Source organism: Dyella sp. (assembly GCF_035277725.1).
Classification (GTDB): Bacteria; Pseudomonadota; Gammaproteobacteria; order Xanthomonadales; family Rhodanobacteraceae; genus Dyella_B.
This window is the reverse complement of record NZ_DATEJY010000235.1, coordinates 1-49,410: the sequence shown is the minus strand read 5'-3', so window position 1 is coordinate 49,410 and position 49,410 is coordinate 1. Positions and strand designations below refer to the sequence as shown.

The window sequence follows — 49,410 nt, the reverse complement described above, 5'->3', positions numbered from 1 at the left end:
TTCTATGAAGACGCGCGCAAGGCCGCGCGTTTGATGGACATCACGCTCACGCAGCGCGGGCAATCGGCAGGACAGCCGATTCCGATGGCGGGCGTGCCGTATCACGCGGTGGAAAATTATCTGGCCAAGCTGGTGCGGCTGGGTGAATCGGTGGCGATTTGCGAACAGATCGGCGACCCGGCGCTCGCGAAAGGACCAGTGGAGCGCAAGGTGGTGCGCATTGTCACGCCGGGCACGGTGACGGACGCGGCGCTATTGGAAGAACGGCGCGACAATCTGCTGCTGGCGATTGCGGCTGGCCCACACGGCAGTTATGGCCTGGCATGGGTGGATCTTGCCAGCGGGCGTTTTCTGCTCAGCGAAGTACCCAATGCGGAAGCCCTCGCTGCGGAACTGGCGCGGCTGCAACCAGCGGAAACACTGGTCGGTGAAGACGTAGCGTGGCCGAAACTGGTCAGCACCCTGCCAGGCTTGCGCAAGCGGCCGCCGTGGCATTTCGATGGCGATGCATCGCGGCGCGAACTCAATCGCTTCTTCGGCACGCGAGACCTCAGTGGTTTTGGCGTCGACAACTTGCCGTTGGCGATCGCCGCCGCGGGCTGCTTGCTCGGCTACGTCGAAGAAACACAAAAGAGCGCACTGCCGCATCTTTCCGGCATGGCCGTTGAAAGTGCGAGCGAAACGATTGCACTGGACGCCGCCACGCGCCGCAATCTGGAATTGGACACACATCCAAGCGGCCGTATCGAACATAGCCTGCTGGGCGTGCTCGATGAAACGGTCACGCCCATGGGTGCGCGCTTGATGCGCCGTTGGCTCAATCGCCCGTTGCGCTCGCGCGATGTGCTTCGTCGCCGGCATCAGGCCATCGGTGCCTTGATCGAAACGCGCCGTCATGAAAACCTGCGCGATCAATTGCGCGGCATCGGCGATCTGGAACGCATTCTGGCACGCGTTGCTTTGCGTTCGGCACGCCCGCGCGATCTTTCGACGCTGCGCGATGGCTTGGCCGCCGCCCCCGCATTGCGCGCCTCGATCGCCAGCGTGGACAGTCCGCTGTTACATGCGTTGGTCGAAGGCATCGGCGATCATGCTGCCACGGCAGAACTCCTCAAGCGCGCCATCGTCGAACAACCACCCGTGCTCCTACGCGACGGCGGCATCGTCGGTGACGGCTATGACGCCGAATTGGACGAACTGCGCCGCCTTGCCACGCACGCCGATCAATATCTGGTGGAACTGGAGGAGCGCGAAAAAGCCACCAGCGGCATCCCCACACTGAAGGTCGGCTACAACCGCGTACACGGCTACTACATCGAAATCAGCAAGGCCCAGTCGGATAAAGCGCCTACGCATTACACGCGCCGGCAAACCACCAAGAACGCGGAGCGCTACATCACCGAAGAACTCAAGACCTTCGAAGACAAAGTACTCTCCGCCAAGGAACGTTCGCTGATGCGCGAGCGCGCGCTGTATGAAGCGCTGCTCGATACGCTCACTGAGCAACTCGAACCACTCAAGCACGCTGCCGCGTCCATGGCCGAACTCGACGTGCTGTGCACCTTGGCCGAACGCGCCGAGGCCCTGGACTGGAGCGCGCCGGAACTCACCGACGAACCTGGCCTGCGGATCGAGCGCGGCCGTCATCCTGTCGTGGAGAAAGTACGCGACGAACCCTTCGAGCCGAACGATCTGGTATTGGATGATCATCGCCGCATGCTGGTGATCACCGGCCCGAACATGGGCGGTAAATCCACCTACATGCGCCAGAATGCGTTGATCGTGCTGCTGGCGCATATCGGCAGCTACGTTCCCGCATCGCGCGCGGTGATCGGCCCGATCGATCGCATCTTCACCCGCATCGGCGCTGGCGACGATCTTTCACGCGGCCAATCCACCTTCATGGTGGAAATGAGCGAGACGGCAAACATCCTGCACAACGCCACACCGCAAAGCCTGGTGTTGATGGATGAAGTAGGCCGCGGCACCAGCACGTACGATGGCCTGGCACTCGCACGCGCTGCCGCCGTGCACCTGGCTGCCAGCAGCAAAGCCTATACATTGTTTGCCACGCATTATTTCGAATTGACCGAACTTGCGATCGAATATCCCAGCATCGCCAACGTGCACCTCGATGCGGTCGAATACGGCGATCAACTGGTGTTTATGCATGCCGTGAAGGAAGGCCCAGCCAATCGTAGTTTCGGTTTGCAAGTCGCGGCCTTGGCCGGCCTGCCGAAATCGGTCATTGCCGATGCACGCAAGACGCTGGCGCAATTGGAAAACGGCATGCATGGCCATGCCGCCAAGCCATCATTGCAACACGAACCCTCACCGCAACTGGGGCTGTTTGCACCACCCGAGCCTTCTGCGGCCGAGCGCGCACTCAAGGATGTCGAGCCGGATACATTGACGCCACGCGAAGCGTTGGACGTTCTGTATCGGCTGAAAGCCTTGGTGTGAGTAAACCGCGCAGCTGACCTACTCAACGTAGGCTGGAATGCCAATCCCAGCATTGCCATCGACATGAATGCTGGGATTTCATCCCAGCCTACGTTCTATCAGGCTGCAGCCGGCAATGGCGCTGGAAATGGTTCGCGCCACGCCGGCAACGCCATCAACTGATTGTGCCAGCGCGTGATGTTGGCAAACTCATCCACCGGCAAGCGGGCCTCTTTGGCCCACGGCAGCAATACGCCCACGCCAAAGTCAGCAATGCTCAGCTTGTCGCCGACCAGATACTCGTGTTGTGCCAAATGCGTGTCGAGCACAGTGGCAAAACGCTTATAGAAACCGGTGGCTTCCTCCACGGCCGCAGTATTCACCTCACCCAATCCCAGGAATGGCTTGATGTGATGCTCAAAATACAACGTACCACCGTGGCGCGAAAAATGGCTGATATCCCATGACAGCCAACGCAGCACTTCCACTTGGCGAGTAGCTTCGGAAGGCCATAAGTCAGAGCCGGCTTTCACCGCCAGATGAGCCATGATGGCGGTGCTTTCCCATAACTGCAGGTCCCCATCCATCAACAGCGGTACCTTGCCGTTGGGATTCAACGCCAGAAACGCAGGCTTGCGCTGTTCGCCCTGGCTCAGGTCAACCCGGACATATTCCACCGGCGAGCCAAGGTATTTCGCCACCGCGCAGGCCTTGCGCGGATTCATCGTCTCTGCGTAATACAGCTTCATGGTCATGACATCTATCTCCTTGATGGGCGGGTAACCGCGAGAACGTGGAGAAGTTTGTCAGCGCCTAATATATGTTCAAGAACATATTTTGCTTTCGCAGTAGGCTTTGCCCGCCCCAACCACTTGCCCCGTCGCCATGCCATTGAGCGCCGAACACAAACAGAAAACCCGCCAGCGCATCGTGGAGTGCGCGCGTGAATTGTTTAATCGCCGCGGCTTCGATGATGTTTCCATCGACGAAATCATGCAGCACGCCGGCCTCACCCGCGGCGGTTTCTACAATCACTTCAAGGCCAAGGAAGATCTCTACGCCGAAGCAGTTTCAACGTTCATGCATTTTGATCCGACCGGGCGCTGGGAAGGCATACGGTTCGATCACACGGCCTGTGGCGAGGCCTTTGCACGCCAGATCATCGAAGCGTACCTTTCCACCGCGCACCTGGAAGCCATCGAAAACCAGTGTCCAATGATCGCGTTGCCTTCCGATACGGCTCGCGCAGGACCGCGGGTGCGGCAAGCCTATCGATGCCTGGTCGAGCACATGGCCAACATGCTGGAACGTGGCATGGATAGGGAAGCCGATCGCGGCGCCCGCCAACGCAGCCTGGCTGTCACGGCGCTTTGCGTTGGCGGCATGGTGCTGGCGCGCACCGTCGACAACCCTGCGTTCGCCGACGAAATGCGGCTTGCAGCGCGAAACTTGGCATTGGAACTGATTGGCTCGTCATCGGATTGAGTTGTCATCAGGCTGACGCTCGCGCTGGCCATTAATGCATCTCCCCGGCACAGGCGAGTCATAGCCTATGCCTATGAAATGGATCAGAACAATTCAATTCACGGGAGAAGCACGTCCACGTAGATTGGCCCGGAAGCCAGCCGACGCCAGCCCCCTTCCCACCAAAAGGACTTCAGCCATGAATGAAGACGTCAACACCGTCACTCCCACTGCCGAGACGGCAGGGTCCGCCGCATCGAGCGCAGCAAAGTGCCCTTTCCACCACGCGACCGGCGGTACGACCAACCGCGATTGGTGGCCGAACCAGCTGAACCTGAAACTCCTGCATCAGCATTCCTCCTTATCCGATCCCATGGGCAAGGACTTCAACTACGCCGCAGCTTTCAGAGGCGTCGACCTGAAAGCATTGAAGCAGGATCTGCATGCGCTGATGACCGATTCGCAAGACTGGTGGCCGGCGGACTTCGGCCATTACGGCCCCTTGTTCATTCGCATGGCCTGGCATAGTGCCGGCACGTACCGCACCGGTGACGGCCGTGGCGGCGCTGGCGCGGGACAGCAGCGCTTCGCGCCGCTCAACAGCTGGCCAGACAACGGCAATCTGGACAAGGCGCGTCGACTGCTGTGGCCGATCAAGCAGAAGTACGGGCGGAACATTTCCTGGGCCGACCTGATGATTCTTGCCGGCAACGTCGCGTTGGAATCGATGGGCTTCAAAACGTTCGGCTTCGGCGGCGGACGCGAGGACGTGTGGGAACCGGAAGAAGACGTCTACTGGGGCACCGAAACCACCTGGCTTGGCGGCGACAAGCGCTACAGCGGTGAGCGTGATCTCGAAAATCCGCTCGCGGCCGTACAGATGGGCCTGATCTACGTGAATCCGGAAGGTCCGGAAGGCCATCCCGATCCGCTTGCTGCGGCGAAAGATATCCGCGAGACGTTCGCCCGCATGGCCATGAACGACGAAGAGACCGTCGCCTTGATCGCCGGCGGCCACACCTTCGGCAAGACCCATGGCGCAGGCCCGGCAACGCACGTCGGCCCCGAGCCGGAAGCAGCAGGCATCGAAGAAATGGGCCTGGGTTGGAAGAACAGCTTCGGCTCCGGCAAAGGCGCCGATGCGATCACCAGCGGCCTGGAGGTCACCTGGACCAGCTCGCCAACCAAGTGGAGCAACAACTTCTTCTGGAACCTGTTCGGCTACGAGTGGGAACTCACCAAGAGCCCTGCGGGTGCACATCAATGGACGCCGAAGGGCGGCGCGGGCGCCGGCACGGTGCCGGATGCGCATGATCGCTCCAAGCGTCATGCACCGTCGATGCTCACCACTGACCTCGCCCTGCGCTTCGATCCGGCGTACGAGAAAATCTCGCGGCGCTTCCTGGAAAATCCAGACGAATTTGCTGATGCGTTCGCGCGGGCATGGTTCAAGCTGACGCACCGCGACATGGGCCCACGTGCGCGCTATCTCGGCCCGGAAGTGCCGGCTGAAGCACTGATTTGGCAGGACCCTGTGCCTGCGGTCGATCACAAGCTTATTGACGAACAGGATGTTGCCGCGCTTAAAACGAAGCTCCTGGCTTCCGGCCTCACCGTGTCGGAACTGGTTTCCACCGCATGGGCTTCGGCCTCGACGTTCCGCGGTTCCGACAAGCGCGGCGGTGCTAACGGCGCACGCATTCGCCTCGCGCCGCAGAAGGACTGGCAGGTCAATCAACCTGAGCAGCTGGCGAAAGTGCTGAAGACGCTGGAAGGCATCCAACAGGCTTTCAACGCCTCGTCATCGGGTGACAAGCAGGTGTCGCTCGCTGATCTGATCGTACTGGGTGGCTGTGCCGCCATCGAGCAGGCGGCAAACAATGCCGGCGTCAACGTCACGGTTCCCTTTATCCCGGGACGCACGGATGCCTCGCAGGAACAAACCGACGTCGAATCGTTTGCCGTACTAGAGCCAGTGGCGGATGGTTTCCGCAACTACCTCAAGGGCCAATTCTCCGTTCCCGCCGAGGTGCTGCTGGTCGACAAAGCGCAACTGCTGACGCTGACCGCGCCCGAGATGACCGCGTTGATCGGCGGCATGCGTGCGCTGGATACCAACTTCGGGCATACACGGCACGGCGTCTTCACCAAGCGCCCGGGAACCTTGAGCAACGATTTTTTCGTCAACCTGCTGGATATGAGCACGACGTGGAAAGCAGCATCGCGCGCGCAGGACGTATTTGAAGGACGCGACCGCACGACCGGCGAACTCAAGTGGACGGCGACGCGTGTCGATCTCGTTTTCGGTTCGAACTCGCAGTTGCGCGCCTTGGCGGAGGTCTATGGAAGCTCGGATGCGCAAGAGAAGTTTGTCCGCGACTTCGTGGCCGTCTGGAACAAGGTGATGAACCTGGATCGCTTCGACCTGGCGTAATCGCAGGTAGGCTGGGATGAAATCCCAGCTTTCTTGCGCGTGCCGGAGCTGGGATTTCATCCCAGCCGACAAAAAAAGCGCCGCAGCGTTTTCACGCTGCGGCGTTTCCGTCTGAAGTCAGGCGGTTACCGCTGGGAACGAGATGAAATCAGGCAGCCATGCCCGAGAGCGTGCTGGGCAGCTCTTCGTACGGCGTGACGGTGGCAGTTACCAAGGCCGGTGCCGGCACGCGTGCCGGCAAGCGTTCGGCGCGCACCAGTTGATCGATGGATTGCTGCACTTCGCTCAAGCCAAACGGTTTCTTGATGAAGTCGTCGGCACCGAAGCGCTGCACATAGAATTGCTCGGTGGCTTGCTGGTTGCCGCTGATCATCACGATCGGAATGTGTTGCGTCAGCGGATCATGACGCAATGCACGCAGCACCGCGAAACCGTTGATGCCCGGCAGCACCACGTCCAGGAAAATCAGTTCCGGCTGCTCGGTCTTGGCCAGCTCGAGGGCGCTTTCGCCATCGACGGCCTTCTGCACGCCGTAGCCTTCCTGCTCGAGCATCTTGCCGAGTACCGCGCGAATGGTTGGCGAGTCGTCCACCACCAGCGTGCGAAGACCCCTCGCGGCTTGCACGAGATGCCGGTGGTGTGCGCCTTCCGGTACGTGACCGCCCAGCAACCGTTTGAAGAAATCGATACCGCTCATTGGTTTCCCCCTTTAATCGCTTATCGCGGCAACCTCTCCCGGGTTGCCTGCGTTGGCGAAAAGATCATCACGCAGATGGGCGCGGATTTCTGAGATGTGCTGCTCACGGAAAATCCTTAAGCCGTCGCAGTTCTCGACGTTCCTGCTTGTTTGGCCGGGTCGGGGGGCGATTCAAGCCTGCTCCGCTCAGGCGGCGCAGCTCACGGGCCTGCTCGCGGGCAAGCCGGCTGGCCTCGGTTTCGCGGTAGAGCGTCTGGGCCACGCTGGCCGGTCCCCGCAGCTCGGCAAGCGCCAGGATTTCCAGCTCCAGTCGTTCCTCGCCGCGCGTCAGGCGTACGGTGTCGCCAACGTGCAGGGCCTTGGAGGCCTTGCAGCCGGCGCCGTTCACATCGACCTTGCCGCCATCGATCGCCTGTTTTGCCAGGCTGCGTGTCTTGTACATGCGTGCAGCCCATAGCCAGACGTCGGCGCGGACTTCGGAAAGCGTTTCATCGGGTGTGTGTTTCATGGTGGCATTATCAGCGTACGGCCTTGGTGGATGCAGGATAGGTGGGCGCGCCAAGGTGCCGAGGCAAGCCTGATTCGCATGGGGAATCCGCATGTTGCTCTATCTGCTGGACCTGATTGGCGTGGCGGTGTTTGCGGTGAGCGGTGTGCTGGTAGCGGCGCACGCCGGCATGGATCTGCTCGGCGGTCTCGCGCTGGCCGCGCTGACCGCCATCGGGGGCGGCACATTGCGTGACGTACTGCTCAATCGTCACCCGATTTTCTGGGTGAAGGATGCACGCTACCTGCTGGTGATTCTGATCGCGGCCGCGTTGACCATGATCTATCTCGCCGCCTTTCCACCTCCCGGCCGAAGCTTCCTGATTGCCGATGCCTTGGGGCTGGCGCTGTTTGCAATGAGCGGTGCGCAGATTGCGGAAGCGGCGGGATTGTCGTGGCTGGTCGTCGTGCTGATGGGAACCATGACCGGCACCGCCGGTGGCATGTTGCGCGATGTAATGAGCGCGCGGGTGCCGTTGATCTTTCAGCAGGATCTTTATGCGACGGCGGCGATTATCGGGATCGTGGCATACGTGGTTTTGCAGCGACTTGGTATACCGCGCAGCATCGCAGTAAGCGTAGGCGTGCTGGTGATTTTGTTGATGCGCCTGCTGGCAGTCGTGTGGGGCATGCACCTGCCTCGTTTGCATCTTATCGCTGCATAACCCCTGGCCGTCATTCCCGCGAAAGCGCACTGCTGTCCGGGGAAAATCTTTTTAATTGATTAGGTCTCGACACCTAGCCCGACGGCGAAAATTCTTCTCGTAAATTCAATTGCACCGAAAATCGTCGCCCCAGCGAAAGCCGGGGCCCAGTGTCTTGGGCGAAATGCAAGTCGCTGGGTCCCGGCTTTCGCCGGGACGACGATCCATCAAGCGTTACGGCGAATGCAACGATTTTTCCCCGGACAGCAGTGCGCGAAAGCGGGAGTCCATTTGCGCTGATGCAAAAGCAAAAGTGGATTCCCGCTTTCGCGGGAATGACGGCCAGGAGACAACTTATCTCTCACCCATCTGCGATGCCGGATGAAGCGAGCGCATCATCAATCAACCCAACAACACCCGATTCAAACGCTGCACGAACGCCGACGGATCAGCCAACGGCGCACCCGCCGCGATCTCCGCCTGTTCCAGCAGCAGATTGGCCAGATCCTTCGCCTTACCGTCGTCGCTTTCGCTTTCCACTCGCTTGAGCAAGGCATGCTGCGGATTGATCTCCAGCGTCGGCTTGCTGGAAGGCATGTCGTGACCAGCTTCGCGCAACAGGCGCGCCAAATGCGGTGCCATTTCGTAGTCGGACAGGGCCAGGCATGATGGGGAATCGGTGAGGCGCGCGGATACTTTCACGTCGCCCACGCGATCGCCGAGCAGATCCTTCAGCTTCTTCAACAACGGCTCGGCCGCCTTGCTTGCTTCTTCCTGCTGCTTCTTCGCTTCCTCATCCAGCGGCAACTCGCCCTTGGCGACGTTGCGCAGCTTCTTGCCGCTGTACTCGTTCAAACTGCCCAGCATCCATTCGTCGATGCGATCGGACATCAGCAGCACTTCGACATCCTTGGCCCTGAACGCTTCCAGTTGCGGGCTGCCGGAGGCTGCGGCGTGGCTGTCGGCGGTGATGTACCAGATGGTGTCCTGGCTGACCGGCATGCGGCTGATGTAATCGTCCAGCGACACGTTCTGCGTGCTGCCTTCGCCCTTGGTGGAGGCAAAGCGCAGCAGCTTGGCGATGCGCTCGCGGTTGGCGTGGTCTTCTACGATGCCTTCCTTGAGCGTATTGCCGAACGCCTTGTAGAAAGCGATGAATTTTTCCGGCTCATCCTTGGCGAGCTTTTCGATCAGGTCCAGCACGCGCTTCACGCAGGCGGCCTTGATGCGCTCCAGCTGGCGATTCTGCTGCAGGATTTCGCGGCTCACGTTGAGCGGCAGATCATCCGCATCGACCACGCCGCGCACGAAGCGCAGGTAGTTGGGCAGCAGTTGCTCGGCCGCATCCATGATGAAGACGCGCTTGATATAGAGCTTCAAACCCTTGCGCTCATCGCGGCCGCCCATCATCAGCTCGAACGGCGGCTGCGAGGGGAGATAAAGCAGCGTGATATAACTCTGGTTGCCTTCGACGCGGTTGTGCGTCCAGGCCAGCGCATCGTTGAAATCGTGGCCAAGCGACTTATAGAAATTCTGGTACTCCTCGTCGCTGATCTCGCTCTTGGGCTTGGTCCATAGCGCCGACGCGGCATTCACGGTTTCCCACTCGTCGGTGGGCTTGTCATCCTTTTCCACCGGCAGGCGGATCGGGAATGCGACATGGTCGGAGTAGCGCGTAATCAGCGAGCGCAGCTCCCAGCGCTTAAGAAAATCATCCTCGTCAGCCTTTAAATGCAGCACGATTGCCGTGCCGCGTTCGGGCAGTTCGATCTGCTCCAGCGCGTATTCGCCCTTGCCGTCGCTCTCCCACTTCACGCCTTCGTTGGCGGGCAGGCCTGCACGGCGACTGAGCACGGTGACCTTGTCGGCCACCACGAAGGACGAATAGAAGCCCACGCCGAACTGACCGATCAGGCGCGCATCGCCTTTTTGTTCCGTGCTCATCGCTTCCAGGAAACGGCGCGTGCCGGAGCTGGCGATGGTGCCCAGGTTGGCGACGATTTCGTCGCGGCTCATGCCGACGCCGTTGTCGCGCACGGTGACGGTGCGCTTGTCGGCATCCCAGCTTACGTCGATATGCAGCTCGGCATCGCCGGAGAGCAGCTCAGGCTTGCCGATGGATTCGAAACGGAGCTTGTCGCAGGCATCGGATGCATTGGAGATCAGCTCGCGCAGGAAGATTTCCTTGTGCGAGTACAACGAGTGCGTCACCAGGTGCAGCACCTGAGCGACTTCGGCTTCGAATTTGCGGGTTTCGGCGGTCGTGGTCATGGTGTCGTTGAAGGTTGGTCAGGTTAAAAAGGAAAAACAAAATAACTCTCCCAAGGAGAGCAGTGGGTGAGGAAGAACGATTTACCCCCAGACTTCAACGAAGCGACGCTCTGAATCCGGCGGTGTCGCGAGATTCGCCCCTCACCCTGCCCCCTCCCCTGGCGGGGAGGGGAGAAAACCCATTACATCATCTGCTTCTGCAACGCTGCGATGCGCTCATCCAGCGGCGGATGGCTCATGAACAAGCGCTGCAGCCCCTGCGCCAATGGACCGGAAATGCCGAAGGCGGCCATCGTCTTGGGCAGGGTGCTTTCGCCATGGTTGAGCTGCAGGCGTTGCAACGCGGAGATCATTGCCCCACGGCCGGCCAGCTTGGCGCCGGCGGCATCGGCACGGAATTCGCGCCAGCGCGAAAAGGCCATCACGATCATGGAAGCGAACAGGCCGAACACCAGCTGCAGCACCATCACCGAGACGAAGTAGCCGATGCCGGTGCCTTCACGATTGTCGCGGCCACCGGAAAGCCAGCTGTCGACCAGGCGGCCGACGATGCGCGCGGCGACGATCACCAGCGTATTGAGTACGCCCTGGATCAAGGTGAGCGTAACCATGTCGCCGTTGGCGACGTGGCCGATCTCGTGACCCAGCACGGCCGCAACTTGCTCGCGATCCATCTGCTGCAGAAGCCCCGTACTCACCGCGACCAGCGCGTGGTTCTTGCTCATGCCGGTGGCGAAGGCGTTCATTTCCGGCGCATCGTAGATCGCCACTTCGGGCATGCCGATGCCGGCGTTCTGCGCGTGGTGGCCCACCGTGTCGACCAGCCAGCGCTCAGCCTCGTTCTGTGGCTGCTCAATGACCCGTGCGCCAGTAGTCATCTTGGCCATCCACTTGGACATGGCCAGCGAAATGAACGCGCCCCCCATGCCGAAGACCGCAGCGTAGGCGAGCAACCCGCCCATTCCGCCGTAGCCACGCATGGCTGCCCACTGATCGATGCCGAACAGGTGGCAGACGATGCTGAGCAGCAGCAGGACCGCGATATTGGTAAGGAGGAAAAGTGCGATACGGCGCATAGTCGTCCCTAAAGTGTTCTTCCGAATGTTGGATGGTAACCAGCGCCAGAGATTCTGGCTAAACCTCCGTTTTTCAAGAGTTAAGGCAACACTGATCAAGTATCACCGCCGCCGACATCCCGGTCAGCTTACGTAGAATGGCGCGATGAGCTATCGCGGACGCTTCGCCCCCTCCCCCACCGGTCTCTTGCACGCAGGCTCCCTGGTTGCCGCAGTCGGGAGCTGGCTGTGCGCGCGCCATGCGGGGGGACAGTGGCTGGTGCGGATGGAAGACATCGATCCACCGCGCGAGATGCCCGGCTCAGCGACGGCCATCCTCGCCGCCTTGCCTGCGTTCGGCCTGGAGGCGGACGAACCTGTCGTCTATCAGTCCTCCCGCATCCCCGCCTATGAAGCCGCGTTCGAGCAACTACGGCGGGCGGGCCTCGTCTTCCCCTGCTGGTGTAGCCGCAGCGACCTGGCGGCAGCGGGAGGCACTCACCGCGACGGCCGCTGCATCGCTCCGCCCGATCCACAGCGTGAGTCGGCCTGGCGCGCCCGTGTACCGAACGAAACGATCCGCTTCGTCGACGAGTTGCAGGGTCCGCAGCAGCAGCAGTTGCGTGAAAGCGTGGGCGACTTCGTGATCCGCCGCGTGGAAGGTTTCTATTCCTATCAGCTGGCTTGTGTGGTCGACGATGCCTGGCAAGGCATCACCCAGGTGGTACGCGGCAACGATCTGCTCGATTCCACGCCGCGACAGATCTGGCTGCAGCGCTGCCTGGGTTTGCCGACGCCGCGTTACCTGCATCTGCCATTGGTGCTGGACGGCGAGGGTCGCAAATTGTCGAAGTCGGAACGCTCGCGCGAGGTCGATCCCGCCGACCCGATGCCAGGCCTGCGCCGCGCGCTCGCGTTTCTGGGCGTCACGCCTGAGGAAACAGCCATCCATCCATCCGATTTGCTGGACGCAGCGCTCAAGCATTTCGATCCGCGTCGATTGACGCAATGCAGCGATCATCGCGCCGCTTAACCTTGTATAACGAACCGATGCGCAGCTTCGGCGTGCCGTCAAGAACTGCTATGCCTTCATGATGTCTGCGTATAACCTCAGCGGGTTCGCGCGCGTTGCGCGGTACTTCATTACGCAGACATTACAAGGAGAACAGGCATGACCCAGCGTACGGCTCTCGTCACAGGCGGCACTGGCGGCATTGGTACCGCAATCGTGCGCTACCTGGCCAAGCAGGGACACAAAGTTGTCACGAACTACCGCGACGAAACCAAAGCCGAGGCTTGGCACAAAGCCATGAAGCAGGACGGCATTGAAGTCACCCTGGTGCAGGGCGACGTCGCCGATCCGGTTTCGTGCGAAAACATGATCAATGCCATTCACCACAAGGTCGGCCCGGTGGATATCCTGGTCAACAACGCCGGCATCACCCGCGACACCACCTTCCACAAGATGACCTACCAGCAGTGGATGGACGTGGTGAACACCAACCTCAACGCCTGCTTCAACGTCACCCGCCCGGTGATCGAGGACATGCGTACCCGCAAGTGGGGCCGCATCGTGCAGATCAGCTCCATCAATGGCCAGAAGGGCCAGTACGGCCAGGCCAACTACGCGGCCGCGAAGGCCGGCATGCACGGCTTCACCATTTCGCTGGCGCAGGAAAATGCGCGCTTCGGCATCACCGTCAACACCGTGTCGCCCGGCTATGTGGCCACCGATATGGTGATGGCTGTGCCGGAAGAAGTCCGCGAGAAGATCGTGGCGCAGATTCCCGTGGGCCGTCTGGGCAAGCCGGAAGAAATCGCGCATGCCGTGGCGTTCTTTACGACCGAAGATGCCAGCTGGATCACCGGTGCGAACCTGGCGATCAATGGCGGGCATTACATGGGGTGGTGATCCATCCACATGGACGGGAGGCCAAGGCCTCCCGTCGCTCAAAGGGTGAAGCGCACGCCAAACATGGCTACGAACTGATGCGGCATGGAAGATGGCGTGCCGTTTTGCGAATCGCCGACCGACGCCACCGCATCGACGATGGCGCTCATGCCATTGACCATGCCCAGGGTCTTGCCGCCGGCCGTTTGATACCCCTGCACGGCATAGAACGCGACGTATTTGGACAACATATACAGTTGACCGGTGGAAAATTGATGGTAGCGCGCCGGGTCGCGTACGCCATTGCGTGCTTCTTCAGCGGTATAGCTATACCCGCCGGCCAACGTTAACGACGGCGTCAATGCGTAAGTGGAAATGAGACCCACCGTGTGGAACACCGCCGTTTCCCTGAAAAGCGACGTCGCCGCGTCGGGTCGGTATTGAACATTCGAATAACTAAGGCCAACCATCTGCTTGTCAAACGTATAGCGCGCCGCCGTAGCAAGGATCCGCGAGCTATCCGCGGAATTGTAACCACGGTTGATCGGGGCGTTATTGGCATACGTGGCAATCGCCTTGCGCTCCGGAATGTTGCTGAGGCCGATGTATCCGGCTGACCAGGAAAATGCTTGATAGTCATAACGCACGGCCGCGCTCAACGTACTCCCTCGCGAAAGATGGCCAGTGGCACCTTTCATGCCGTATTGCACACCTGCTTGCCAGCCACCGAACTTGGGTAACGTGTAAGTAAGCGAGTTGTTCAAGCGCAATGTTGCGTCCATAGCATCGACGTCGCCGGGATGAGCCCCGGTGGCAGCAGTGAGCGCCGGTGCCAGGCCGAGCGCTCCGGTGTAGTGGAAGTACGGCGTGTATTGGCGGCCAAGGTTAAGCGTGCCGTATCGTTCGTTCTTTACGCTGACAAATGCCTGGCGGTTGAACAGATAGCCGGGTGTGCCGAACTTTCCGGTTATGGCATCGAAGCCGCTTTCAAGCCGGACCATCACCTGCGTATCAGCGCTTAGGTCCGCGCTCCCGAGCAAACCAATCCTGTTGGCGGTCAGGCTGCCCTGGCTGGTATAGATATTTGAGCGACCACCTTGATTGCTCGAATAAGCCTTTGCCATGTCGAGCACACCATAAAGCGAGATCGACGTTTTTTCAGAGGGATGAAACGCGACCTCCGCCGATGCTTTCGGCACCATCCCTGCGAATGAAAATACGATGGCGATACAAGCTGCCTTGATATGAAATTCTGAGCGATCCACTTTCATCCTTGTGTCCCGTGCGCAACGTGTCCAAACGTATTGGCTGCCGCACCCATGCACGTCTCTTGCTATGGCTTGCGGCCAACCTGGCAATAAAAAATCAAAGCGTCATCGTTGCCGCACCAAGCAGGATGCTACAGTCAGATTTGCCCATCACTGGATGTAGGAGATTTATCGTTGCAGTGCTGCTTTGCGGCAGAGACCGCTGCGCGCGCAAAAAACGAGACGAAAGATAAGTACGACTGCGCTGGCTTATTCGTACTAATCGTCGTCCCATCTCAGCCAATGCAGGTCTTCAAGAAAATCATGCACAGCACATGCAACGCGACAAATGGTGCATCCCCATATTGACGTCACTGCAACAGCGGGATATAGAAAAAAGCCGCTCACGCGCCACGGTCACCGACCGGTCAATAGCGACAAGGACAGCACTCATGGACAAACGCACATCATCGGCACAGCCTGTTTCACCATCAACATCCTCGCCATCCGCCGCGGCAGCAGGCACGATGGTGCCAACCCGAAAGCGCTTCGTGATCATGGCGCTGCTGTTTGTAACGGTCGTAATCAACTATCTTGACCGCAGCAATCTCTCGATCGCCGCACCGGAATTATTCCGCGAGTTGGATATCGACCCAGTGCATGCAGGGCTGGTGTTCTCGGCGTTCGGCTGGACCTATGCGCTCATGCAGATTCCAGGTGGCTGGCTGGTCGACCGCGTTTCTCCGCGAGTGCTCTATGCCGTCGCACTTATCCTGTGGTCTGCCGCCACCGTATTTCTCGGATTTGCCGGGTCATTCGTTGCGCTGTTCGTGCTTCGTCTTGCAGTGGGCGCGCTGGAAGCGCCGGCCTATCCGATCAACAACCGTGTCGTAACGGCGTGGTTTCCGAACCGCGAACGCGCTACGGCGATCGGCTTCTACACATCGGGCCAATTTGTTGGCCTCGCTTTCCTTACGCCCGTATTGGCATGGCTGCTGACGGCGATAGGCTGGCACATGGTATTCGTCGCCACCGGCCTGGCAGGTATTGTCTGGGGCGTGCTGTGGTACGCCATCTATCGCGAGCCGCGCGCATTTCCTGGCGTCAATGAAGCGGAGATCGAAGTCATCCGCAACGGCGGCGGCCTGGTCGATATTGGCGATACCAAACCTGCCGCAGAGGCGAACCGCACATCTTCATGGCGCGATCTCGGATTTGTCCTGGGCCGACGCAAACTTTGGGGAATTTATATCGGCCAGTTTGCCGTCAATTCGACGCTTTGGTTCTTTCTCACCTGGTTTCCCACCTATCTGGTGAAGTATCGCGGCATGGACTTCATCAAGTCTGGCTTTCTGGCGTCGCTGCCGTTCCTGGCTGCTTTCATTGGCGTATTGAGCTCAGGGCTGCTGTCGGACTGGCTGATCCGCAAAGGCGTTTCGCAAGGCTCGGCACGCAAGCTGCCGATTATCGCGGGCTTGCTGATCTCGGCGTCCATCATCGGCGCCAACTACGCACAGTCGACGGAGTGGGTCATTGTCTTCATGTCCATCGCGTTTTTCGGGAATGGTTTCGCATCCATTACCTGGTCGCTCGTATCCGGGCTTGCCCCTGCGCGGCTTATCGGACTGACGGGTGGCGTGTTCAACCTGATCGGCAATCTGGCGGCAGTCGTCACGCCGCTGGTGATCGGTTTTCTCGTGACTGGCGCGGATTTTTCGAGAGCCATCACTTATATCGCTGCGATGGCAGTGCTTGGCACCCTGTCATATGTGCTGCTGGTTGGAAAGGTCGAGCGCCTGGATGCGTAACGTCAGCTGCTGGCAGGGCACTGTCATGCCCCTTCAACAGGTGAGAGCGAAACGTTCACTATGCTGATTTAGTGGCCTTCGGATCCGTAAGCGGTACAGACATTTCGTTTCTGAAGACGTTTAGAGGATCCCAGTGCCGCTTGGTGTTCCTCAACCTCGTTTCGATTTTGTCATCAGGAAAATAGATTTTTCGCCAGTACGGGTTCTTTCCTTCGTCTGGCAGACCACGATTGTAAGTCATATCGAGATCGGGATAGTTCAAATAACACCCCTCAAAGTTGCTATCCAACGGAATACCATCGGACTCAGCAAACGCTTGCAAAAACAGATTGCGTATCCATCGGGCGTGTTCCCTATCTGTTTTTTCATCCGGCTCCGTCCAGTAGGTCTGCGGCTGCCATTTCAGCACTGATGACCTTTGAGCGACGGAGCTGTTTTGCATAATATCGTCATTTGCCTCATTGATTTGTCCGCCGTAGGACTGGATCTGTATGAGGCTTTGGGTCTGGTAGTTTTCAGGATCGTCGCTCGTGAGCGCGGCCCAGATACCATCAATGACGGTCTCAGTGAAATTGCCCTTCTGGTAAGCCGATTTGTATCGTCCGCGTTGATTGGGGCCAGAACCATTCACCAGTTGGGTGAAAGGTAGCCAATCCATGGTCCTGGTAATTTTCAGCGCATCTTGGATGCTGTTGATGCGGCGTCCCGCAGGATCGATACCACGCGGGATGTGATAAACCTCAGGTGGCGTCAGCAACTCCCGAGCATTAGGAATCACATCCAGCATAGTTTGGACGAAATCCTCGAACGGTTCCTGGTTATTCACCCCTCCATGCCGGTCGACATAATGGATGCCCAAGGTATGAATTGAAGTGCCGTAACTCAAGCTTGGTGGCCAAACCCCAGGTATCCTGTGCGGTCTGCTTTTCATCAAACCACTGGTAGTAAGCCCTCAACACATTGCCGAGCGAAGCTTTGTCGGCTAGCTGAAACTCCAAGGGCAGCCAAAGAACTTCCCGCGGAGCCTCGGGCAGATCCTTGAAGTAATAGCTCGTAATGATCCCGAACTGCCCACCACCGGCTCCACAACATGCAGCGAATAGGTCGAGCCCGTCTTGCTCCGTACTCTCACGTGAAACATGCACTGCCCTCAGTCCCTTCCCGCTCTCCTCCGGAACCAATATGTCCACGCCGGCAAGCCAGTCGCATGTAAGCCCGTGCATGCGGGATAGAAAACCATACCCTCCCCCACAAATATGTCCACCAGCTCCAACTGAGTAGCAGGACCCACCCGGGATGGTTTTGCCGGTTTCTTTGTAAAGGGCAAGATAACCGTTCCAATTCTGGTTACCGGCGGCAACACGGAATTTGTAGCTAAATGGCAGATTCCCGAAAATAGGAGAAGCAACACCCCCATCTTCCTTATAGTCCATGCCAGTCATCAGGCCGATGTCGAGAATGGACAGAACTTCATTGTGATCACCCGGCATGCGATTGGAGACGAAACCTTCGTAGCAGTGGCCGCCACTTCGTACGGTTATGCGCCCATGTTCCACCGCAAGCGCATCTTTTGCGGCCTCGATAATGTCAAGCTCCGTCGAGCATATATAGATGAAAGTCGCGCCATAGGGAGAAGCTCGCCCCTCAAGATTGTTATGGGGCCAACGCAAATTGAACCCTTTCTGCAGGGTGGCGTAGCGAGGGTCACGATTGTCTATTTTGATGTAAGCCATCTGTCTCTCTCCTTGGAAGATGAAGCTTGTCTTTAGTAGCGATCCGGGTGACGTGGAAAGCCGAAATCCTGGCGAAGCTTTTTGCGTATCAAGCTAGACATGGCATCGTGCTCCGTGCGCGAGAGATCGCGCACGTGGATTTGCGTGGGATCGGTGCGCGCGCCAGCGGAACCTATCGCCACCATCGGCAGCTTGCGGCGTCGACATCAGGCAATCGCCTCCAGTTTGACACCGAAGGCATCGCAGGCATCCAGCACTCGGCCGCTCGCTATTTTTGGAGCCTTGGTTAAAGCGCCTCGCTGGGCTCAGGCCGAGTGGATGGATGGGGTTGCTTACGAGCATCCACTTTAGGACTAGGCAGCTCAATGGGTTTAAGCTCTTTCCATTGCGTAATCGGTCCCTCGAACTGCTTGCCATCGGGCCAATCGCCCCCGCCAAACAGCACGGCGATTTTGTTCACTGCATTGACCGCCGACGTAATCGCACCCTCAACCCACCCAGCCACCCAGGATATGTCATCGCCCGCCAGCACAAAGCCAGCTGGGCCGTCATAGCCTGGCTGCAGAACGCCGTCGTCATTCACGCCTGCCATAAATTGCGAGAACAAGCGCCGCTGATACTCATATTGTCCGGGCAGATTCATCTTGAAAGCGCCTAGATAAAGCGGATCGTTTTCCCAATTGATCTCCGCTTCTACGTCACCACCGTCGGCAAGACGATCGGCCAAATTGAGATTGGGGTTGATGTTTCTGTAGATATCCTGCAATACGGTGCGGCACATGTTCGCGTGTGTCAGCAGCGCTGCGGGCATATTGCGATCGCCAAGAAACTTCAACGAATCGTCGTTCCAAGTGTAGGAGAGGAAAATACCGCAGCCCTTGGCCCCGCTCGTGTTCTGATTGTTTTCGTAATTGACCAGATAAGTACCGCGGGTCAGACGGTCTGACAAGGTTACGCTCATAGGATACCTACCGAGCGGATCATTCTCGCCGCCAGGAGGAAGACGTTCCTTCCAGAACGGATTGTTCGTAGCCATGAAAATCTTCGATGATTGCATGTAATGCGTGTACTCGATCGCCTCCCACAGCTGCTGACTGAGCAGCACGGTACTTTGCCGGTATTCCGATGGCGTACCGTAGTGTCGAAATTTATCCAGGATGCGCACGTGCGGTGTGTAGATGACCGCATCGAACGCCATTCTGGCGTTATCCACGGCAGCGCCTGGGCGGGTGTCGTGAACAAGTGCATCCAGCTTGCCAGTAATGAGATTCCGACTGACATGCCTGACTTCCTTGTTTGTCAAATCGTCTGAATCGCCAAAATATTGCCGCAGAATTTCCCGACTTGTATCTTGTACGCTCTTGTCTGCAGTCGCCGGATCCGAATAATCCCCCAATTGCTCGGGCGTACTCATAATGAGCATACGCGGCAAAGTAGAAGTACCATCACGCATCAACCGATGATCGACGTCCAGGCTGGTGTAAAGCACCCGCATCACTTCGAGAATGCAATTGGGATAGTCCGTATTCCATCCGCCTGTCCCAAAACCGATCTGTCCGAAGAGATTGATCTTGTCTGGCCCCCACCCAGAAATTCGGGTCAGTGCTTCGTAGAAGCTGATGTCATCCCATTTCTCCTTCGTCAGCAAGTCGTTCCATATTTGTTTTATTGTCTCTTGCTTAACTGGATCGATCTCCCCCGTCATGCAATCCCACATTTCGTAGAGATTCGTCGGCTTCCGATTGAGAAAGCCATCTTCGCCGAACATCTCTTCCTCGAGCTGGACATACTCTGAGGGAATAGGATAGTCATCGCTTCCGGCCTCGTAATAAACCTGCCTTCCTTGATAGTCGACGACCGTGCTTCCCGCCGCTTCGCTGCCGGGGTTTGGAAAATCCTCTCCGTTCTCCCACATGCCAAGTTTTGTAAAGTAATGCTTGGCTGCTCTTCCTGAAGCGGGAAAACGCATGCATCCCAGTTCTGCGATGACCTCCTGCGCGCCTTCGCCCAAATGGTGAGCATGCATGCGACCGCCGTAGCGATCGGAAGCCTCCACTAAAACGGGCTTGAGCCCCATCCGCAGCAGTTCGTACGCGGCCACCGCCCCTGCCGCACCAGCCCCTACCACAAGGACTCTCTTGCTCTTTTCCGCTTCCGGAAGCGAAAACAACGACGCTTTGTTTCCATCTTCCACCGCTTTGAGAAATGCACCGTAATCAAACGGAAAATCGGGAATTAACGCTGTGACCAGATCTGCCAAGCCCCGTTTCTTGGGGGTATGCCGATTGCGCGAAGGAATCGATGACATGAGCTCTCTCCTGAGATGATGAAGCATGTCTTGATCCGAACCCGTTTCGTGTCGGATCGCCTTTACCACGCACACAAGCCATCCTGCCTGGACGCCGCTGGCTAATCGAAACCTCTATGTCACGCTTGCTTTCTTGACGCTGGCAGGACTTACATCCTCAGCTTGCCGGCCGGCAACAACTCGACTCGGCTTCCACTGTCGCAAAGGGACTCGCGACACGATGAACACTCTTTGTTGACAATCGTAGAAACGACGCTGCGAAAACTACGTCAAAGGCACCCTGTCTTATGTGACATCGATCGCATCAAACATCATGCTTCGACACGCGAGGTACCTGCAACAAATCCTCCAGAAACGCCGCGACAACGTCATCCAGACTTTCACGCTTGCGCGTCGCGACATGGAACTGCACGTCGTATTGCATCATTTTGGCGCTTACCGGTGATAGCAAGCCCGCCGCAAGATAAGGCGCAGCAACGTGTTCGGGCAGATAGCCCAGGTGACGACCCGAAAGGATCAGCACGGCGGCGGCCTCCATATCATCGGTGACCGCCGTGATCGCGGATGACGGCAGCAACCTACTCGCTTCAGGCAACGGATAACTGCGCCAGGTCCATTCATAGTCTTCCAACGCCTCCGCCATCACCTCGTCGGTACCATCAAACAACGGATGCCCGCGGCCGCAATAGGCCCGCTGTCGCTCTGCGAACAGCGGCATGTATTGCAGCGCGGCCAAGCGGTGCCAGAAGTAGCCGACCGCCAGCTGCAATTGTCCACTGAGCAACTGCGATTCCAGCTCTTCGGGTGAACGCACAAAGAAATTGAACTGCACGGCTTCGTCTCTTTCCCGAAAGCGGGCAATGGCTTGTGCGATACGCACGTTCATATCGATCGAGACATGGCCGATCAGCCCAACGTGCAGCGTGCCGACCAATTTGCGATCCAGATGACGCGCCTGCGTGCTGAACTCACCAACCGCCGCCAATAGATCGCGCGCCAGCTGCGCGAAGCGCTCCCCTTTTGCCGTCAAGCAAAAACCTGCACGTCCGCGCCGACACAGGCGGAAGCCGAGGCGTGTTTCCAGCGTAACGAGCTGACTGCTCAAGGTGGATTGACCAACGTTGAGTGTGGATTGAGCAGCTGACAGGCCGCCCGCATCCACGATCGCGATAAAAACTCGGATAAGTCTCAAATCCAGATCGGACACATTGCCAAGCATGTTTTCAGTCCTTTGATACATCGATCGCCATCAATGTAAATACATTGCATTGGCGATGGAAGCGACCGTAATGCCGCCATAGGATCAGGGACAAGGAACACGTTCCGTGCATGACCGCGCTGAATGTGTGCCGAACCGTCGACGAAGCCGCAGGAGCGCAACGATGTCTGATCACTTGTACCAACCGCTCGGTGGCAACGACATGCCACGCTTCGGTGGCATCGCCACCATGATGCGACTGCCCGAAGTGAGCGACCCTTCAAAACTGGATATCGGCTTCATTGGTGTTCCACTGGATCAGGGAACGTCCAACCGTTCCGGCACACGTTTCGGGCCGCGCCAGATACGCTGCGAATCCGTGCTGTTGCGGCCTTACAACATGGCCACGCGCGCCGCGCCCTTCGATGCACTTCGCGTCGCGGACCTGGGTGACGTTGCAGTCAATCCCTACAACCTTTCGGATGCTGTCTCACGCATCGAACGGGCGTTCCACCATATCGCCGAAGCAAGCTGCCGACCGATCGCGCTTGGCGGAGATCATACGATCACGCTTCCCATTCTCCGCGCCTTGCGCAAACACCACGGCCCAATCGGATTGATCCACATCGATGCCCATGCAGACGTCAATGACCTGATGTTCGGCGAAAAGATCGCACACGGCACGACCTTTCGCCGTGCGGTTGAAGAGCATCTGGTCGATCCCACGCGCGTCGTGCAGATCGGTCTGCGTGGCACTGGCTATACCGCCGAAGATTTCGATTGGTGCCGCAACCAAGGCTTTCGCGTGGTGCAGGCGGAAGAGTGTTGGGGTCGCTCGCTGGAGCCGCTCATGGAGCAAGTTCGCGAGAAGGTGGGTGGTGGCCCGGTCTATTTCACGCTGGATATCGATGGCATAGACCCGGCCTACGCCCCGGGTACCGGGACGCCTGAAATCGCAGGCTTGACCGTGCCGCAAACGCTGGAAGTGATTCGTGGTGCGTGGGGTCTGGATCTAGTCGGCGCTGACGTGGTGGAAGTCTCACCACCCTACGACCCGCATGGCAATACCGCCTTGCTTGCAGCGAATCTCGCCTACGAATTGCTGTGTGTCATGCCTGGCGTGCCACGGCGCGACTGAAACCCAACCCTGCCGGACCTGCGCCAAGGATGTGCCCATGAACCACTCCACCGTTGCACAGATAGAAAGCCGTTCGATCGATTACGTACCGGAAAACGAGCGGCACGCGCGGCTTGGCAGCCAGGGACCATTCTGGTTTCTGGGCAATTTTCATTTCTTCACCATCTCCATCGGTTTCGTCGGTCCAAGCATGGGCCTGTCCGCCCCATGGACGACCCTGGCTGGCGCGCTCGGCATCATGTTCGGCACCATCTTCATGGCCTTCCACGGTTCACAAGGACCGCAAATGGGCCTTCCGCAAATGATCCAGTCGCGTGCGCAGTTCGGCTATCGCGGCGTGATCCTTGCGCTACTCGCCACGTTGTTCGTATTCGTGGGCTTCAACGTCGTAAACGTCACGCTGATCATGGAAGGTTTGAAGAGCGTGTTCGGCTTTGATCCAAAGATCGTAGCCACGATGGCGGTTGTGACCGGGGCATTGCTGTCGATCTATGGCCACGACCTGATGCACAGGGTATTCAGCTGGACCCTGATGGCCACGCTGCCGTTGTACGTCATCGTTACTCTGGCGCTGATGTTCGGCAGCAATTCTGCTGGGCCAGCCTCGGAACCGGCCCTTGGCTTCAAGGGCATCGCTTTCCTTACTCAGTTCGCGATCGCCGCCGGCTACAACATCTCCTACGCGCCCTATGTATCCGATTATTCGCGTTACCTGCCCAAGCACACTTGCCCGAAGAAGCTGATCGCCACCATCTTCCTGGGCGCCTCGCTGTCCGGCGCCTGGATGATCGGACTTGGCGCATGGCTCGCGGAGCGATTGCACGTCAGCGACGCCCTGGCTTCACTGAACCAGGTAGGCGATACGCTCTTTCCCGGTTTCGGTAACGTCGTGGTCGTTGTCTCGGTGCTGGGCTTTCTGCCGATCATCTCGCTCAACACCTATAGCGCCATGCTGACCGTGCTGACCGGCGTGGACTCCATCAAACGCATCCAGCCCACAAGTCGCCATCGCGTCATGGCTATTGGTGCCATCAGCATCGTGCTGCTCGCTTGCACCTTGTCGATCAAGGGCAATGCCATTGCGCTTTTGCATACCTTTCTGCTCCTTTTGCTGTATTTCCTGGTGCCTTGGACCGCGGTCAACCTGGTCGACTACTTCTTCGTACGCAAGGGACGTTACGCCATCCCGCATTTCTTCACGCCGCGCGGCATCTACGGCGCTTGGCAGATGCGCGGCATTGCCGCCTACCTGATTGGCTTTGTCGCCATGGTTCCGTTCTTCTACATCGCCGATGCGAGCGGCCAGCAGGAAATTTTCGTCGGCTATTTCGCACGCAAACTGGAAGGCGTCGACATCGCGTGGCTGGTTGGGCTGGTGGTGGCTGGCGTTGTCTACCTGCTGCTGGCGCTTTCCCTCGATCTGCACGCCGAGGAAGAAGTCATCCGCCGCATTGAGCTTGACGGTTTTGCCTCAAAGGAACACGCACCATGAAAGCGCCACGCATTCGCTTGATTCAACCCGCACTGGTCGATGGCGATGTGGCAGGCAATCTTGCCAAGGTCTTGGACATGATCGCAGCAAGTGCGGGCAAGACCGACCTGATGGTGTTTCCGGAAACCTGCATAAGTGGTTTTCCCACGATCGATACCGTGCAAAAGCTCGCCGAGCCGCTGGATGGTTCATCCATCTCGGCCGTACGCATAGCGGCGCGCAACGCTGAAGTAAGCGTGGCGATCGGCTTCGCCGAAGTTGGCGATGGCCACTATTTCAATAGCGTAGTACTGATCGATACCGACGGCAGTGTGCTGCTTCACTATCGTAAGTCCTGCCTGTATGACTCGGACAAAGGCGTCTTCGAAGCCGGCACGGCATTTCCCGTGTGCACGTGGCACGGCATCCAGGTCGGCCTGCTGATTTGTTTCGATATCGAATTCCCCGCACCGTCCTACAAGCTCGCACGCCATGGCGCGGAACTGATTGTGCTGGTCGATGGCCTGATGCATCCCTATGGTCCCATGCATCGTCACGCCGTGCCGGTGCGTGCACTGGACAACCAGGTATTCATCGTGATGGCCAATCGCGTCGGCGCGGGCGAGCAATACCAATTCAGCGGTGAAAGTCATGCCGCCGATCCATTCGGCGAAACCCTCGCACTCGCCTCCAACGAGCACGAAGCCGTGCTCGATGTCGTGCTGGACATGATGCAGGTCGAACGTGCGCGCAGCGCAGCGCACGCCCACCCGGGCTACCGCATGGACGGCACCTGATCCTCCGCCACTCATCTACGCCCCTCCCCCGTCGAGACCTTCTCATGCCCCAAGCCAGCCAGCAAAAACGAAACACTCAAGACACATCCGCGTCAGCCAGCAACGCCGATATCGACGCACGCCGCGCAGCCGCGGCCCCGCGTGGCGTAGGTATCGGCTTTCCCATTTACGCCCAGCACGCGCGCAACGCCGAATTGTGGGATGTGGAAGGCCGCCGTTATATCGACTTCGGCTCGGGCATTGCCGTACTCAATGTGGGCCATCGTCATCCACGCGTTCTAAAGGCGATCGAAGCGCAGTTGAACTGCTTCACCCATACGGCCTACCAGGTGGTGCCATATGAAAGCTCGGTGGCGCTGGCCGAACGCCTGAATCGCCTGGCGCCGGGCGCGCATGCCAAGAAAACCGCGTTCTTCACCACGGGTGCGGAAGCGGTGGAAAACGCCATCAAGATCGCGCGCTGCGCTACGGGCCGTCCTGGTGTCATTGCGCTGAGCGGTGGTTTCCATGGCCGTACCTTCATGGGGATGGCGCTCACCGGCAAGGTCACTCCCTACAAGTCCGGCTTCGGCCCCTTCCCCGGCAGCGTGTTCCATGTACCGGCGCCGGTGCCGCTGCACGGCGTGAGCGCGGCCGATTCGCTGCGCGCCATCGACCAGCTCTTCAAGGCGGACATCGATGCCAGGCAAGTCGCCGCGATCATCCTGGAACCCGTACAGGGCGAAGGTGGCTTCTATCAAGCACCATTGGAATTCATGCAAGCACTGCGGGATATCTGTGACCAGCACGGCATCCTGCTGATCGCCGATGAAGTACAGACCGGCTTCGCCCGCACCGGCAAGCTGTTCGCCATGGAGTATTACGACGTGCTGCCGGACCTGATGACGGTGGCCAAGAGCCTTGCTGGCGGCATGCCACTGTCGGGTGTGATCGGTCGCGCGGAGATCATGGACGCTCCCGCTCCTGGCGGCCTCGGTGGCACCTATGCCGGCAACCCACTGGCGATTGCCGCCGCACATGCCGTGCTCGACGTGATCGAAGAAGAGCAGCTTTGTACTCGCGCCGAACGCCTCGGCCTGTACCTGAAGCAACACTTGCAAAAGCTGCGCGAGCACGTGCCCCAGATTGCGGATATCCGTGGCCCCGGTGCCATGGTGGCCGTGGAATTCATGCAAGCCAACGGGCAGCCCGATCCTGCGTTTGCCAAGCAAGTGCAGCAGCGCGCACAGGCCTGCGGACTGCTGCTGTTGACATGCGGCGCTTACGGCAACGTGATCCGCTTCCTGTTCCCGCTGACCATCGAAGATACCGTGCTGGAGGAAGGGCTGGCCATCCTTACGCAAGCAATGCACGGATAACCACCACTACTTCCGCGGTGCATGCACTGCCTTGCGCCATGCCCGGAACTCATCGGTGTTGCCTTCGTCCCCTGGACTCTCCAAAAAAGCCGTGAATCGCCGTCCCGGCGAAAGCCGGGACCCAGCGATTTTTTAGATCCTCAAAGTCACCAGGCACCGGCTTTCGCCTGATCGACGCGGCTTAAGACAAGCTCGAAAAATCCTGGACGGTTTTTTCAGGCTTTCTCCAACAGTTTCTCCATCACCTTCCCCACCGCCGCAAACGCGAACGCACCGGTGACATGCGTCGCTGCCCCCAAACCGCCACCGCAGGCAAGATTCAAAGAATCGCCACCCGGCGGACGCGTACCGCATACCGTGCCATCCGGCTGCGGATACTGCACGTTCTGCAGCGAATACACCGCCGATACACCGAAATAGCGATCTGGATTACGGGGGAAGCCGAAATCTTGCCGAAGTTTTTTGCGAATCAGGCTGAACATCGCATCGTGTTCGGTGCGCGACAGATCGCGCACACGAATCTGCGTGGGATCCGTGCGTCCGCCTGCGGAACCTACCGTCACCATCGGCAGCTTGCGGCGTCGGCACCAGGCAATCGCCTCCAGCTTCACGCGGAACGTATCGCAGGCATCCAGCACGGCGTCGTAGCCGCGATCCAGCAATTCATCCAGCGTCGCGGGTGTAAGAAACCGTTCGATCGCTTCCAGGCGGATGGCGGGATTGATGGCATGCGCGCGCGCGGCGATCACGCCCACCTTCGGCTTGCCGTACTCGCCGTCCAACGCGTGCAACTGGCGGTTGGTATTGGACACGCACACTTCGTCTGCATCGATCAGGGTGAGCCTGCCGACGCCACTGCGCGCCAATGCTTCGGCGGCCCAGGAACCGACACCGCCGATGCCGATCACGCAAACATGTTTTTGTGCCAGCTTCGCCACGCTGCCCGTGCCGTACAGACGCTCAACGCCATCGAAGCGCTCGGAGGGATATGCACCGCTCATGGGCAACCACCGGCTGCCGTGTCAGGAACGCAAGGATTCACGCTGATACCTGGCTCAAAAGGACCGGCTTATTTTAACCGGCCTAAGGGACGATAAAGGCAGTTCAGGTATCCTGCGGAGCCCATACCTTCGGAGAGGACAAGCAATGCGCACAGCGCTTTTGATCGTGCTGGGTCTGGTTATCGGCATCCTCGGCACCGTGTTTGCCATGCGCGCGTTGAGCGAGCGCAACCCATTTCCGGAGGCATTGATGGTGACCATGGGCTTTCATCGCCACCAGCTGCAGCAGGCGGTGAAAGGCCAGCACTGCGACGCGACGGCGAACCTCGATCAGCTGCAGCACATGCAAATGATCGCCACGGATATCCCCGCCGCCTTTCCGGATGCGCCGCAGCCCTTCAAGGATCTGGCCGGCAAATTGCACACCGCCTTGCAGACGGCCGCCCAGTCGGCACCCGCGGATTGCCCTGCCCTGGCCGCAGCACTCAAGCCGGTGGATCAGGTTTGCCAGCAGTGCCATCAGCAATACCGCTGATGAAATCCAAGCTTCGTATGTCAACACCAGATGCTGGGATTTCATCCCAGCCTACGCAACCTTAGTTCGCTTCGCCTTCGTCGGGCGCCGGAAACATCAGTATGGTGATTTCCTTGCCTTGCGGAATTTCCACTACCGGCGTACCCAGCGCACCGATGCGATTTTTGAAATCCATCAGGTCTTCGCGCTGACCGAGTGCCGATCGTCCACTGACTGCCCATACACGGCTACCTTGCCGCCAGCGAGCCAGGGCTTCGTCGAGTTGCGACGTCACCATGGCGGTCGCATCGAGCGGCAGCTCACCCTTCGGCTTCAGTGATGAAAGCATGGTGGGTGCATTGGGATCGGCGGTGAACACGGTATCGCCAGGCCGCACGTTGGCCGTTAGTGTGGCCGCCGCCATATCCCAGCGCGGCTTGGTTTCCATGCGATAGACCGGTCCCAGGTTCACTACGCCCAGCAGGACTAGCAGCGCAGTAGCCATGAACAAGATACGACGTGGCAGCAGGTCCGCACCCAGGCCCGCCAGCACGAAGAATGGCGCCGCACTCCACAGCACATAGCGTGGCAAGAGCATCGATTTGAACAAGGAAACACTCAGTATGAGCAGCGGCAGCACCAGCATGCTCAGCAACAACACGCGCCCCTCCAGCCGCTTGTGCATACGAAACATGCCGGCGCATCCGGCCAATGCCACCAGCGTGCCAAGCAACGGCACCGCGGTATGCATCAGATCGAACTTGATCACCGCCAGCATGCGCATCAGATAAACGCTGCCCGCCACCACCCACGTGTGCTGCCAGCTCAGCGGTGGAATCCAATCGAATTTCTGCAGCATGTGGCCGTCACTGAATGCGAAGACCGCCGCATAAAACGGTACGGTGCAAGCGATGATCGCCGCATTGCTCCACAGCCAATAACGACCGAACGTGACGCGCGTTTCCGAAAATGGTGCAAGGCTGCGCCAGATCAGCCACAAGGAAAGATTGGAAGCCATCAACCAAGGCGCGGCATCGCCAAGCACGTCCAAGGCCGCAATGGTACCAAGCACGTAGGTGGCCCATCCCATGCGTTCGGCATCTACGCGGCGCATGTCGAGGGCCGCACGTGGTGGGTTCTGCGCAAGCCGCAGCAACCCCCATAGCGCGACCGTGACCAGCAGAGTGACCAACGTATAGGAGCGCGCCTCCTGTCCGTACTGCACTTGCAGCGGTGACAGCGCCATCAGCAAGCCGCCGACGATACCCGCGTTGCGGCTGCCGATGCGGGATGCAATGACGTACACCATGCCTACCGACATGGCACCGAACAGCGCGGACGGAATGCGCACCCAGGCATCGCCCGGACCAAAGAACCACGACAGCAACCGCAACAGCAGGAAATAAGTGGGCATGTGCCGATTGCTAAAGCTGTCAGCAACCAGACCGCCCAGGTCGAGGTGAATGCGTTGCAGCGTCAAGACCTCGTCAAGCCACAGGGTTTGATGATCGATGCGGAACAAACGCGCTATCAAACTCAGCGCCACGAGTGCCAGCAGCCAGAACCGATCGGCTCGCGTCGTGGACGCAGCATGATCATCCAATCTATGACGACGATACGGTGTCGCAGTGCGTAACGCGGAAGTAATGATTTCGTTCATGCACTGACTATCCGTGGTCGAACCCGGCAAGGACAGGGAATGTAACGTGCACCCTATCTATCGGTTGTCTCGCGCATATGACAGTTTGGTACACATTCAGCCGGAAAAACTTGCAGCTGTGACTTCCGGCATGCGCGCATCGTGTGAAGTCACGCCAGGCATGCTCGTTCGCCTGCCATGTCCTTACCTGTTTACAAGATGGCGTGAGGCTTGCGCGAAGCCTACGCCCCTAAATTTTCACTCTGCCGCGCAGCACCTCCCAGTACATCACCCAATCACCCATCAGGCTGTACAGGGGGTGGCGAAATGTAGCCGGCCTGTTCTTCTCGAACACGAAGTGGCCGATCCATGCAAATCCATAACCCACGACCGGCGCCAGCCATAGCCATGCCAGCCGGCCCGAAACCAGTGCAAACACCACGATCAGCAACACCAGCGAACTGCCGATGAAATGCAGCCGACGGCAACATCGATCGCGATGCTCGTTGAGGTAATACGGGTAAAAATCACGAAAGCTGGCGAACGCGGACATGGCGATTTCCGTAGCGCTTCAATACGGCCAGCGTAATCCCGGCCTGCCGCCCTTGCACGCTGCAGGACGTCACGCTGGCAGCGGAATGAATTCCTCTTCGTCGCCGGCTACCTTGTCGAACCGTTGTGCCGCCCAATCCGCTTTGGCCTGTTCGATGCGTTCGAGCGAGCTCGACACGAAGTTCCACCATAGATGCCGTTCGCCATCCAGCGGTGCACCGCCAAACAGCATCAGGCGGCTGACCGTTTTCGCCTTGACGGTGGGCGCCGAAGCGCCGGCCTGTACGGCCATTTGCGCTGACGCCATGTCGAGATCACCCCAGCTGACGCCGCCGTCAACGACGTGCACGCCGCGCTCGGCATGCTCTTGCGGCAATGTTATTTCCGCGCCGGCATCGAGCCTGGCCTCGATGAAGAACATCGGCGCAAACACTTTCACAGGCGAAGTGCTGCCGTACGCCGTTCCGGCAATCAGCACCAGTTCCGCGCCGGGCTGGCGAATGCGCGGCAAGCTTTCGGCATCGTGGTGATGGAACGCTGGCGCCGTCTCTTCATGATCACGGGGCAAGGCCACCCAAACTTGAATGCCATGCATGCGCTGACCGGTACGGCGCGCATCTGGCGGCGTGCGTTCCGAATGCGTGATACCGCGCCCGGCCGTCATCCAGTTCACGGCGCCGGGTGCGATATCCGCCAAGCTGCCGACGCTGTCGCGATGACGAATGCTGCCTTCGAACAGCCAGGTGACAGTGGCCAAGCCGATATGCGGATGCGGCCGCACGTCCATGCCTTTGCCGGGCGCGAAATCCGCCGGCCCCATGTGGTCGTAGAACACAAAGGGGCCAACGTGGCGTGCCGCAAGTACCGGCAACATGCGGCGCACGGTGAAGCCATCGCCAAGGTCGTGCAAGCGGCTTTTATCGATCAGGGTCGGGACGGTTTGCACGTGCGGATTCCGGTTACCAGGCACGCTGATATTGCACCGGTGGCGTGATGGTTGCACCCAATTCCTGCGCGGCGCGGCGCGGGAAATAGGGATCGCGCAGACTCGCCCTTGCGATCAGCACTAGATCGGCCGCGCCGCCGGCAATGATGCCGTCGGCCTGCGCAGGCTCGGTAATCAAGCCGACTGCAGCGGTAGCGATGCCGGTCTCCTGTCGAATACGTGCGGCAAACGGCACCTGGTAACCAGGGCCAAGCGGGATCTTGACGTGCGGCGCCAAGCCGCCGCTGGAGACATCGACCAGATCCACGCCCAGCCCGGAAAGCTCACGGGCCAGGCGCACGCTCTCGTCGATGTTCCAGCCATGCTCGGCCCAATCGGTAGCCGAAATGCGCAGCCAGAGCGGCAGGTTGTCCGGCCAGACTTGCCGCACGGCGACGATGACTTCGCGCAACAGGCGCGTGCGGTTCTCGAAACTGCCGCCGTATTCGTCGTTGCGTTGATTGCTCAGTGGCGACAGGAATTGATGCAACAGGTATCCATGCGCGCCATGCAGCTCGATCAGCTTGAAGCCGGCGTCCTTGGCACGCACGGCAGCGGCGCGAAAATCCGCGACGATCTTGCGGATGCCATCCATATCCAACGCCTGCGGGACATGCCAATCGTGATCAAAGGGAATGGCGGAAGGCGCCACGGTCTGCCATGCGCCGTGCTCCGCCGGTAGCGATCCGCCGCCTTCCCAGGGACGCAACGCACTGGCCTTGCGGCCGGCATGCGCCAATTGCACGCCCGGCACCGCGCCGTGCTCGGCCATGAAGGCGACGATCGGGCGCCATGCTTCAACCTGTGCGTCGTTCCAGATGCCGGTGTCGTGCGCGGAAATGCGACCCTCCGGCGAGACCGCGGTGGCCTCTGTGATCACCGCACCAGCACCGCCTACCGCACGGCTGCCTAGATGCACCATGTGCCATGCGCTCGGCACACCATCCTGCGCCGAGTACTCGCACATCGGCGATACCACGATGCGATTGCGCAAGGTCTGGCTTCGTTGGGTGTAAGGCTCGAACAACTTCATCGCAGTACCGCCACGGCAAATGAAAGCAGCTACATGGCGACGATCGAAGGCTGATCAAGTGCGGACATCCTCCTGCATCCATGCCACCCATTGCGTCACGATGGCTTGGGGCGCTTTCATCCAGCTGAAATGATCCGCTGGCTGGCCCGCAAGCTGACTGGGTTCGATGATGCCCGTGCGCTTCGGCGCTTGCGGCATCTTATCCAGCAACCACGCCAAGGAACGCGACGGCGCAAGCCAGTCGTCGCGCAGTTGCAGTGCCAAGACCGGCGACCGCAACGCGGCCAGTTGTTGCTCGATATCCACCGCCATGCCATACGCGGCATAGCGTCCGGTGCGCCCGCTGCGTGACCAGTCCGCAATGACGCCACACGCCTCGTTGCCGCCAAAACCCAGCTTGCGCCCCGGCAGATAACCCAGCAGCTGCGATAACGATGCAGCCAGCACCAGCGCAAGGTAGATCAACGGCGCATAAGTAAACGTGCGCCAATAAGGTGCGCCGCTCGCCGCCAACAGAATGCCGGCGACATCCTGGCGATGCAGACCGGCATAAAGACACGCCAGCTGTCCGCCGAGGCTGTGGCCACCCATCCAACATGTCGCCTCGGGCCAGTGGTTTTTTGCTTCGCGCACACCGGCGTCAAGATCCATTTCAAGCAGCTGTTGATAACCCCAGTCATGCATGCGGTTTGCCCGGCAGTGGCTGGAACCGATACCGCGCCATTCGTGCAAGGCGACCGCTATGCCGTGAGTCGCAAACACTTCCGCCAACGGCAGATAGTGCTTGGCGGCCACGCCCATGGCGGGTAGCCAATAAACCCAGCACGCGGCAGGCTCGGCCGGTTGCACGCAAATCAGTTCGCCGCGCGCGCCATCGGCCGCGAGAACCGGCACGGTAAAAGTCGATGCGGTGCAGAGGGAAGACGGTTCGAGAAACACTGACATCGGCACAGCTTACCCGCACGCCCAAACAAAAAGGCCGGCCCCCGGGCCGGCCTTCGAGTCATGGCGTCAATGACTCATGCTTTGCTGACTTCATCCGCTTGCAATCCCTTTTGTCCCTGCACCACTTTGAACTCGACTTTTTCGCCTTCCTTGAGGCTTTTGAAGCCATCACCTTTGATGGCGCGGAAATGCACAAATACGTCCGGGCCATTATCGCGGCTGATAAAGCCAAAGCCCTTGGCGTCGTTGAACCACTTCACTTTGCCTGTTTCACGTTGTTCCGACATAAATCACTCCGTTGCGAACAGCGACTTTTCAAGACCAGTCGACCCACCCGAGCCGACGGCTTACTGGGAATGCTTCAGATCGGGTGGAACCATGCGGATGAACGCCGCCCTGCGAACGCGCCTTACCAAGCAACCAGTGAACACAGGATAATCAGTCTCGTGAAATAAAATGTGATGGAAAATTCACGCGAAATTCGCCTAAAAAACGAAAAAACCAGGCAAAAAGCCTGGCTTTTTCACGACACCTTAATGCTGTTTTTCAGACCGGTTCCACTTCCTCTGCCTGCAAGCCTTTCGGTCCCTGCTTCACCTCAAACTTGACCTTCTGGCCTTCCTTGAGCGAGCGGAATCCATTGCCCTTGATGGACTTGAAATGCACGAACAGGTCACCGCCCTTGTCGCTGCTGATGAACCCGTATCCTTTCGCATCGTTGAACCACTTGACTGTGCCTGTTGCTTCGTCCGACATGACTAACCCCATCCGTTTCTAGCGCTAACCAATTAGAACCGTGACCCACCCGAGTCGCGGCCACTGGGCATGCCGATAATCCTTCGTGTGCCCGGCGCAAAACCGTTTATCAAACACGCATTTTCTCGGCCAGCCAGCGGCCACAGCATAGTGATTTCCGTGAATCGATATGTGATGGAAAATTCACGCGCTGAATCACATTCAATAATCGCAGCTATACGGAAGAACAAAAAAGCCGGGCATTACGCCCGGCTTTCTTGAATCGATTTATCTCGATTTTAAGGCAATTAGGCCGGAACCACTTCGTCGGCCTGCAGACCCTTCTGGCCCTGCACTACCTTGAAGCTGACCTTCTGGCCTTCCTGCAGGCTCTTGAAGCCATTGCCCTGGATCGCACGGAAGTGCACGAAAACATCCGGGCCATTGTCACGGCTGATGAAGCCGAAACCCTTGGCATCGTTGAACCATTTGACGGTACCGATCTGACGATCAGACATGTTGCTTACTCCAAACTCAAGTTTTCAAAAAGACTCGACCGCCAGACGTTGGCGGTCTACTTACTGGTGTGCAAAGGAAAACCCAAGGGGTGAGCGATGAGGCGGATCGTAAATCAGCTGCACCGGGTCACATGACTCTGGTGACCTAAGGCAAACTCAGTGCGCGCATCATACCTGATATTAATCGCCACAAGCGAATGCACGTTCAGCAAGCATCCGTTTGGCGAAGCTGTATGCTTGGCGCCCGCCTTTGTGATGGTTTTGTGATGACACCCATGAAACAACGTAATGCGGTGATTTCTGGCCGTTTTCTCGGCATCGGCATGCTGGCGGCGGTGGCTTTGCTGGTCGCCGGTTGCGGCCAGGGGGTGCGAAAACCGCACCCCACGGCGCCATCGCAAAAAGCCGCGCTGACCGGCATTCCTGCCTGCGATAGCTACCTGGACAGCTATCTTGCCTGCCATCGCGCGGCTGGCACCTATACCCCCGATACCCTGCAGACGCACTACCAGGCCATGCGCGACACGCTGCTGCAGGAAGCCAATGATCCCGGCGTGCGCCCTTACCTGGCCAATCGCTGCATGGGGCTAACCCAGCAACTGCAGGCAAGTCTGCAGGGCCGCGCCTGCACGCCACCAAACGCGCCGAACACCGCTTCGATGTCCTCCCGCTGATCGTCAGCGCCAATACGCGCGCAAGGCCGGCCCCAACGATGCAGGACGGCATCGCCCGAGCCGTACGTCGGGGGTACCGTGCCAGGCCGCGGTCTCGGCGATTGCATCTGCTACATCGGCAAGCAGACGGTCCGTTGGCGTCACGCCCTCCTCAAGAAACAGCGCCTTGATCTCGAACCTGCCTTCGGCACGATGCGCCTTGGCATCAAGGCGCCCGATCAGGCGTCCGCGGTGCAGGATCGGCAGCACGTAGTAGCCATAGCGCCGCTTTGCCGCTGGCACATAGCACTCGATGGTGTAATCGAAATCGAACATGGCACGCACCCGCGCGCGATCCCACACCAGCGGATCGAAGGGAGACAACACAGTGGTATGTGTCGCCCGCAGGCGTCCTGCATAGGCGCTATCGAGCAGGCTGGCATGATCGTGATGCACATAGCCGGCACTGTCCCAGCCTGCGACTTGCACGCGCAACAATTTGCCTGAACTCAGTAACGGTGCCAGCTCTTTCTCATCCACCGCAGGTTTGAGCCGGAAGTAATCGGCCATCCACCGCGCCTGCGTGATACCGAGCGCACGCACGCTGTCGAGAATGAAATGCTGCCGTAGTTCGGTCGTTGAACGGCTGAGCAACGCTTCGTCGAACGGTGGATCGAGCTTGGCCAGCACGCGCTCGGCCAAATCATAGACACGTTGGAAGCGCTCACGGCGCGTCACCATCAATTCGCCCGAGGCAAACCATGCTTCAAGCCAGCGCTTCTCCGGCTTCCATTCCCACCAGCCCGACGCTGCGCGTTCGGCACGTTCGAAATCGGAAGCGCGCACTGCGCCGGTGGTGCGCACGCGTTCAAGCAAGGCATGCATTTCCTGCAGGTTGGCATCGCGTGCGCGTGCCGCATGCTTGTCCGCCCAGTGACTGCTTTGCGCCTGCGCACGCCATGCGCGATGAAAGCCGATATCGGCAGCCGTCACGAAACAGGCTTCGTGTGCCCAGCATTCGGCGATGCGTCCGGCTTCCAGTGCCTCTTCCAACCATGCTTGCGGATAGGCGCCGAGACGCGCGAAGAGAACCAGGTAAGGGCTGCGTGCGACGACGTGGATGCTGTCGATCTGCAGCAGGCGCATGCGCTGGATGGTCGCGATCAGATCGTCACGTCGGGCGCGGCGCTTGGGCGCTTGCAGCAAACCTTGTGCCGCCAATTGCAAAGCACGAGCCTGTGAGAGTGTTAGAGCTTTGCTGCTTGGTGAAAGTTCACGCAAAGGAAGGCTGCCTTCACTAAATGGAGACATCAATATTCTGCTTGGATTTACGCCCTTATTGCTAATTTGGATCCCAAGCTTGGCGGATAGGTGACGCACGGCCACCTCGCGCAAGCGCTGCAAGGAGCCAATCCATGAAAACCCGTATCCCTACTCTCACCGCCATTCTCGGCACCGGCCTGCTTGCTGCAGGCATGGCATCGGCGCAAACGCAAAACCAGCCGATGCAGCAACCCACCACGTCTCCCACGCAAAGCACTAGCAACACCGGCGTCAACGACGCAGCGGCCAATACCGGCAGCAACGGAGCGAGCAGCTCCACGTTCAACACGGCCAAGGGCCAGGTCACCATCAACTCCACGATGGGTTCGACACCTTCTACTGCGTCGCCGCCATCGTTCGAGCAACTGGCCAATGGCAAGAAGTTCATCAGCAAGGATGACGCCAATGCGTATCCGCCGCTGGCCAATGATTTCGAATACGCCGCCCACAACGGCAGCCGCATCAGCAAGACGCAATACGAGAATTGGGTGAAAAACCTCAACTAGGCAAGCCCTGTGCCTTTTCCATCTGCGCCGGTCGTCGTGAGATGGCCGGCGTTTTTATTATGCGCATAGATGGCTAGACTTGCCCGGACCGCGCCGGGAATGGCGCTTTAAGGAGTTAGCATGAAACCTTGGTCCGGCTTTCTGCTGATCGGCCTGAGCGCCAACCTGATGATGCCGCCGGCGCACGCGCAAAACGTTGCTCCTGCCGACATCAAGGCATGCACAGGCGTCGAGAACGACGCACAACGGCTTGCCTGCTACGACCGCGCCGCCGGTCGCGCCCAGATGCCCGCCGCACAAAAGCGCAATGAGCCTGCCGAGACGGCCGAATCCAAACTGTTCCATCCCGAACATGAGGTAGCCACCTCATCGGAAAACACGCCCGCACCACTTTCACTGCTCGATAGCCGCTGGGAGCTTTCGCCGCAGAGCAAGCTGGGCACGTTCAACTTGCGTGGCTACAAACCGATCTATGTATTGCCGTTGTTCGGCACCACGCATCAGAACAATCTTCCCTACAGCCCGAATCCCGTCAACGCGGTGCACACGCCGCTGGGCATGCAAAGCGTCGAAGGCAAGTTTCAACTGAGCGTAAAAACCAAGATCTGGCAAGGTGTGTTCGGCGATGCCGGCGACTTGTGGGTGGGCTATACGCAGGACTCCTATTGGCAGGTCTACAACGCCAGAATCTCACGCCCGTTCCGCGAGACGGATTACGAGCCGGAAGCCATGCTCGTGTTCAATACCGATTACCACCTGTTCGGCTGGAACGGGCGGTTGCTGGGCATCGGTCTTGATCATCAATCCAATGGACAATCCGACCCCCAATCGCGCAGCTGGAATCGGGTGATGGGGCAGATCGGTCTTGAGCGCGCCAACTGGACGATCGTCTTCCGCCCCTGGTGGCGCATTCCCGAATCCGACAAGGACGACAATAACCCGGATATCAGCAATTACATGGGCCGTGCCGACATCCAGATCATCCATGAGTGGAACGGCCAGGAGTTCAGTCTGTTGTTGCGCGACTCGCTGCGAGGTGGCAGCCGCCAGCATGGCGCTGCGCGTTTTACGTGGAGCTTCCCGTTGGCCGGTAACCTGCGCGGCTACATGGAGTTCTTCAAGGGTTACGGCGAGAACATTCTCGATTACAACCACAATGCCACCTATCTGGGCGTTGGCATTTCGTTGCTGGATTGGTATTGAGGCTTCTGTGGCGTTCGTAGGCTGGGATGAAATCCCAGCTTAGCCATGTCAATAAATGCCGGGATTTCATCCCAGCCTACAAGACCCCTCAGCGCCACCAGCTTTTCTTGGTACCGGTAAGTATCTTCAGCATCTGGCCGCGTGCCAGTTGCCCTATCGGGCCAAACGCAGCATCGCGCCATAGCGCCAGCGAAGTACGCTCTGATTGAAACAGCGGCGTCAGCCAACGACTGAGTCGTTGATAGACCGACAAATGCGCGCGCCGGCGATGCGCATACGCCTGCAACGCTTCATCGACGCGAGAACTCGCGGCCAGCGCCTGCGCCAGCGCTTCCGCATCAAGCAGGGCCATGTTGACCCCTTGCCCAAGCTGCGGACTCATGGCGTGCGCTGCGTCACCCATAAACACGATGCGGCCATGTATCGGCGCATGCATGACCACATCGCGATAGCGTGCGCGATTGAGCTGTTGTGGTGAATGGATGCCTCTCAACAGCGCCGATGCTTCCGGCCAGATCGCTGCAACACGTTCGCGCAGGTGCTCGAAACCTTGTTCGTCGAACGTATCGACTCGATCGCCCGGCGCACTGAAATAGAACGTCAGCCAGCGTCCCGCGTGATCCACGCGGCGGCCGACGGGCAGCAATCCGATCATCTCCCGCGTGCCGGCATAGCGTTGCCGCAATTCATCTCTATACGGCCAGTCGTCCCCTGGCACCAGGCACCACAGTGCGCCCCAGGGATACAGGGTTTCGCGTCGTATCAGATTCGGCACATGGCGGCGCAAACGCGAATGGGCGCCATCGGCCACGACGATCAGATCAAACGGACCGTGGCACGCACCTTCGGTATCGAACAGGCTGTACCCATCTTCCGCGATGCGCTCGATGCACACGCCTGTGCGCACCGCATGGGCATCCGAATAGGCGTCGCGCAGCACGTTGAAAAGGCTGCCGCGCGTCATGCCCAGGCCGAAGCTGTCGGCAGCGTGATGGGCATAGCGCATGTCCATCACCATGCGGCCGCGCTGATTGCAGCCGTGCAGGCGTTCGATGCGTTGCCCTTGCTCAAGCGCCGCTTCATGCAGGCCCAAGCGGGCGAGTACAGCCAAACCGGTCGGTTGCAGCAGGAATCCGGCGCCGACGGGTCGCAGCACCGGAGCCTGCTCGAACACGGTCAGCGCATGGCTCTGTGCGTGCAGCATGATCGCTGCCGCCTGACCGGCGGTGCCGTAACCGACAATGGCAATGCGCAAGCATCCTTGCATGGTTGGCGCCCCCTCGCGCCGGATTCCTTAGATGACCAGCATGCGCAGCTTAGTGATGATGACCGCCCGGACCATGCACGTGTCCGTGCGAAAGCTCTTCTTCGCTGGCCGCACGCACGTCGGTCACCTGGATGTCGAAATGCAGCGTCTGGCCGGCCAGCGGATGGTTGCCGTCGATGTGCACGGTGTCGCCGTCGATCTGGGTGACGGTAACGTGCACGACACCCTGCGGACCGTGCGCCTGGAACTGCATGCCGGGCTGGATATCGTCCACACCCTGGAACGCTTCGCGCGGCACGGCTTGCACCAGTTCCGCATGATGCACGCCGTAGCCTTCAGCAGGCGCCACGTCGACCTTGAACTGATCGCCGGCCACGCGGCCGACCATCGCTTTTTCCAGGCCCGGCACGATCTGGCCGGTGCCATGCAGGTAGGTCAGCGGCTCGCGGCCTTCGGAACTGTCGAGCACCTGACCCTGGTCGTCGGTAAGGGTGTAGTGGAAGGAAGCGACGGCGTTGTCGGCGATCTGCATGATGATCTCGCTGTGTAGGATGAGCGCCGACCTTCGCCGACGGGGAATGTGCAAGGGTACCACCTGGCATTCTTGGCCTGTTCCAGGCATGCCACAATCCGTGGTAGCTACCCGCGAATTTCCCTGATGACGACGCTGCTTGAAGCTTGGCGCCATCGCCCGACGCACCGGCAGGTGTGGGCGTTGGCCGTACCGATGATCCTGTCCAATCTCACCGTGCCCCTGGTGGCACTGGTGGACAGCACCGTGGCCGGCCACTTGCCGCTCACGCAGGATCTGGGTGCCGTTACCGTGGGTAGTGCCGTGTATGCACTCCCGGTGTGGAGTTTCGGTTTTCTGCGCATGGGCACCACTGGTTTTGCCGCGCAGGCCAAGGGTGCGGGGGATGCCTCGGCGGTACGCACTGTGCAAGCGCAGGCCTTGCTGCTTGCCGCGATGCTGGGCGTGCTGGTGGGTTTCCTGATGGTGCCGCTGTTGCCGTGGCTGGTCGGGCAGATGCACTCCACGCCGCTGATGACCGGCCGCGCGCTGGATTACCTGCATCTGCGCCTGCTGGGCCTGCCTGCCGCGCTGCTCAACTACGCGCTCGCCGGCTGGTTCATCGGCGTGCAGCGCGCACGCACCACGCTCAGCCTGTTGCTGGTGACGAACCTGGTCAATATCGCGCTCAACCTGCTGTTCGTGCTCGGATTCGGCTGGGGCGTACCGGGCATCGCGCTCGCTTCGGTGGCGGGCGAGTGGTGTGGCGCCTTGTACGGCATGTGGCAAGCGCGCCGCGTGCTGCGCGGATTCGGCGGGCAGGTGGATTGGCAAGCCATGCGCGCGTGGCAGCATTGGTTGCCGCTGCTACGCGTGAATCGCGACATTTTCCTGCGCACCATCGCACTGGAAGGTGTGTTCTTCAGCCTTTCACTGTTGGGCGCAAGGATTGGCGATGCCACCGTCGCCGCCAATGCACTCTTGCTCAACGGCCTGTTTCTGACCGCGTTTGCGCTCGATGGGCTGGCCAATGCCGTGGAAGCCTTATGCGGCCACGCCATCGGCGCCCGCGATCCACATGCGCTGCGCCGCGCCCTGGTGGTGGCGGGCGGATGGTCGTTGATCGGCAGCATCGGCTTCGCGTTGTTCTTTACCAGTGCCGGACATCTGTTCGTCAACTTGCAGACCAACCTTCCCGACGTGCGCGAGGTCGCATACCGCTGCCTGCCGTGGTTGGCAGCGCTGCCGCTGGTAGGCGTATGGAGCTATCTGCTCGATGGCCTGTTCATTGGCGCAACGCGCGCGCGGGAGATGCGCGACGGCATGCTGGTGTCGGTGCTGTTCTTCGCATTGCTCGCATGGCTCACGCGTGGCTTGGGCAATGAGGGATTGTGGCTGACGTTCCTTGCCTTCATGGCGATGCGCGCGGTGAGCCTGGGTTGGCTGGGTCTGCGTTTGCGGCGGCAACGTGCGTGGATCGCGTGAGCTATCGTGCGCTTTGTCGTTTCCGCATACTTGAGTCCATGAAACTCTCGCCATACCTGTTGTGGTTTTGCGCGGCATGCGTGCTGTCGGGCGGCATGGCCGGCACGCGCGTTTATGCCGATACGTCCATCGCTGCAACGACGACGCGCGAGCAACTCGCCACCGCCATCGACGAACAGATTCAGCAACCGCGCTTCGATGCCGCCAGCTGGGGCATTGCCGTGGTATCGCTCGATACCGGCCGCACGTTGTACGCGCACGATGCCGACCGGCTGCTGCAGCCGGCATCCACTGCCAAGCTCTACACCGCCATGTTGGTGCTCGACACCATCGGCACGGATTACCGCATTCCCACGCAACTGCTTGCCACGCGCCAGGTCATCCAGGGCCGGCTGGAAGGTCCGTTGGTCTTGCGCGGCATGGGCGATCCCACGCTCGGCACGCCGGGCACCAATATGGATTGGGCCGATCAGTTAGCCGAGCAGTTGGTCGCCAGCGGTGTACACGAGGTGCAAGGCGACCTGGTGGCGGACGACAGCTATTTCCAAGGTCCGCCGATGGGTTCCGGCTGGGAAGCGCGCGATCTGCAAAGCTGGTTCGCGGCACCTGCTTCGGCGCTCAGCGTGCAGGAAAACGTGGCCGATCTCACGGTCGCGCCAGCGAATGCGCCAGGCCATCCCGCTTCGCTGATGCTCGATCCACCCGGCACCCTCATGCACGTGGTGAACAACCTTGAGACCAGCGCGCGCGATAGTCGCAGCGACATCAATCTCTACCGCGCACCGGGCAATGCGAGCCTGTATGCCTTCGGCACGATCGCTGCGCACGCGGAACCGCAAACATACAAACTCGCCATGACCGATCCGGCCTGGTACGCCGGCACGCGCTTGCGCGACGCACTGGAACGGCACGGCGTGCGGATTCATGGCAACTTGCGCGTGCGGCATTGGCCGGAGCCGGACAACACCGATCTGAGCAAAGCCGTGGTATTGGCGCAGGTGCTGTCGCCGCCGGTGATGGACATTCTCGATCGCGGCTTGAAGCGTTCGCAGAATCTATATCTGCAGAACCTGCTGCAGATCGCTGGCGTGAAAGCGCAGGCCAGCGCCGAACAATCGAGCGATCCGCCAAATGGTTTTCTAAGCAGCGACGCCTGGGGCATCCGTGCGCTCAGGCAGTTGCTCGATCGCATCGGCATCGCTCCCGGCATGGCGCAGATCGAGGACGGCGCAGGCCTGTCGCGACAGGACCTGTCCACCGCCAACGCGATGGTGCAACTGTTGACCTACCTCGCCCACCAACCCTACGGCGATGCGCTGCGCAACGCCCTGCCCTCTGCCGGCCTGGACGGCACGCTCGAATGGCGCATGCGCCATACGGCCGCCGCGGACAACGTGCACGCCAAGACCGGCAGCATGGGCAATGTGCGCTGTCTGGCGGGCTATGTGACGACGGCAGCCGGTGAGCATCTGGCGTTTGCGATCATGCTCAACAACTTTGTGCGTGGCGAAGGCGAGCCGAGTCCGAGCCGGAGCCTGGATGCGATGGTGGAATTGCTGGCGGAGTTCCGCGGCAAGAGCTAACGCAACGGATGCATCAAACAAGTAGGCCGGGATGAAATCCCAGCACCACGAACGGCTGGAAAGCTGGGATTGTCATCCCAGCCTACTCAGATCCTTCCCGATCTTCTCCGGCGTGTCATTGGGCGCATAACGCTTCACCACCCTGCCCTGTGCATCCACCAAAAACTTGGTGAAATTCCACTTGATCGACTCGCTGCCCAGCAGACCCTTGGCTTCTTTCTTCAACCACTGGTAGAGCGGATGAGTGCTCTCGCCATTCACTTCGATCTTGGCGAACATCGGAAAGGTCACATCGTAAGTGGTCGAACAGAACTGCTTGATCTCCGCCTCATCGCCCGGTTCCTGATGGCCGAACTGATCGCAGGGAAAACCCAGCACGGCTACACCCTGCTCGCGATGCTTGCGCCACAGCTCCTCCAGGCCCTTGTACTGCGGCGTGAAACCGCACTTGGAGGCCACATTGACGATCAGCAAGGTTTTGCCGCGCCAATCGCCCAGCGAGCGCTCGTTGCCATCGATGTCGCGCGCGCTGAAGTCATATACGGTAGTCATGTGATCGCTCCGGTCATATCGACCGCGTAGGTTGGGTTAGCGCAAGCGTAACCCAACTGCGCCCCGCATTTGGCAAGTACTCCCCTTGCGCACTGCCGTCGCCCAAGTGGCATAGAATGCCCGCTTTCGAACATCCCCCAGGCCCATCGTGATCCGCTTCATCGACGTGCACAAATCCTACCGTGTCGACGGCAAGGACATTCCGGCGCTGGAACCTTTCAGCCTGGAGATTGCCGATGGCGAGGTGTTCGGCATCATCGGCCATTCCGGCGCCGGCAAGTCCACGCTGATCCGGCTGATCAATCTGCTGGAGCGGCCCAGCGGCGGACGCATCCTGATCGGCGATACCGAGATCACCACGCTGCCAGAGGAAGCACTACGCACCGCCCGGCAGTGTATCGGCATGATCTTCCAGCACTTCAACCTGCTCTCCTCGCAGACAGTTACGGAGAACATCGCTTTTCCGATGCGCCTGGCCGGCAACAAGGATGCAAAGGCGATCCGTACACGCGTGGACGAACTGTTGCAGCGCGTCGGCTTGACCGCGCATGCGAACAAATATCCCTCGCAGCTCTCCGGCGGCCAGAAGCAGCGCGTGGGCATTGCCCGTGCCTTGGCCAATCATCCGTCGATTTTGCTATGCGACGAAGCAACCAGCGCGCTCGATCCGCAAACCACCGCCTCCGTACTCGACCTGCTGGCCGAGATCAATCGCGAACTGAAACTCACCATCGTGTTGATCACACACGAGATGGACGTCGTGCGCCGCGTGTGCGATCGCGTGGCCGTGCTGGATGCCGGGCGCATCGTGGAGCATGGCGCCGTGGCTGACGTGTTCCTGCATCCGCAACATGCCACCACGAGGCGTTTCGTCAGCGAGGCGCTGCCGGAAGAAACGGCTGGCGAGCATGCCATCTATCAACACGTGCCCGGGCGCATCATGCGGCTTTCCTTCCGCGGCGAAGCTACCTGGTCGCCCACGCTGGGACGTGTCACGCGCGAAACCGGCGTGGATTTCAACATCCTGGCCGGCCGCATCGATCGCATCAAAGACCTACCCTACGGCCAGCTTACTTTGGCCATGCAAGGCGACAATGTGGATGGTGCCCTGCGCGCGCTGCGCGAAGCCGGCATCGACGTGGAGGAACTTGCCCGATGATCATCAGCCAACTGCCCCTGCTGCACACGCTGTTCCCCAACATCGACGACTGGGGCGAAATGGGCCAGGCGTGCATCGATACGCTGCTGATGCTCGGCGGTTCGTTGCTGCTCACGGTGATCATCGGCCTGCCGTTGGGCGTGCTGCTGTTCCTCAGCGGCAAAGGACAGCTGCACGCGATGCCCAAACTGTATGGCGTGCTGTCACTGGTAGTGAACGTGCTGCGCTCGGTGCCTTTCATCATCTTGATGATCGTGCTGATGCCGCTCACGTACGTGCTAGTCGGTACCAAGCTTGGCATTCGTGGCGCGATTCCGCCCCTGGTGATCGGCGCCGCGCCCTTCTTTGCGCGCCTGGTGGAAACATCGTTGCGCGAAGTGGAGCATGGCGTGATCGAAGCCTCGCAAGCCATGGGCGCCACTACATGGCAGATCGTCCGCCACGTGCTGCTGCCGGAGGCGCGCGCCAGCTTGTGGGCGGGTGTCACAGTGACTGCCGTGGCGCTGGTCGGCTATACCGCCATGGGCGGCGCGATCGGTTCGGGTGGCCTGGGCGACCTGGCCTATCGGTACGGCTACCTCAGCTACAAATCCGATTACATGGTGGTGACGGTGCTGCTGCTGATCGTACTTGTTCAGATCCTGCAGATGCTGGGCGACCGCATCGTGGCGCATTACAGCCGGCGGTAATGCTGCCTTTTTTGCATCCAGCCGTATGGACGGCTATTCTGGCGCACCGCACAAGGATAGCCCTTCCATGAAAAAGCTTCTTTTCCTGGCTGCCGCCGCCCTGCTCGTGGCCGGCTGCTCCTCATCCGGTTCCGGCGACTCCAACGGCCAGACGCTGACCGTGGCGGCCACCGCCGTGCCGCATGCGGAAATCCTCAAGGAAGTGAAGCCGATCCTGGCGAAGGAAGGCGTGAACCTGGACGTCAAGGTGTTTGCCGACTACGTGCAGCCCAACACGCAGGTGGCGGAAAAAAGCATCGACCTGAATTACTTCCAGACCAAGCCGTACCTGGACACGTTCAATCGCGAGCATGGCACGCAGCTGGTGATCATTACCGGCGTGCATATCGAGCCGTTCGGTGCGTATTCGCACAAGTACAAGTCGATCGACCAGCTCCCCAACGGGGCCACCGTCACCTTGCCCAACGATCCAAGCAACCAGGGCCGTGCCTTGCTGCTGCTGGCCCGCAACGGCCTGATCACGCTGAAGGATCCGAACAACGAGCTGGCCACGCCGAAGGATGTCGTCACCAACCCGAAGAACCTGGTGTTCAAGCCGCTGGAAGCGGCCATGCTGCCGCGCACGTTGGATGAAGTGGATCTGGCGCTGATCAACACCAACTATGCGTTGGCCGCCGGCCTCAGTCCGACCAAGGACGCGCTATTGATCGAAGACAAGAATTCGCCCTACGTGAATTACCTGGTCGGACGTCCGGACAACAAGGACGATCCGCGCGTGCAGAAGCTGGCGCAGGCACTGACCAGTCCGGAAGTGAAGGCGTTTATCGAGCAGAAATATCACGGCGCGGTGTTGCCGGCGTTTTAAGCTCCATACTTTTTTGCATAACCATATGGCCGTCACTCCCGTTGCACGAGAATGACGGCCATATTTTTTTACCTTACGCCGCAGATTCCGCTTCCACCATCAGCGGAATGTCGAACACCTGCCGCAGGTAAGCGAGGTACGCCACGTCGTCACACATGTTCTTGCCCGGCGAATCACTGAGCTTCGCCACCGGCTGCCCATTGCAGCGGACCATCTTGATCACGATGTTGAGCGGCGTGGGACCAACATCATTGGTGAGGTTGGTGCCCACGCCGAACGCGAGTTGGCAGCGCCCGTGGAAATGCTTGAACAGCTCCATCACCTTGGGGACGCTCAAGCTGTCACTGAATACCAGGATTTTGCTGCGCGGATCGACGCGGTTGGCCTTGTAATGCGCCAGCACGCGCTCGCCCCAGGCGAACGGGTCGCCGGAATCGTGACGGGTACCGTCGAACAGCTTGCAGAAGTACATGTCGAAATCGCGCAGGAACGCGGTGAGGCCGTAGACATCCGATAAAGCGATGCCAAGGTCGCCGCGGTATTCCTTGGCCCAGGCTTCGAGTGCGGCCACCTGCGAATCGCGCAAGCGCGGACCCAGCGCCTGGTGCGCTTGCAGGTACTCGTGCGCCAGCGTGCCGAGCGGACGCAGGCCAAGCTGCCAGGCCAGCCATACGTTGCTGGTGCCGGCCAGTTGCGAGCCGAGGCCCTCGTGCAACGTTTCCGCCACTTCGCGATGCCACTGGCGCGAAAAGCGCCGACGCGTGCCGTAGTCGGCAATGCGGCAGTCCTGGTAGCCGGGCGTGTCACGCAACAGCGCAATCTTGTCCTTGAGGCGCCTGCGCCCTTCGGCCAAATCGTGTCCCGCGTGCGTGTTGCGGAAATACACTTCGTTAACGATCGCCAGCAACGGCACTTCAAAAAGAATCGTATGCAGCCATGGACCGATGATGCGAATCTCGATCTCACCGTTATTTAACGGGGACGGGGTGATCTCCACATATTTCGCATTGAGCTGGAACAAGCCGAGGAAGTCGACGAAGTCGCTCTTGATGAAGCGCCAGCTGCGCAGGTAGTCAAGCTCCTGCTCGGTGAAACGCAGGCTGCACAATGCATGCAGTTCCGCGCGAATCTCGTCAATGTACGGCACCAGGTTGACGCCCGGATTGCGGCACTTGAAGCGGTATTCCACTTGCGCAGCAGGATACTGATGCAGCACCACTTGCATCATGGAGAATTTGTAGAGATCGGTGTCGAGCAGGGAGCTGACGATCATGGAGCAGCCATGTCGGGGGAAGAGAAGCGGCGCGTGCATCGCGCGGCATCCGGCGATTATCCCGCCTAAGTCCTTGCCGTGAATAGTCGGTGTAATCCCAGAAAAGATAAAACCCCGGCAGCCAGGGGAATAACTGCCGGGGTTTGTTAGGTCGCGTTCCGGGGGGAGGGTAAACTTTGGAACCGACCCCTGGACACCACGATGATCTGCGGCATCCTCTTGTCGCCTCACGGCGATTCGGAGAGTTAGTGTGTCCGGTAGGGATGAAGTTCAAGGCCCCGGTCGAATTGGTTCAGGTTTCTGATAAGTAACCGCAACGCCATCGATGGTTTCATCTGCACCGTTTTCCCAACTCCTTGTCAGTCAATACGTAAAGGCCCAAGCATGAGGATCCTGCATCGCTGTCTTGCCCTGTTCGCACTTTGCTGCGCCCTGCCGCTGCACGCGGCGGATCTGCATATTGATGTAGGCCCCAGTGCCCATGTCTGGACGACTGCTCAATTATTGAGCAACGCGAATGCACGGAGCGTGACGATTCCGGACGACGTCGCCTTCCATCGCACCATGACGTATCGCGCCGTACCTCTACGTGTGTTGCTGCCCGAGCTTGCACATGGCGAACGTTTAAAATTTGTTGCGAACGATGGCTTCTCGGTCGACATTCCGTCGGATGCGCTGCTCAATCGATCAGGCGCGCAAGCGTGGCTCGCCGTGGAAGATCCACAGCACCCTTGGCCGACATTGCCTGGCAACAAAGGCGATGCTGGCCCTTTCTACGTTGTGTGGAAAAAGCCGGCCGCTGCCCAAATCGGCAGCGAGTATTGGCCGTATCAGCTGGCGGGCATTGAGCATGTGGAAGACGTGGCCGCGCGTTTTCCCGCTACCGCGCCGGCAGCTTCGGTGCCGGGCGACAGTCCTGTCCGTCATGGCTATGTTGTGTTTCAGCGCACCTGCTTTGCTTGCCACACGCTCAACGGCGAAGGCGACGCGCACATGGGGCCGGACCTCAATATTCCACACAGCCCCACCGAATACCTCAGCACGGACATGCTGCGCGCCTTCATCCGCAACCCGCAATCGCTGCGCCGTTGGCCAGAAGGCAAAATGACTGGCTTCCCCACGCAGCAATCACTGCCGGATGTGGATCTTGATGCGGTGATCGCGTACTTGAAATACATGGCGCAGCACAAAGTACAAAAGTGACTCGCGGAGCAGGTGAACCATGACTTTGTTCGACGAAGCTCCCTCGCCGGTGAACGGCATTCGCGTCGGCATCGGCGGCTGGACCTTTGCGCCATGGCGCGACAATTTCTATCCGAAAGGCCTGGTGCAGCGACGCGAACTGGAATACGCCAGCCGCAAGCTCACGGCGATCGAAATCAATGGCACCTACTACGGCACGCAGAAGCCCGCCACGTATGCCAAGTGGGCTGCGGAAACACCGGAAGGTTTCGTGTTCTCGGCCAAGGCGCCGATGCGCATTATGCAGTCGCGCCAGCTGCAGAAAACCGGACCGCAGATCGATGACTTTCTAGGCGGCATCGCCTCGCTGGGTGATCGGCTCGGCCCGATCGTATGGCAGTTCGACGCCGGCCAGCGTTTGCAGCACGAAAGCTTTGCCGCATTCCTCGACTTGCTGCCGAAGCAGGTCGACGGCCGCGCGCTACGCCATGTGCTGGACGTACGCGATCGGGATTTCGTCAATGCCGACTTTCTTGCCATGGCGCGCCAGCATGGCATGGCGACGGTGTTCACCGACTCGCCGGATTACCCATCCTTCGCCGATGTCACCGCGGATTTCGTCTATGCACGGTTGATGCGCTCGCGCAGCGAGATCGCCACGGGCTACGACAGCGACGAGCTGGATGGCTGGGCGAAACGTGCACACGCGTGGGCAGATGGCGCGCAGCCGGCGGA

The 49,410-nt window shown here is 59.7% G+C and carries 46 protein-coding genes and 1 pseudogene; 22 read left to right on the top strand and 25 right to left on the bottom strand.

Annotation, left to right across the window (positions count from 1 at the left end):
- On the top strand, positions 1–2,463 hold a 2,463-nt coding region (gene mutS, locus VJR68_RS19555; protein ID WP_324150367.1), incomplete at its 5' end, for a DNA mismatch repair protein MutS.
- Between the two features lie 98 nt (positions 2,464–2,561).
- On the opposite strand, the gene VJR68_RS19550 is transcribed toward mutS, so the two are convergent.
- Positions 2,562–3,197, bottom strand: a complete 636-nt coding sequence (locus VJR68_RS19550) for a glutathione S-transferase family protein (protein ID WP_324150365.1) — start codon at positions 3,195–3,197, stop codon at positions 2,562–2,564.
- Positions 3,198–3,327: 130 nt separating this feature from the next.
- Here VJR68_RS19550 and VJR68_RS19545 point away from each other — a divergent pair, with 130 nt between their 5' ends.
- Both VJR68_RS19545 and katG read left to right on the top strand, forming a co-directional pair.
- Positions 3,328–3,927 carry a TetR/AcrR family transcriptional regulator gene (locus VJR68_RS19545; RefSeq protein ID WP_324150363.1) on the top strand — a complete coding sequence of 200 codons (600 nt, stop codon included), beginning with the start codon at positions 3,328–3,330 and terminating at the stop codon, positions 3,925–3,927.
- A gap of 178 nt (positions 3,928–4,105) precedes the next feature.
- Positions 4,106–6,340, top strand: coding sequence for a catalase/peroxidase HPI (katG, locus tag VJR68_RS19540; RefSeq protein WP_324150362.1), 2,235 nt, complete (start codon positions 4,106–4,108; stop codon positions 6,338–6,340).
- A gap of 148 nt (positions 6,341–6,488) precedes the next feature.
- On the opposite strand, the gene VJR68_RS19535 is transcribed toward katG, so the two are convergent.
- Both VJR68_RS19535 and VJR68_RS19530 read right to left on the bottom strand, forming a co-directional pair.
- Positions 6,489–7,037: a response regulator gene (locus VJR68_RS19535; protein ID WP_324150360.1), complete on the bottom strand. Its 549-nt coding sequence runs from the start codon at positions 7,035–7,037 to the stop codon at positions 6,489–6,491.
- Positions 7,038–7,140: 103 nt separating this feature from the next.
- On the bottom strand, positions 7,141–7,545 hold the full coding sequence (locus VJR68_RS19530; protein WP_324150358.1) for an RNA-binding S4 domain-containing protein: 405 nt from the start codon (positions 7,543–7,545) through the stop codon (positions 7,141–7,143).
- A gap of 91 nt (positions 7,546–7,636) precedes the next feature.
- On the opposite strand from VJR68_RS19530, the gene VJR68_RS19525 reads away from it, so the two are divergent.
- Positions 7,637–8,248 (top strand): trimeric intracellular cation channel family protein, encoded by a 612-nt coding sequence (locus VJR68_RS19525; RefSeq protein ID WP_324150356.1) that lies wholly within the window; start codon positions 7,637–7,639, stop codon positions 8,246–8,248.
- A gap of 381 nt (positions 8,249–8,629) precedes the next feature.
- Here VJR68_RS19525 and htpG read toward each other — a convergent pair whose 3' ends face one another.
- Both htpG and htpX read right to left on the bottom strand, forming a co-directional pair.
- Complete coding sequence (gene htpG / locus VJR68_RS19520) at positions 8,630–10,498, bottom strand: molecular chaperone HtpG (protein WP_324150354.1); 1,869 nt, start codon at positions 10,496–10,498, stop codon at positions 8,630–8,632.
- Positions 10,499–10,680: 182 nt separating this feature from the next.
- Complete coding sequence (gene htpX / locus VJR68_RS19515; protein ID WP_324150352.1) at positions 10,681–11,574, bottom strand: protease HtpX; 894 nt, start codon at positions 11,572–11,574, stop codon at positions 10,681–10,683.
- 145 nt (positions 11,575–11,719) lie between these two features.
- Here htpX and gluQRS point away from each other — a divergent pair, with 145 nt between their 5' ends.
- Both gluQRS and phbB read left to right on the top strand, forming a co-directional pair.
- Complete coding sequence (gene gluQRS, locus VJR68_RS19510; RefSeq protein WP_324150350.1) at positions 11,720–12,586, top strand: tRNA glutamyl-Q(34) synthetase GluQRS; 867 nt, start codon at positions 11,720–11,722, stop codon at positions 12,584–12,586.
- 138 nt (positions 12,587–12,724) lie between these two features.
- A complete protein-coding gene (gene phbB / locus VJR68_RS19505) occupies positions 12,725–13,465 on the top strand; it encodes an acetoacetyl-CoA reductase (protein WP_324150349.1) in 741 nt (246 codons plus the stop codon).
- 38 nt (positions 13,466–13,503) lie between these two features.
- Here phbB and VJR68_RS19500 read toward each other — a convergent pair whose 3' ends face one another.
- On the bottom strand, positions 13,504–14,715 hold the full coding sequence (locus VJR68_RS19500) for a porin (RefSeq protein WP_324150347.1): 1,212 nt from the start codon (positions 14,713–14,715) through the stop codon (positions 13,504–13,506).
- A gap of 428 nt (positions 14,716–15,143) precedes the next feature.
- Between VJR68_RS19500 and VJR68_RS19495 the strand changes: the two genes are divergently transcribed.
- Positions 15,144–16,499 (top strand): MFS transporter, encoded by a 1,356-nt coding sequence (locus VJR68_RS19495; RefSeq protein ID WP_324150345.1) that lies wholly within the window; start codon positions 15,144–15,146, stop codon positions 16,497–16,499.
- Between the two features lie 58 nt (positions 16,500–16,557).
- Here VJR68_RS19495 and VJR68_RS19490 read toward each other — a convergent pair whose 3' ends face one another.
- From VJR68_RS19490 to VJR68_RS19470, 5 genes and pseudogenes are all read right to left on the bottom strand, one after another.
- On the bottom strand, positions 16,558–17,325 hold the full coding sequence (locus VJR68_RS19490) for a BBE domain-containing protein (RefSeq protein ID WP_324150344.1): 768 nt from the start codon (positions 17,323–17,325) through the stop codon (positions 16,558–16,560).
- Entirely contained in the window at positions 17,318–18,232 is a 915-nt protein-coding gene (locus VJR68_RS19485) for a hypothetical protein (RefSeq protein ID WP_324150342.1), read from the bottom strand. The genes VJR68_RS19490 and VJR68_RS19485 overlap by 8 nt, the downstream gene beginning before the upstream one ends.
- Before the next feature lie 35 nt (positions 18,233–18,267).
- Positions 18,268–18,489, bottom strand: a pseudogene (locus tag VJR68_RS19480) (tRNA threonylcarbamoyladenosine dehydratase); the annotation flags it as partial.
- Between the two features lie 29 nt (positions 18,490–18,518).
- The gene (locus VJR68_RS19475) at positions 18,519–20,540 is read right to left on the bottom strand and encodes a flavin monoamine oxidase family protein (protein ID WP_324150341.1); all 2,022 of its coding nucleotides are present in this window, start codon (positions 20,538–20,540) and stop codon (positions 18,519–18,521) included.
- Between the two features lie 304 nt (positions 20,541–20,844).
- Complete coding sequence (locus tag VJR68_RS19470) at positions 20,845–21,759, bottom strand: LysR family transcriptional regulator (RefSeq protein ID WP_324150339.1); 915 nt, start codon at positions 21,757–21,759, stop codon at positions 20,845–20,847.
- A 163-nt stretch (positions 21,760–21,922) separates the two neighbouring features.
- Between VJR68_RS19470 and speB the strand changes: the two genes are divergently transcribed.
- Genes speB through gabT form a run of 4 tightly spaced genes read left to right on the top strand, consistent with a single transcriptional unit; the run spans position 21,923 to position 26,502 of the window.
- On the top strand, positions 21,923–22,876 hold the full coding sequence (gene speB / locus VJR68_RS19465; RefSeq protein ID WP_324150337.1) for an agmatinase: 954 nt from the start codon (positions 21,923–21,925) through the stop codon (positions 22,874–22,876).
- 37 nt (positions 22,877–22,913) lie between these two features.
- Complete coding sequence (locus VJR68_RS19460; protein ID WP_324150335.1) at positions 22,914–24,368, top strand: purine-cytosine permease family protein; 1,455 nt, start codon at positions 22,914–22,916, stop codon at positions 24,366–24,368.
- Positions 24,365–25,144, top strand: a complete 780-nt coding sequence (locus VJR68_RS19455; protein WP_324150333.1) for a carbon-nitrogen hydrolase family protein — start codon at positions 24,365–24,367, stop codon at positions 25,142–25,144. The genes VJR68_RS19460 and VJR68_RS19455 overlap by 4 nt, the downstream gene beginning before the upstream one ends.
- A gap of 44 nt (positions 25,145–25,188) precedes the next feature.
- A complete protein-coding gene (gabT, locus tag VJR68_RS19450; RefSeq protein WP_324150331.1) occupies positions 25,189–26,502 on the top strand; it encodes a 4-aminobutyrate--2-oxoglutarate transaminase in 1,314 nt (437 codons plus the stop codon).
- Positions 26,503–26,717: 215 nt separating this feature from the next.
- Here gabT and VJR68_RS19445 read toward each other — a convergent pair whose 3' ends face one another.
- Positions 26,718–27,503 (bottom strand): tRNA threonylcarbamoyladenosine dehydratase, encoded by a 786-nt coding sequence (locus tag VJR68_RS19445; protein ID WP_324150329.1) that lies wholly within the window; start codon positions 27,501–27,503, stop codon positions 26,718–26,720.
- Between the two features lie 145 nt (positions 27,504–27,648).
- On the opposite strand from VJR68_RS19445, the gene VJR68_RS19440 reads away from it, so the two are divergent.
- Positions 27,649–28,038, top strand: coding sequence for a cytochrome C (locus VJR68_RS19440; RefSeq protein ID WP_324150328.1), 390 nt, complete (start codon positions 27,649–27,651; stop codon positions 28,036–28,038).
- Between the two features lie 61 nt (positions 28,039–28,099).
- Here the strand turns inward: VJR68_RS19440 and VJR68_RS19435 are convergent, their stop codons facing one another.
- From VJR68_RS19435 to VJR68_RS19400, 8 genes are all read right to left on the bottom strand, one after another.
- Positions 28,100–29,677 carry a glycosyltransferase family 39 protein gene (locus tag VJR68_RS19435; protein WP_324150326.1) on the bottom strand — a complete coding sequence of 526 codons (1,578 nt, stop codon included), beginning with the start codon at positions 29,675–29,677 and terminating at the stop codon, positions 28,100–28,102.
- A gap of 229 nt (positions 29,678–29,906) precedes the next feature.
- On the bottom strand, positions 29,907–30,209 hold the full coding sequence (locus VJR68_RS19430) for a DUF962 domain-containing protein (protein WP_324150325.1): 303 nt from the start codon (positions 30,207–30,209) through the stop codon (positions 29,907–29,909).
- A gap of 69 nt (positions 30,210–30,278) precedes the next feature.
- On the bottom strand, positions 30,279–31,154 hold the full coding sequence (locus VJR68_RS19425) for a pirin family protein (protein ID WP_324150324.1): 876 nt from the start codon (positions 31,152–31,154) through the stop codon (positions 30,279–30,281).
- Between the two features lie 13 nt (positions 31,155–31,167).
- Positions 31,168–32,226, bottom strand: a complete 1,059-nt coding sequence (locus VJR68_RS19420; RefSeq protein WP_324150322.1) for an NADH:flavin oxidoreductase/NADH oxidase — start codon at positions 32,224–32,226, stop codon at positions 31,168–31,170.
- 54 nt (positions 32,227–32,280) lie between these two features.
- Positions 32,281–33,171: a serine aminopeptidase domain-containing protein gene (locus VJR68_RS19415; RefSeq protein WP_324150321.1), complete on the bottom strand. Its 891-nt coding sequence runs from the start codon at positions 33,169–33,171 to the stop codon at positions 32,281–32,283.
- 74 nt (positions 33,172–33,245) lie between these two features.
- A complete protein-coding gene (locus tag VJR68_RS19410; protein ID WP_324150320.1) occupies positions 33,246–33,458 on the bottom strand; it encodes a cold-shock protein in 213 nt (70 codons plus the stop codon).
- A 259-nt stretch (positions 33,459–33,717) separates the two neighbouring features.
- Positions 33,718–33,927, bottom strand: a complete 210-nt coding sequence (locus tag VJR68_RS19405) for a cold-shock protein (RefSeq protein WP_324150318.1) — start codon at positions 33,925–33,927, stop codon at positions 33,718–33,720.
- Positions 33,928–34,214: 287 nt separating this feature from the next.
- Positions 34,215–34,424, bottom strand: a complete 210-nt coding sequence (locus tag VJR68_RS19400; protein ID WP_126671911.1) for a cold-shock protein — start codon at positions 34,422–34,424, stop codon at positions 34,215–34,217.
- Between the two features lie 275 nt (positions 34,425–34,699).
- Here VJR68_RS19400 and VJR68_RS19395 point away from each other — a divergent pair, with 275 nt between their 5' ends.
- Entirely contained in the window at positions 34,700–35,098 is a 399-nt protein-coding gene (locus tag VJR68_RS19395) for a hypothetical protein (protein ID WP_324150316.1), read from the top strand.
- A 3-nt stretch (positions 35,099–35,101) separates the two neighbouring features.
- On the opposite strand, the gene VJR68_RS19390 is transcribed toward VJR68_RS19395, so the two are convergent.
- The gene (locus VJR68_RS19390; protein WP_324150315.1) at positions 35,102–36,304 is read right to left on the bottom strand and encodes a winged helix-turn-helix domain-containing protein; all 1,203 of its coding nucleotides are present in this window, start codon (positions 36,302–36,304) and stop codon (positions 35,102–35,104) included.
- A gap of 188 nt (positions 36,305–36,492) precedes the next feature.
- Between VJR68_RS19390 and VJR68_RS19385 the strand changes: the two genes are divergently transcribed.
- Positions 36,493–36,906 (top strand): hypothetical protein, encoded by a 414-nt coding sequence (locus VJR68_RS19385; protein WP_324150314.1) that lies wholly within the window; start codon positions 36,493–36,495, stop codon positions 36,904–36,906.
- 120 nt (positions 36,907–37,026) lie between these two features.
- Positions 37,027–38,109 carry a phospholipase A gene (locus VJR68_RS19380; RefSeq protein ID WP_324150313.1) on the top strand — a complete coding sequence of 361 codons (1,083 nt, stop codon included), beginning with the start codon at positions 37,027–37,029 and terminating at the stop codon, positions 38,107–38,109.
- 88 nt (positions 38,110–38,197) lie between these two features.
- Here the strand turns inward: VJR68_RS19380 and VJR68_RS19375 are convergent, their stop codons facing one another.
- Together VJR68_RS19375 and VJR68_RS19370 are read right to left on the bottom strand one after the other, a co-directional pair.
- Positions 38,198–39,376, bottom strand: coding sequence for an NAD(P)/FAD-dependent oxidoreductase (locus VJR68_RS19375; protein ID WP_324150312.1), 1,179 nt, complete (start codon positions 39,374–39,376; stop codon positions 38,198–38,200).
- A 49-nt stretch (positions 39,377–39,425) separates the two neighbouring features.
- Positions 39,426–39,908: a peptidylprolyl isomerase gene (locus VJR68_RS19370; RefSeq protein WP_324150311.1), complete on the bottom strand. Its 483-nt coding sequence runs from the start codon at positions 39,906–39,908 to the stop codon at positions 39,426–39,428.
- A 126-nt stretch (positions 39,909–40,034) separates the two neighbouring features.
- On the opposite strand from VJR68_RS19370, the gene VJR68_RS19365 reads away from it, so the two are divergent.
- Complete coding sequence (locus tag VJR68_RS19365; RefSeq protein WP_324150310.1) at positions 40,035–41,372, top strand: MATE family efflux transporter; 1,338 nt, start codon at positions 40,035–40,037, stop codon at positions 41,370–41,372.
- 38 nt (positions 41,373–41,410) lie between these two features.
- Positions 41,411–42,955: a D-alanyl-D-alanine carboxypeptidase/D-alanyl-D-alanine endopeptidase gene (dacB, locus tag VJR68_RS19360; protein ID WP_324150309.1), complete on the top strand. Its 1,545-nt coding sequence runs from the start codon at positions 41,411–41,413 to the stop codon at positions 42,953–42,955.
- A gap of 72 nt (positions 42,956–43,027) precedes the next feature.
- Here the strand turns inward: dacB and VJR68_RS19355 are convergent, their stop codons facing one another.
- The gene (locus tag VJR68_RS19355; protein ID WP_324150307.1) at positions 43,028–43,507 is read right to left on the bottom strand and encodes a glutathione peroxidase; all 480 of its coding nucleotides are present in this window, start codon (positions 43,505–43,507) and stop codon (positions 43,028–43,030) included.
- A 148-nt stretch (positions 43,508–43,655) separates the two neighbouring features.
- Between VJR68_RS19355 and VJR68_RS19350 the strand changes: the two genes are divergently transcribed.
- From VJR68_RS19350 to VJR68_RS19340, 3 genes are all read left to right on the top strand, one after another.
- Positions 43,656–44,666 carry a methionine ABC transporter ATP-binding protein gene (locus VJR68_RS19350; protein ID WP_324150306.1) on the top strand — a complete coding sequence of 337 codons (1,011 nt, stop codon included), beginning with the start codon at positions 43,656–43,658 and terminating at the stop codon, positions 44,664–44,666.
- The gene (locus VJR68_RS19345; RefSeq protein WP_324150304.1) at positions 44,663–45,355 is read left to right on the top strand and encodes a methionine ABC transporter permease; all 693 of its coding nucleotides are present in this window, start codon (positions 44,663–44,665) and stop codon (positions 45,353–45,355) included. The genes VJR68_RS19350 and VJR68_RS19345 overlap by 4 nt, the downstream gene beginning before the upstream one ends.
- A gap of 67 nt (positions 45,356–45,422) precedes the next feature.
- A complete protein-coding gene (locus VJR68_RS19340; RefSeq protein WP_324150303.1) occupies positions 45,423–46,220 on the top strand; it encodes a MetQ/NlpA family ABC transporter substrate-binding protein in 798 nt (265 codons plus the stop codon).
- Positions 46,221–46,293: 73 nt separating this feature from the next.
- Here VJR68_RS19340 and pncB read toward each other — a convergent pair whose 3' ends face one another.
- Complete coding sequence (gene pncB, locus VJR68_RS19335) at positions 46,294–47,493, bottom strand: nicotinate phosphoribosyltransferase (RefSeq protein ID WP_324150301.1); 1,200 nt, start codon at positions 47,491–47,493, stop codon at positions 46,294–46,296.
- Between the two features lie 384 nt (positions 47,494–47,877).
- On the opposite strand from pncB, the gene VJR68_RS19330 reads away from it, so the two are divergent.
- Together VJR68_RS19330 and VJR68_RS19325 are read left to right on the top strand one after the other, a co-directional pair.
- A complete protein-coding gene (locus tag VJR68_RS19330; RefSeq protein ID WP_324150300.1) occupies positions 47,878–48,696 on the top strand; it encodes a cytochrome c in 819 nt (272 codons plus the stop codon).
- Positions 48,697–48,715: 19 nt separating this feature from the next.
- A partial coding sequence (locus VJR68_RS19325) for a DUF72 domain-containing protein (protein WP_324150299.1) occupies positions 48,716–49,410 on the top strand: 695 nt, incomplete at its 3' end.

Bases quoted from the DNA above. Each gene is read 5' to 3' on its own strand.
- VJR68_RS19550 (WP_324150365.1), bottom strand. From the start codon at position 3,197: ATGACCATGAAGCTGTATTACGCAGAGACGATGAATCCGCGCAAGGCC.
- VJR68_RS19545 (WP_324150363.1), top strand. From the start codon at position 3,328: ATGCCATTGAGCGCCGAACACAAACAGAAAACCCGCCAGCGCATCGTG.
- katG (WP_324150362.1), top strand. From the start codon at position 4,106: ATGAATGAAGACGTCAACACCGTCACTCCCACTGCCGAGACGGCAGGG.
- VJR68_RS19535 (WP_324150360.1), bottom strand. From the start codon at position 7,037: ATGAGCGGTATCGATTTCTTCAAACGGTTGCTGGGCGGTCACGTACCG.
- VJR68_RS19530 (WP_324150358.1), bottom strand. From the start codon at position 7,545: ATGAAACACACACCCGATGAAACGCTTTCCGAAGTCCGCGCCGACGTC.
- VJR68_RS19525 (WP_324150356.1), top strand. From the start codon at position 7,637: ATGTTGCTCTATCTGCTGGACCTGATTGGCGTGGCGGTGTTTGCGGTG.
- htpG (WP_324150354.1), bottom strand. From the start codon at position 10,498: ATGACCACGACCGCCGAAACCCGCAAATTCGAAGCCGAAGTCGCTCAG.
- htpX (WP_324150352.1), bottom strand. From the start codon at position 11,574: ATGCGCCGTATCGCACTTTTCCTCCTTACCAATATCGCGGTCCTGCTG.
- gluQRS (WP_324150350.1), top strand. From the start codon at position 11,720: ATGAGCTATCGCGGACGCTTCGCCCCCTCCCCCACCGGTCTCTTGCAC.
- phbB (WP_324150349.1), top strand. From the start codon at position 12,725: ATGACCCAGCGTACGGCTCTCGTCACAGGCGGCACTGGCGGCATTGGT.
- VJR68_RS19500 (WP_324150347.1), bottom strand. From the start codon at position 14,715: ATGAAAGTGGATCGCTCAGAATTTCATATCAAGGCAGCTTGTATCGCC.
- VJR68_RS19495 (WP_324150345.1), top strand. From the start codon at position 15,144: ATGGACAAACGCACATCATCGGCACAGCCTGTTTCACCATCAACATCC.
- VJR68_RS19485 (WP_324150342.1), bottom strand. From the start codon at position 18,232: ATGGCTTACATCAAAATAGACAATCGTGACCCTCGCTACGCCACCCTG.
- VJR68_RS19475 (WP_324150341.1), bottom strand. From the start codon at position 20,540: ATGTCATCGATTCCTTCGCGCAATCGGCATACCCCCAAGAAACGGGGC.
- VJR68_RS19470 (WP_324150339.1), bottom strand. From the start codon at position 21,759: ATGCTTGGCAATGTGTCCGATCTGGATTTGAGACTTATCCGAGTTTTT.
- speB (WP_324150337.1), top strand. From the start codon at position 21,923: ATGTCTGATCACTTGTACCAACCGCTCGGTGGCAACGACATGCCACGC.
- VJR68_RS19460 (WP_324150335.1), top strand. From the start codon at position 22,914: ATGAACCACTCCACCGTTGCACAGATAGAAAGCCGTTCGATCGATTAC.
- VJR68_RS19455 (WP_324150333.1), top strand. From the start codon at position 24,365: ATGAAAGCGCCACGCATTCGCTTGATTCAACCCGCACTGGTCGATGGC.
- gabT (WP_324150331.1), top strand. From the start codon at position 25,189: ATGCCCCAAGCCAGCCAGCAAAAACGAAACACTCAAGACACATCCGCG.
- VJR68_RS19445 (WP_324150329.1), bottom strand. From the start codon at position 27,503: ATGAGCGGTGCATATCCCTCCGAGCGCTTCGATGGCGTTGAGCGTCTG.
- VJR68_RS19440 (WP_324150328.1), top strand. From the start codon at position 27,649: ATGCGCACAGCGCTTTTGATCGTGCTGGGTCTGGTTATCGGCATCCTC.
- VJR68_RS19435 (WP_324150326.1), bottom strand. From the start codon at position 29,677: ATGAACGAAATCATTACTTCCGCGTTACGCACTGCGACACCGTATCGT.
- VJR68_RS19430 (WP_324150325.1), bottom strand. From the start codon at position 30,209: ATGTCCGCGTTCGCCAGCTTTCGTGATTTTTACCCGTATTACCTCAAC.
- VJR68_RS19420 (WP_324150322.1), bottom strand. From the start codon at position 32,226: ATGAAGTTGTTCGAGCCTTACACCCAACGAAGCCAGACCTTGCGCAAT.
- VJR68_RS19415 (WP_324150321.1), bottom strand. From the start codon at position 33,171: ATGTCAGTGTTTCTCGAACCGTCTTCCCTCTGCACCGCATCGACTTTT.
- VJR68_RS19410 (WP_324150320.1), bottom strand. From the start codon at position 33,458: ATGTCGGAACAACGTGAAACAGGCAAAGTGAAGTGGTTCAACGACGCC.
- VJR68_RS19405 (WP_324150318.1), bottom strand. From the start codon at position 33,927: ATGTCGGACGAAGCAACAGGCACAGTCAAGTGGTTCAACGATGCGAAA.
- VJR68_RS19400 (WP_126671911.1), bottom strand. From the start codon at position 34,424: ATGTCTGATCGTCAGATCGGTACCGTCAAATGGTTCAACGATGCCAAG.
- VJR68_RS19395 (WP_324150316.1), top strand. From the start codon at position 34,700: ATGAAACAACGTAATGCGGTGATTTCTGGCCGTTTTCTCGGCATCGGC.
- VJR68_RS19385 (WP_324150314.1), top strand. From the start codon at position 36,493: ATGAAAACCCGTATCCCTACTCTCACCGCCATTCTCGGCACCGGCCTG.
- VJR68_RS19380 (WP_324150313.1), top strand. From the start codon at position 37,027: ATGAAACCTTGGTCCGGCTTTCTGCTGATCGGCCTGAGCGCCAACCTG.
- VJR68_RS19375 (WP_324150312.1), bottom strand. From the start codon at position 39,376: ATGCAAGGATGCTTGCGCATTGCCATTGTCGGTTACGGCACCGCCGGT.
- VJR68_RS19370 (WP_324150311.1), bottom strand. From the start codon at position 39,908: ATGCAGATCGCCGACAACGCCGTCGCTTCCTTCCACTACACCCTTACC.
- VJR68_RS19365 (WP_324150310.1), top strand. From the start codon at position 40,035: ATGACGACGCTGCTTGAAGCTTGGCGCCATCGCCCGACGCACCGGCAG.
- dacB (WP_324150309.1), top strand. From the start codon at position 41,411: ATGAAACTCTCGCCATACCTGTTGTGGTTTTGCGCGGCATGCGTGCTG.
- VJR68_RS19355 (WP_324150307.1), bottom strand. From the start codon at position 43,507: ATGACTACCGTATATGACTTCAGCGCGCGCGACATCGATGGCAACGAG.
- VJR68_RS19345 (WP_324150304.1), top strand. From the start codon at position 44,663: ATGATCATCAGCCAACTGCCCCTGCTGCACACGCTGTTCCCCAACATC.
- VJR68_RS19340 (WP_324150303.1), top strand. From the start codon at position 45,423: ATGAAAAAGCTTCTTTTCCTGGCTGCCGCCGCCCTGCTCGTGGCCGGC.
- pncB (WP_324150301.1), bottom strand. From the start codon at position 47,493: ATGATCGTCAGCTCCCTGCTCGACACCGATCTCTACAAATTCTCCATG.
- VJR68_RS19330 (WP_324150300.1), top strand. From the start codon at position 47,878: ATGAGGATCCTGCATCGCTGTCTTGCCCTGTTCGCACTTTGCTGCGCC.